The organism is Vibrio sp. ArtGut-C1, from assembly GCF_002105475.1.
GTDB classification, from domain to species: Bacteria; Pseudomonadota; Gammaproteobacteria; order Enterobacterales; family Vibrionaceae; genus Vibrio; species Vibrio diabolicus.
In genome coordinates, this window is record NZ_NCTH01000014.1 from 1 (window position 1) to 57,671 (window position 57,671).

Genomic DNA, 57,671 nt, shown 5'->3' on the forward strand with positions numbered 1-57,671 from the left:
TCCAGGTTAAGGAAATCCCTGGCGCACCAGGTTCTTACAATGCTGTAGCATGGCTTAAGCCTTGGCTGCAAATGGAAGAATTGACGACATCTTTGCGACTTGTTGCAAAGATCCCTCAGTCGGGTGGATAAGAGATGAATTGGCTGGTCGTAAGGCCAGCCATACCAAATCGTTATGTTCTAGATGGAAATAGCAGTGTCACTTAACTTTCGCGATCCCAGTAAGCTAAAGCATGAATTCAGCACAGGAGGCTATGCTGAGCTTGATAGCCCGTGGTTGACTCGATTCAATGAATCTTCTGATCTTGTAGAGTCAGCTCGAATTTGGCTAGAAGGTACGCGTTCAAGAGATTTGGACAGTTTTCGTCATAGTGTGATGAACACGATAAACCGAATTGATGAGCTATTAGAATCTCAATTAAACGAAATAATACATCATCCTGAGTTTCAACAACTCGAAAGAGGTTGGATCGGCGTGAGGTATTTATGCGAACAGGTCGACACTCGCTCATCGGACTCCGTCAAAGTCAAGGTGTTGGCGGCAACATGGAATGAAGTCAGTAAAGATGCACTAAAAGCCATCGAGTTTGACCAATCAGCACTATTTAAGCTGCTCTATCAAAATGAATATGGCATGGCCGGGGGAGAACCCTTTGGCGTGGTAGTTGGCGATTATCAACTTCGTTGTGATGCGAGTAAAAATTATTTTGATAGAGATCTGTCTGTGCTCAGCAAGATCTCTCAGTCTGCAGCGGCAGCATTCAGCCCGTTCATTATGTCAGCATCGCCGGAGATGTTTGGTGTTGACAGTTTTTCACAGCTCTCTGCGATAAGAGATATTGCGGCCCAATTTGAACAGGCAGATTACGCAAAATGGCGCAGTTTGAGAGACAACGATGATACCAAATTTATTGGCCTGACTGCGCCGAATGTTTTATTCCGTCAGCCATATAAAAGTGATGGTTCGCGCAACGATCAGTTCGACTTTCAAGAGCATGTCTACGACTCTAATCGCGATTTGCTATGGGGGAGTAGCGCGTATTGTTTTGCGGCCGTATCAATTAGAGCGTTTCAGGAGCATGGGTGGTTTACGCACATGCGAGGCATTAAGCAAGGGGATTATAGTCAGGGTATTATCGTCGCTCCTACTAGGAACAAAATGCGCGTTAATGGCAAGAATGACCGTGAAAGATGCCCTTTAAACTTAAAGATCTCTGAGAGAAAAGAACAAGAGTTGTCTGAATGCGGTTTCATTTCTATTTCTCCTGTACCTGAAACCGATATGGTAGGGATGACCTCGAATGTATCTCTCTACAAGCCTAAGCAATATGCAGAAAAACACATTTCAACGAATGCAAAGCTCACGTCGATGTTGCAATACACGTTGTGTGTGTCGCGAGTCGCACATTATCTCAAGGTTATGGGGCGTGACAAGATTGGTGGGTATCAAGATGCAGAAAGCCTAGAGCGGGACTTTCAACGATGGTTGCATCAGTACACTACCGCGTCGGATGAAGCATCTGATGAACTTAGGGCGAAGTACCCCTTAAATGAAGCGAAAATTACGGTTCGAGAGAAAAGAGAAACTCCAGGACACTATTACTCTGTCATCCATTTGCGACCGCACTTCCAGCTCGATCAAATGGTATCTAGCATTAAATTAATTACTGAATTATCACCAGAGCACTTGGTGTAAGGAAATAACAATGACCCAATGGAAAAATGCTTTGTCCCAAGGCCAATTGCAACAAGCTCTAGAGCTATTAATTGATGAAATTAAAGCGGCGCCTAAAGATGCAAGCTTGAGAAGCTCGTTCATTGAGCTGCTTTGCATTGATGGAGACTTCGAGCGTGCGGATGAGCAACTTATGCAATCGATCAAATTGTTTCCTGAGTATCTACCTGGTGCGAGTCAGTTGCGACATTTCGTGAAAGCGGCCCAGGCTAGAAAAGATTTTATCGACGGTGCGGCTAGTGCCAAGGTATTAGGTGACGAGGAATTCACTAAAGAGCTTGTTCGCTTTAACCTCGCTCTCAAAAATCAAGACTATGCAGAAGCGTCACACCTAGCGCATAGCATTGAAGAGCAGCGTACTATTAAAGGCTTTAACATAAACGGTACAAACTATGAAGATGCTAGGGATATTGATGATCGTTTAGGTGGTTACATTGAACTGTTTTCCACCGCGGGTAACTATTTTCTTGTTCCAATTTCTAGCATTCAAGCGCTAGAAATAAAAGCACCTACCTCTTTATTAGAAAGTATTTGGCGACCTGTAGAGTTTGATATTGACGGACTTGGCGAAGGAGAAGGTCATATGCCATTGACCTATGTTGACTCAGAAACTGACGCACAAAAGCTAGGTCGAGAAACGGATTGGAAGCAGCTTGGTGAGCAAGAATCCTTCGTGGGTTTAGGTCAAAAATGTTGGCTAGTTGGTGATTCAGCCCTCCCAATCTGTGACTTGACTACATTGTTAGAATCGAAACAAATAGCGTAACAAGAACATGTCTTTAACCGTTTCTCTGCTGGACAAATTGATGGATAGTGATCCTTCAACTAGAGATGAAAAAGATTTCCCTACGAGCCAACAACAGATGTTGAACAGCTTGCTTAGAGATCTGGAGTCTATGTTAAATAGTCGTATCGGATGGAAAAACATTCCTGATGACCTTTTAGAGGTTCGCTATTCAATATTGAATTATGGTCTTCCAGATTTTTCCTCGATGCCTTATAGCAGCCAAGAGGGGCAGAATCAGCTCTGTGACATTGTTCATGATGCAATTAAAGAGTTCGAGCCGAGGTTAAGGAATCCTTATGTCCAGATTTCGGACGAGAAAAACGCTATTGATAGGGTGTTGAGGTTACAAATCAGCGCCACTTGCTTAATTGATAACAGCATTCATGAAGTGCGATTCAATTCTGAAGTAGAGCCGGTAAATTTAGGTATGAAACTGAGTAGAGCGAAATGAGTGAAGAGTTTCTCAAATACTATAACCGCGAGTTAGCTTATTTACGTCACAAAGGGCAAGAGTTTGGGGAGCAGTATCCTAAGATCGCCGCGAGGCTCCGTATCAGTGAGGAGCAGGTTGACGATCCACATGTAGAAAGATTGCTAGAAGGCTGTGCATTTCTAACGGCAAGGATTAGACAAAGTTTAGACAATAGTTATCCTCAGTTCACTGAATCTTTGATGGGGCAGTTATATCCGGATTTTCACGCACCAATTCCATCAATGTCCGTCATTAAGATGAACTGCTCTAGCTCCACTTCCTCTTTTTTTGACGTAGAAGAAGGTGAGCGAGTCGTTATCGGTGCTCCTGGATACCACGAATGCGAGTTTAGAACCTGTTATCCGGTCAGAATGTACCCTGTTGATGTGACCTCTGGCGCTTTCAAAAACGCACCGCTTAAATCGGTGGGCTCCCAATGGGAAAGCCATGCTCATTCAGTTTTGAAAATCCAGCTCACCGCCCAAGATGAAGAGACATCTCTGAGTGACATGGGATTAGAACGGTTGCGCTTTTATTTAAACGGGCAATCTCAGTTGACGTTTAAACTTTACCAAATGCTATTTCAAAATCTAATTGGTTTATCTGTCGTTGCGGGTGGCAAAGAAGTTCGTGCTTTAACGAAAAGGCATCTTATTGAAGTGGGATTTTCAGAAGATGAGAAGGTTGTTCCATACAGTAAGAGAAGCTTTTCGGGAGCAAGATTACTTGTTGAGTATCTGCACTTTCCTGAGAAGTTCATGTTCTTTGATATCACTGAACTTGGATTATCAGAGCTAGCTCTTGGAGAGCAAGCTGAACTGTATTTTTACTTTGATACCAATGATGATTGGCTTCCTAAGCAAGTGGATGAAGAGAGCTTGATGGTTGGTTGTGTACCAGTGGTCAACTTATTTAAAAGTGTTATGGAGCCCAAGCGTATTCTACCAACCGAGTACGATTACCACTTATCACCGCAATACCAGGAAGCCGAGAGTAATGAGGTTGTCTCTATTTCTGACGTAACGTTGAGAAACTGGAACAAAACGTATCACAACCTGCCATGTTATCACGCTGGTGAGCACACGCATTATATGAACGCCAGTGAAATTTATTGGTTGATGAGACGTGAGGATAAAAATTGGGCTGGTGGATACGATGAGCCGGGTAGGGAAACTTACATTTCTTTTGTTGATAAAAGGCATCAATTGTTCAGTCCAGAGAGCCGAGAAAACTGGTTAATGTACGTTGAAGCTGAGTGCTGCAATCGTAATTTAGCGCAGAAGCTTCCATTTGGAGGCGGTCTTCCAAAAGTCTCTTTGCCGGAAGTAAATGACAACTTCGAGTCAGTTCGTTGTTTAGTTTCTATATCAGAAACCCTCCGGCCAGAAATGGATGAAAGTACACGATGGCAGCTAACTAAGCTTCTAACTTTAAACCACTTTACCGAAGAAGATGGATTAACAACTTTAAAGCAAACCCTGAATCTCTACGCGTTTTCTGGGACCGCAGAAACGAAAGCGGTAATTGATGCTTTAGCGAAGCTAGAGTTCGAGCCGACTACAGGTAGAGTCAGTCAGAAAGGTAAAGTTGGTTTTGCGCACGGTATAAAAATCATTTTGACGGTTTCTGATCAAATTTTACCTAAAGAGCAAATCTTCCTCCTAGGTAGTGTGCTATCCGTTTACTTTGCACAATATGCTGAAATTAACATTTTTACGCAGCTAGAAATAAGACTTAAGTCAACGGGAAAGCCCTTCCACTTATGGCCTGCATTAACTGGCGATAAGGTGTTGCTATGATCGCGGAGCAATTTTATCGAGATCTAAAGCAACATCCGTTGTTTGAAGCAATTCACCTTATCGAACACGAGATCTTGCAAGCCGAGGCACAAATAGGGACAGATGCTCTACCGAAGCATGAAAAACTAAACTTAAAGGTCAATCCATCGTTAGGTTTTGAAAATGCGCAGCTTTGCGATCTAAAACATATTGATAGCCACAAGCTAGCACTTGAAACCAATTTAATAGGCCTAACGGGTGAGCAGGGGGTGCTTCCTCAGCACTACAGCGAGTTAGCTTTACATCGTCAAAAAGAAGGCGATACGGCAATGGTGGACTTCTACGATATTTTTAACCATCGTTTACTGTCTCTTTACTATCGATGCTGGCAACTGAGTCAATTGACCGTTCAGTCTCGTGCTCATGCACAAGGATTACGTTCACCTTTAGAAGATTGTAAGTCGGCATTAACTGGCCAGGGTAGTTCGTTGTCCCTGCATTATGGTGGTGTTTTTGCTTCACCGACGAGAAGCAAAGCTGGACTAAAAAGTGTTCTTGAATGTTTATCTGGATGCCAAGTAAAGATTCATGAGTTTCAAGGGCAGTGGCTACATCTTGCAAAAGAAGAGCAAACACGTCTTTCATCTCGAACTATGCCTGAAGGGCAGTTTGCTCAACTTGGTTCCGGAGCATCCTTAGGCTCGAAAGCTTGGAATATAAACGCAGGAACAACGATCGAGTTTCTGCCAAAGCACAAAGATCTGGTTAGTAAATTACTGCCTAACCATCCAAATGTAGAAATTATTAAACGTGCGGCTTATGAATTTATTGGTAAGCATAAGCAAGTGAAATGGCAGCTCACCACCAAACATAGTTTATTACCTCAAGTTTGTTTATCAAAAAAACATGGTCAGTTAGGTGTTGGTTCTGTACTTAAAAAACATAAACGCACAAAAGATCGAACCATAACAATTACTATTTAAAGGAAACATAATGGCTTCACTCTCACTTTCAGCGTTGGTCGAAAGATTGTCTCCTCAGGCTAAGGAAACACTTGAACAAGCAGCTGCGATGGCAAGCTCTCGAACCCATCACAGTATTGAAATGTCTCACTGGTTAATGACGATTATTCAACATCCTGCCGATATTTATTCAGAAGTTTTCGACGAATTTGATGTCGATAAAATCAAGGTTGAAACTGATCTTCAAAAGACACTTGAAAAATACAAAACGGGATGTCAATCGGTCCCAGGTCTTTCAGCTCACACAGTGACTGTGATGCAAAATGCTTTGCTATCGGCAACGATTGAGTTCAATCAGGAGCAGTTGGATTGCATTCATCTTTTATTTGCCTACTTGTCTGATGATACGTTAGTCAACATGGCTGGTTCGATTAGCCCTGAGTTAAACAAGATAGAACCATCTCGGTTATTGAACTTTAAAGAAAGTAATACGCGTCAATCAGGATCGAATGACCTAGGGAAATCAAACGCGAATTCTGCGCTGAATCAATTTACAACAGATCTTACTGAGCAGGCTAGGGAAGGTAAGATAGATCCGGTTATTGGTAGAGACAATGAAATCCGTTTAATGATCGACATCTTATTAAGACGTCGACAAAACAACCCGATTCTAACTGGTGAAGCTGGCGTTGGAAAAACAGCCGTTGTTGAAGGTTTGGCGCAAAAGATTATTGATGGCGATGTACCTCCTGCTCTACAAAATGTAGCGATTAAGTCTTTGGATCTGGCGTTATTGCAAGCTGGTGCTGGCATGAGAGGTGAGTTTGAAAACAGACTTAAAAACCTTGTGAAAGAAGTTAACGACGCACCACAACCCATTATTTTGTTTATCGATGAAGCACATGGTCTGATTGGTGGTGGGGGACAAGCAGGACAAGGTGATGCAGCGAATATTCTAAAGCCAGCGTTAGCAAGAGGTGAACTCAGGACGATCGCAGCAACAACTTGGGCAGAATATAAAAAGTATTTTGAAAAAGACGCGGCTCTTACCAGACGCTTTCAAGTAGTGAAGGTCGACGAGCCAGCGCCGGAGCTAGCGATCGAGATGTTACGTGGTTTACTTGACGTAATGGCACAACACCATGACGTCCACATCACTAGCCAGGCTCTCAATGCTGCCGTTCAACTCTCAGCTCGATACATTAATGGCCGACAACTGCCAGATAAGGCTGTGTCTGTTTTAGACACAGCCTGCTCGCGAGTCGCGTTAAGTCAATCGTCTACACCGGGAGGTCTAGATGCGAAAAGGAATAAACTAAAAGCCAAGCAAGCTGAATATGAGCACCTAAGCCAAGAAAGTCAGCTAGGTGCACCTCTTGATATGCAGTTGCAAGATGTCAGAAAAGAGATTGATGTTCTATCTAGTGAAATAGTTGAACTAGAGACGCTGTGGGAGAAAGAAAAAGAGTGGGTAAGTGAAGCTAAGTCACTTAGAGCTCAAATAATCAAGGAGGGTTCTGAGACTGCTAGGGACAAGTTACAGGAGCTCGAAAGTAGCCTCTCCGCTAACTCGCAGCCATTAGTATTTTCGCATGTCAATGAAGCGCTTATTGCAGAAGTAATTTCAGATTGGACCGGGATACCACTGGGCAAACTTCAGGATGATGAAATCCAAGCTGTACTGAGTTTGAAAGATAGTTTGTGTAAACGAGTTGTCGGACAGGATCACGCTTTGGAAGTCATGTCTGAAGTGATAAAAACTGCCAGTGCACAGCTCACGGATGAGACACGACCAAATGGTGTATTTCTTCTCACGGGACCAAGTGGAGTGGGTAAAACTGAGTCTGCTTTAGCTATTGCAGAGAAAGTGTACGGCAGTGAAGAGAATGTCACAACTATCAATATGTCCGAGTTTAAAGAAGAGCACAAAGTTTCCTTATTATTAGGCTCGCCTCCAGGTTATGTTGGGTATGGCGAAGGTGGCGTACTTACTGAAGCCGTCAGACGCAAACCTTATAGTGTGATTCTTTTGGATGAAATGGAAAAAGCGCACCCTGGAGTTCAAGATATTTTTTATCAGGTATTCGATAAAGGCTCAATTAAAGATGGTGAAGGTCGCGATATAGATTTTAAAAACACTATTATTATTATGACCGCGAATACAGGGACCGAAACGACGATGTCTTTGTATTCTGATCCTGATTTGTATCCAGAACCTTCAGCACTAAAAGGTGCTTTGCGTGACGATTTGTTGGTTGACTTTAAACCTGCATTTTTAGGACGTGTTAATGTATTACCTTATTTGCCTCTATCAAGAGAAATATTGATAGAAATAACAAAATTAAAATTAGCCAAAGTTACGAATCGCATTCGTAAAAATTACGGCGCTGACCTATTTTTTGATGAAGAACTAATTAATGATATTGTAGACAATAGTAATGAGTCGGGGAGCGGTGCACGTGTGGTACAGACAACCATAGAAAACACATTACTTCCTAAGATTTCTCATGAAATATTGCATGCAATTCTTAATGATAAGATGTTTGATGAAATTATTGTTAAAGGTACAACTAGTGGACTTGATGTCTCAATAGTTTAACATCCTTTACACTCTCAATAATAATTGGGAGTTGGTTCATATTAACTATTATTTTTTATAAAAAACGCTTAAATTAAGTCTTATTTAAAGATATAACAGGGCGTATTTAAAATGAAGTTTTTGATACATTAATCACTAATTATCATCAAACGTCAGATAATTAAATTACTACGATATATGTCAATTAATAATGCTATAGGAGATTAGCATGCAGTCTAATACGTATCTTAAATACGCAGATATTAAGGGTGAGGCAACTGCCGAGCAATATAAAGATTTGATTACACTACTATCTGTAGATTGGAGTGTAGGTCGTGAGATCTCATCATACACTGGTACAGCGATGGACCGTGAAGCGAGCGCTACTCGTCTATATGATTTGACTATCACTAAACTTCAAGACCGTTCTTCTCCTGACTTATTTAAAGAAGCGACAATTGGTAAAGGTAAACCTGCGGTTTTCCATATTACTAAGCAGGGTGAGAAAGTTGAAGAAATCATGAAGATCGAACTGACTGATGCGATGATTTCTAACTACTCAGTTTCTATCCAGGATGATCGTCCAGTTGAAACCATCACTATTTCTTACACTGAAATGATGATGACAGTGACTCCTACTGACGATAAAAACAACACTTCTGCGCCATTGGTATACGGCTACAGCGGTGTTAAAGGTCAACAAATGTAATTTTTATGCGGGGGAATATTCCCCCGCATTTTTTGAAAGAAGTATTTAATGAAAAGAGCAACTCAAGATAACAATTTCATCCGAATTTCCTCTCCATTCGGAAAAGATGCCATCATACTAAACTCATTTGAGTATAAAGAAGAGATCTCAGAACTTTTTTCATTGCGTGCTAAAGCTTACTTTAATGATCAACGAAGTGAGTTAAACGAAATAATTGGTAAAGAAGTAACAATTACCCTTGAAAATAGTGAGGATATTTCTTCAAAACCTCGTTATATACATGGTTATGTATCTGCTGCAAGATTAGAAGGGCAACGAGTTTCTAATACTCATAATGGTGAGAATTATAAAAATATAGAGTTATTAATAGAGCCTAAATTACGTTTCGCCGATTATAGAAAAAATTGCAGAATATTTCAGCATAAAGATATAAAAGAAATTATCTCCGAAGTACTCTCGGAGCATAGTATCGCCTTTAGTTTTGAGTTAACTAAGTCGTACCCTAAATACACATACAAAGTGCAATATGAAGAGTCAGACCTTGAATTTGTCCGACGCTTATTGTCAGAAGAAGGGCTATCGTTCTGTTTCACACACACTAAGTCTGTCCACACGCTTAAGATTTTTGATGACATCAGTTTCTATAAGCCGGGTACAGAGTTTTTAGTCGATTTTGATACAGGTACGGCTAAGTCTAGCCATATTTCTTCTTGGCATGAAACCCAAGTTTTGACGACTAAAGCAAGCCAAAAGTCTGGCTATAACATGCTTAAGCCTTCGTCTAATCCTAAAAATACTGCCAAGGGTGAAAGTGATTTTTTTACCGTGCCTGAAAGCGAGTATTTTGAATACATGGGTGAAACGGAAAGTGATGATCAATACGCACTTAGAAACACGCACGCTATAGAAGCACTACAGCAAAACGCATATCTGTGTCGTGGCGAGGCAACGTGTCGAACGTTCAGTGTGGGAAAGTGCTTTAAGTTTAAAAAGCATGAAGATAAGTCTCGAGTCGGCAAAGAATACGTACTGTCCGCCGTTTTTTTATCTGCGGCTGTTTATAATCAGACTGGTCAAGGTGGCACTGCTGCGCAAGGTGTTAAAGTATCATTTAGTTGTGTTGACTCAAAAACAATCCTTCGCCCTTCAGTGAACTATCCGAAACCTCAGATGAAAGGTTTGCAAACCGCAGTGGTAACGGGAAACAAAGATGGCGAAATTTACATAGACAAACACGGTCGTATTAAAGTTCAGTTTCACTGGGATCGTGTTGGTAAATACGATGTAAACAGCTCATGTTGGATTCGTGTTGCGCAAAATATCGCGGGTAACGGATGGGGCTCGGTGTTTCATCCTAGAGTAGGACAAGAGGTCATCGTCGAGTTTGTCAATGGCGATCCTGACCAGCCAATTGTTACGGGGTCACTGTACAATGGTAGTCAACTCCCTCCCTACACGTTACCAGAGCAAAGCTCTCAAAGTGGTTATAAATCGCGTTCTGTACAAAAAGGCACATCTAATTTTAATGAGTTGCGCTTTGATGACAAACCCGGTGAAGAACACATCTATCTTCATGCAGAAAAACTTTTCCAAATGCTAGTTGAAGACTGTGTTGATATTGCCGTTGAAAACAGTAAAACCGAAAAAGTGACGAATGATGTCAATCAAGAGATTGGCAAGAATGCGACCTTGAAAGTAGGTAAAAACTTTTCTAATGAAACGGGTGAAGTGCTGTCTTTTAATGCAGGAAAGAGTATCGAGATCAAAGTCGGTGGCGCTTCGATTCAGATGTCTAGTTCCGGAGAAATCAACATCAAAGGCAATAAAATATCTATTAACGGCTCTGCTATCGCTCTTAAAGCTGGGCAAATTTCATTGAACTAAGGTGATTTAAAGTGGGTAAACCAGCCGCAATATTGGGCAGCTTTCATCTTTGTCCTAAAAAAACAGGAAAAATTCCTCATGTAGGTGGTCCCGTCGTAGTTGGCTCGCCAAACGTGACAATTGGCGGCATTCCAGCGGCTAGGCAGGGAGATAAGCTTATCTGTATAGGTCCTCCGGATAGCATCTCAGCAGGCTCTTCTAGTGTTACAATTAACGGTAAGCCTGCGGCAAGGGTCGGGGATTCAACGTCTCATGGTGGTAAAATTCTGTCTGGCATGCCTACGGTTTTAATCGGAGGCTAGATGCCACTCGCATTTCAAACTCATCTTCTTGCCATTAATGGCAGGCCATACACTGTTCGTGAGATAGCTAACGAATGTTTTAGATTGCCCGCAGAAACACCAAGATCCTATCCTGATCAATCACTGTATGAGCAGATATTAAATCTTGTGCGCTCTAAGCGCGAGATACTGGAGCAAAGTGATATCAAAGGGAATATCTGTGTTCTTTTACCGTCTTCGGTAGATAAAAGCTTGCTTAAGGCATTGATAAACGAGTTTTCTCTTATCCTTGGTAACTCTGCCAATAGAGAAATTTATTTTTATCCTTATGGTCAAGCGGCGTTCTTGATGGCGCTAAATCGGATAAACCGTGAAGTTAACGAAACACAAGCAACTTGGATACTGGCTATAGAAATTGCTCGCGATGCAGAAGAGCATGCCAAATCTCAAAACTCGATCATTTTGACGAAGTGCTTTTTTCAACAGTCCGGCCTTGTTACTGATGATGTTCGAATTGATTTAGATACCAAACAACAAAGCATTGCTGTCGATAAAGTGTTCAAACAACTTGGAGTAGGGTGTGATCACTCACTTAGTGAGTTGCATTTATCCATTGATGGAGATGAGCCTCGATGGTTAAATGCTATGCAACTCTTGTCTCCCTGGGTGACCGATCAAACTCAGTATCAATTTATTGATGTTAAACTAGGAGGGCTGGGCGCATGCGGAGGTGTTTTAAAAGTGTTAATGATTGAGGAGCATCAAAGAAGTAGCCTCAACTCAGACTTCCACGTTTTACAAGCTGATATCGAGCCAGATGGTTATACGGTGGGAGTTCTATACAATTGGCATAACGAGTAGTTCTGGATCTAGTTTGTCCCTTCTAAACGTTGGCTTTTAATGGTTTAAATGTGACGGTTATGTTTACTCGAGACCATCACTTAATGTTGCTTAAAAGGTGTTTATACAACGTTCTTCTCGCTTTCCGGTGAAATAGTGAACCATAGAACATAAACTACATGAAAAGCTGTTCGACTCAAGATATCCTAACCCAAATTAAATAAATTGAGCTTTGGTTTGTGCCAGATTCAGCCAGTCACGTAATACTCTGATGTTTACACGGCTGAAATTCGGATTCTTGCAGGAGCAAACCTAGCTTAAAGATTTGGCGGAAAGTGAGTTCGAATGAAGTTTATCCACACCTCAGATTGGCATCTTGGTCGACAATTCCACAATGTATCACTACTCGAAGATCAACAAGCAGTACTCGAACAACTGATTAACTATATTGAACACAATCCCGTTGATGCCGTTGTAGTGGCGGGAGATATTTATGACCGTTCGGTGCCACCAACGGTTGCAATAGAACTGCTAAATCGAGTCGTGAAGCGTATTTGTACTGAACTGAAAACACCGATGATATTGATATCTGGCAACCATGATGGTGCAGAAAGATTAGGTTTTGGCTCAGAGCAAATGAAAAATGCAGGCCTTCATATTGTTAGTAACTTTGAAGATATGCTAACTCCCATCATCATAAAAACGGACTCTGCGGGTGAGGTAGCGTTTTATGGCATGCCTTATAACGACCCTGAACAGGTCAGATTTGCCTACAAAACCTCGGTATCAACTCATGATGAGGCACATCAACTGCTTGTAGAGCAAATAAGAGAGCATTTCATTTCAGAGCAAAGGCGTGTTCTCGTTAGCCACTGTTTTGTTGATGGTGCTATTGAGTCTGACTCTGAACGACCACTATCTATTGGTGGCTCTGACCGCGTAAGTCATGAGCATTTCTTAGATTTCGACTACGTCGCACTTGGTCATTTACATCAACCTCAAAAGAAAGGCGCAGAGCATATCCGTTATTCTGGTTCACTTATGAAGTATAGTTTTGGTGAACAGAACCAGAAGAAAGGCTTCACGTTAGTCGAACTAGACAAGAAAGGATTTGTCTCTGCTAAACATATTGAGCTAATTGCCCCTCATGAAATGCGCATTGTTGAGGGAGAGCTAGATAAAGTCATAGAGCAGGGCAAGACTGATCCTAAAAATGAAGATTATTTGTTAGTTCGTTTGATGGATAAACATGCGATTTTAAATCCAATGGAAAAGCTTCGTTCGGTTTATCCAAACGTTTTACATCTTGAGAAACCGGGCATGTTAATTGGGGTAGAGCAGGAAATGGCGCAAGCAAAGTTGGCACGAAGCGAAATTGATATGTTCAGAGACTTTTTTATTGAGGCGCAAGATAGTCAATTATCCCAAGAGCAAGAACAAGCCGTTACTGACATTATTAAGCAATTATCACAGCAATAGGGACCAAAGATGAAACCAATCAAACTTACCATGCAAGCCTTTGGTCCGTTTGCAAAAACCGAAGTCATTGACTTTGAAAAGCTTGGCCGTAACCCTCTGTTTTTGATTAATGGTCCTACAGGCTCAGGTAAAACGTCGATCTTAGATGCCATTTGCTTTGCCCTTTACGGTGAAACTACCGGTAATGAGCGGCAAGGCATCCAGATGCGATGTGACTTATCGGCGCAAGACTTACCAACCGAAGTCGCTCTAGAATTTTCGTTACATGGCAAACAATACCGAGTTGTGCGATCTCCAGAGCAGGAAGCGCCCAAAGCGCGTGGTGAAGGGATGACGGTAAAAAAGCACACTGCGGCTCTTTATGAACTCGGCGAGACCGAAAAGCTCATCACTAGCAAGACGACTCAGGTTAAAACTGAAGTGAGCAATATTATTGGTTTGAATGAAACGCAATTTCGCCAAGTAATGGTATTGCCTCAAGGAAAGTTCCGAGAGCTGTTGCTTGCTAGTTCTAAAGAGCGCGAAGAAATTTTTGGCCAGCTCTTTCAAACGGACATATATAAAAAAATTGAGTACGCCCTCAAGGATAAAGCGAGCGCAATCAGTAAAGCGAAAGATGAATTTGATAATCAAATTCGAGGCGCTTTACAAGTTGCTGGAGTGAGTTCAGAGCAGGAATTATTACACCAGCTTGAACAAGCAGCTGAGCAGCTAGAGGTCGATAGAAAGAATGAACAAGCTTCGTTAGATAAGCTAAATGTTGCTAAATCTGAATTGCAAAAAGCGGAAACTATTAATGGAGAGTTTTCGAAACGAGAGCAAGCAGAAAACGCACTCAAGCTGCATCTAGAACACTCAGACTCGATAAAAGTTCGTCAACAGCAATTAGAAAATGCTAAAAATGCCAATAAGATAGAATTACCCTACGTCTCATTACAAAATGCAAAAACTCAAACTCAAGAGCTCAGACAAAAAATAGTTGCCTTGAAAGAGAGTCTTGATAAAGCCAATGCTGTTACGAAAGAAAAAGAAAACTTGCAGCAAAGTGCAAAAGAAGCCGCGGCAAAAGTCCCACAGTTAACGCAACTGCAGTATCAACTTGAAAGCATGAAAGACAAGTTGGTTGAAAAAGCTAACTTGGAAAGAAAAATAACGGCTGGTCATCAACAAAAACAACAATTTGAAGCAACGTTAAAACAGTACATAGAGCTGAAAGACAAGTTAGCGTTTCAGGCGCAACAGGGCCAGAAAGATCTAGAGCAAGCCCGAGTAGATGTTGCGCTTGTTGGAAGCATCGATGCGGAAATAAAACAAAAACAACGACTACTACAGGATCTACAAAAGCTGCATGGTCTTACTTTGGAGCTCTCTAAACTCACGGCGTTAACCGTAAGCAAGCAGCAGTCATTACAGGAAGCCAGTCAGCGCTATATGCAGTGTCAACAAGCCGCTGATACCATAGAGCTTAAGTGGCACAATGCTCAAGCGGCAGTATTAGCGCAGCGACTAAAGGCAGGTGAAGCATGTCCGGTATGTGGCAGCCAAGCGCATCCTAACCCTGCAACGTTTGTTGAAGAAATCGTTACAAAAGAGCAAGTTCAGGCGGCTAGAGCGAAAGAAAGAGAAGCTCAAGCATCATTGAACCAGCTAAGTAATCAGCTAGAGCAACATAACGTTGTTATTAGTCAGTATCAGAATCAATGTAACCAGTTGAAAGAAGAGCTTGGTGAGCATGCAGCATCTGAGATCTCGACGGCTCAAACTGAGTTGCAGGCGCTTAATGATCAACTTCTACGTCTACAATCTATTGATATTGAAAAGCTAGAAAAGAACGTTGAACAGCTTAATCAACGCTGCTTAGTGGGTGAAAATAAAATTCATGAGTTGCAGAATCAAATGGCGGCAAATGAATCAACCGTTCAAGCAAACCAAGAACAATTGACTCAATTACAAGCTTCCATTGATCCAAAATACAGTTCCGTTGATGCGCTTGAGCGTGACATTTCGCTCACAAAAGAGCAAATTCTGACCTTGAATACAGGTTTAGAAAAGGCGCAAAACGCTTTGCAGCAAGCGGTATTAGCGCAATCGAATGCTGAAAGTCAGTTAGTGACGAACAAGCAGTGGCTATCTGAGTCAGAACAAAAGCTTAGCCAAGCAGAATTAGCGTGGAATGAGGCATTACAGGCGAGTAAATTTGAGGATGAAAGCAGTTATCTAAATAGCAGAGTGACAGATGATGAGCTTCAAGCGTGGCAGAAAGAAATAGACAACTTCAAACAGACACAAACCAAGCTTGAACAAACACTACATGATTTAAACCATGCATTGAAAGCGCTTGAAAGACCGGACTTGGATTCGCTTAACGACAGCTTAACCACTCTGCAGGCGCAGTATATTGAAGTAAGGAATCAGCTCGATACCACGCGCTCAACCTTTGAGCGAATTGAAAAAGTTCGTAAAGATATTGATACGCTGCATGAGAAAAATAGCAAGTTAGAAGAAGAGTACAAAGTGTTTGGTACGTTATACGACGTTGCCAGCGGTAAAACAGGCAGCAGGGTTAGCCTTCATCGCTTTGTTCTTGGTGTACTGTTGGATGATGTGTTGATTCAGGCCTCTCAACGTTTAAGCCTCATGAGTAAAGGGCGCTATATTCTTGCTCGAAAAACAGAGGGCTTCAAAGGCGCTGCGGGTCGCGGCTTAGACTTAATGGTTGAAGATGGCTACACAGGAAAAACACGTGATGTTGCAACACTTTCCGGTGGTGAATCGTTTATGGCAGCGCTTGCATTGGCGCTTGGCTTGTCGGATGTTGTGCAATCCTATAGTGGTGGTATCCGTTTAGACACTTTATTCATTGATGAGGGGTTCGGTAGTTTAGACCCAGAGTCTTTGGATCTCGCCATTCAAACGTTAGTGGATTTACAACAGACTGGACGCATGATCGGTGTTATTTCTCACGTTTCTGAGTTAAAAGAACAAATGGCGCAGAGGATTGATGTTGAACCATCAAGACTCGGTTCGACAGTATCGGTCAAATCTCAATGTAGTTTCGCTGTCTAATACCGTTGCTATCACAAAACCCAAAGCCCCCTACCTAGGGGCTTTCTTACTTAATCGCTACTGTTCGCAAAAGTGGCCTTCTTTTGGCGATTGGGTAATCGCATACTCACCATCTAGGTTGCGATAAACAACTGTATTCCAAATAGAGCCATCATCCAATTCAAACTCAATGGCATAGTTGACGCCGCTAACGATTTGCGCGTGAACGTTCAGTATTTGTTTGAACGACGCTATTGTGTCCATTCTTTTCAAAACAAAAGCCATTGCCTTTTGTGCATCAGGGGTAGCATTAAACTCATTCCACCCACCTGGCATGTTTCCTTGTGTATTACATACATCTGCCGAGGTTGTTAATTGTGTCGCTTGGCTTGGGTTTTCCTGCTGGCAACCTGCAAGCAATACCAAAAGTGCACAAACTGACACTGTTTTTAATTTCATAACAATAACCTCTGTCTATATCGCGACGTATTATAGGAGGGTGATATGACAGCGTATGTCTATATTGTGCAAAGTTTCTATATGCATACGGTTAAATGCTGACAAAATATACAAGTATGACCAACTTGTAAGTAAAACATAGAACAATATTGTTAGGGAATTGCTGACATAACGAGGTTTTGGTGTTCAGCATGCTATTGATAATGAAGAACTGTGATGTGTAGCTACGTACCTTTGGGACAGTGGTGCGACTTAGTGATCGATTTGCTACCTTCTACAGTAAAATCAATCACTAAATCAAATTTAGGTGTTGTATGAAATCGCTAAAAACATTATTACTTTTATCACTTGTAACTTTATTTGGCTGTACCTCTAAACCTGATGGGGTGGAGCCAGTTAACAATTTTGATTTAGAGCCTTATCTAGGCAAGTGGTACGAAATCGCACGGCTCGATCATTCGTTTGAGCGTGGTCTATCCAACGTTACGGCCGAGTATCGGCTTCGCGAGGATGGTGGGGTTAAGGTGACAAACCGCGGATATTCAGAAGAAGATCAACAGTGGTCCGAAGTTGAAGGTAAAGCTTATTTTGTTGAAGACGAAACGGTTGGGCACTTAAAAGTCTCCTTTTTTGGGCCAATCTATTCTTCTTACATTGTGTTTGAGCTAGGTGAAAACTACGACTATGCGTTTGTCTCCGGTTACAACCACGACTACTTGTGGCTATTGTCTAGAACACCCAACGTTGATGAGAAAATCCTGGAGCGTTTTAAGCAGGTTGCTAAAGAGAAAGGTTTCGCGTTAGATGAGCTAATTCTCGTTGATCAAGAGAGTGGACGCCAGTTTTAAGTTCATCAATGTGACTTCTAAAATCAACAGAAGCGAAGTTTCTGTCTAAGCGGTTTTGAGTTTTGCTTGGAATATTTTTGTTACCTTGTAACCTCATGTAACCAAAAATATAGCCCCATCATTTGTGATTACTCGTGATGGGGCTTATATAAATTTGAGTGAGCGTCGAAAGGTTGATTTATCGACAAACGGTTATGGTTTACTTAATCAAACGAACGATCAGAGAGCCAGGCGCCCGAATAGATTCCACATTGTGGCTGAGCACTGTACCACTTGTAGGGGCGGTGTAGCGCTCAACTTCAGTGCCAAAGCTGTCGTATTGAATCGCAACCAGTTGGCCTTGCTCGACAAAATCCATCAAACCGACATGAGGTAGTACAAAGCCGCCATGTGTCGCTTTCATACTGACGATCTCGTTTCCTTCCAAGCATGAAGTGATAGGCTCTATCTCACCTTCTACGACGTTATGCTGCTTCAACACATTAAAAATGCCTGATACGGTTCGACTAATGAGTTTTTGCTCTGTGTAGCGCCCCATACCCACTTCAACCGTAATGCTTGGGACACCATGGTTATTCCAAACTGTTTCAAGGACGCCAGCATCTCCGGGATCATTTAAAATCGCATCAGGATTAATGAGACGAGCCATTTCTAATGATTGCTCAATTCGGAAGTCTGCAAACACGTATAGTGGGTAGGCCGCACCACTGGTTTGAGTGTGAAGGTCAATGGCTAAATCAGCATTTGGCTTGAGCAGATCATTCCACAATGCATATAAGTAGCGTTGTGCCTCATTGCCGTTTTGGTCACCAGGGAAAAAGCGGTTTAAGTTTGCAGGAGACGCATCCGGGTCTGCGGAATAGAAATCGCGGCTGTGGTTTAGCATACCTGGCATGTTAATGGTTGGAACAATAGTGACAGTACCAGCGACTTCAGTGCCAATGAGTTCTCTAGCGGTCTTCTGCGCTGCTAACACACCATTATATTCATCACCATGAACCCCTGCGGTGATCATGATTTTCTTGCCAGGTTTTTCACCTTTGAATACCAAAACAGGAAGATGTTGCCACTGAGAGAGCGCGTTGGTCGCGATGCGGAACCAAAACTTATGCTCACCCGGACCTAGGTCTGCTACATTGAGAGATTGAATCACTTGATGACCTTGAATCATGTCATCGAGAAGTTGTGTTGCCATTAAAGTTACCACTCCAAAACCATAAGCCAATCTAAAACCTTAACGTCGCCATACGAAGAGTATTAATAAGGCGAGAACGTGTCTCGCCTTAGTGCCAATTGATTTCGTTTTACGCAAACCCCATCATATGAGCTGCGATAACGACGACACTCGACAGGGTAAAGAGTAATAGGATAAATCGCCAGCAGAATTTTGCCCAATCACCCCAGTCGATGCGGCAAACACCAAGCGTTGCCATCAAGGATGCTGAAGTAGGGACGATAACGTTGGTAAAGCCATCTCCAAGTTGGAATGACAAAACGGCAACTTGGCGCGTGACACCTGCAATATCCGCCAATGGTGCTAATAAAGGCATCGTCAGTGCCGCTTGTCCAGATCCGGAAGTAACGAAGAAGTTGAAGATAGATTGGAATACATACATTAACCATGCCGCAGCTACGTCAGGAAGCCCACTGATCACGCCGCCAGCACTGTTCAGAATAGAATTCAGTACACTCGCTTCATCAGTCGTACCGCCACCTAGGATAAGTAACACACCTTTCGCACAACCAACCAATAGAGCAGGAGCAAGCATAATAGCCGCCCCCTCCTTAAACGCATCGGCTGCGCAGTTGAGCGTCATACCGTTTAAGCGAAAAATCGTACCGATGATCGCGACAACAAAGCCCATAGTGAAGAATTGAGAAGCGATTTCTGGGATGTACCATGCGTTAGCGACTACGCCCCAAACAACCCATACTGTGGTCGCGATGACCGTAAGAATGACGAGTGTATCGCCGATATTCCAACGAGAATCTTGATTGCCAAGCTCTTGCTGACGGAAGTATTTGTCTGTGCGGTGACTGTAAGAAAGTTCTGGGTTTGACTTCACTCGAGCGGCGTAGAGCATTGTGAAAGCGATACCGATTAACGTAAAGCCAACCCATAACCCCATGCGCACAGTCATGCCGGATAAAACAGGTACACCCGCAATGCCTTGTGCAATAGCGACGGAGAAAGGGTTCATCCAAGAAGTAGCGAAGCCAATTTGAGTCGCAACATAGGTCACCATTACCGTAGTGATACCATCATAACCAAGGCGAACCATAAGCGGAGCGATAATAATCGCAAATGCTACGGCTTCTTCACCCATACCAAATACCGCACCGCCCAGAGAGAACAGCAAAAATAGCACTGGAATGAATAGCGCTTCGTTACCTTTGGTCTTATCGATAAGGCGCAAGATACCGTTGTCGATGGTGCCTGTTCGCATTACAACGCCGAAAGCACCACCGATAACCAACATGAACATAATCACGCCGATCGCGCTACCCCATTTAGAGCCTGAAACTAGCCCTTCGAAAGGGAAGTTCATGAGACCAATGCCACCACCAGAAGCAAACAGGCCAACCTTGTTGTAAACCAATTCACCGTTTTCGTCGGTTGCATAAGAGAAAGAAGATGGATCGATAACCGTGCGAGTTTTTTCTGCACCATCGACCATATAAGTCACTTGCTGACTGTCAAAATGGCCAGCAGGAATTAAGTAGGTAAGAATCGCAGCGAGAATACCAACAATGAAGATCAAAATGAGGGTATCTGGCATCTGCCATGATTTGGGTGTAGCAACCGAGTCCGTTGGTTGCGCATGTGTGTGAGACATAACTTACTTCACGTTAAATTCAATGAAGCATGAAATATCAATAAACCAGAATAAAAAGTCAATATTAATGGAAATATTGAACTATAAATTCATCAAATATTTGAAGTGAAGTCATTGTGATTATTTTACAAGCAAAGTTTGGTTAAATGTTTTGGCTCGGGGCGAGGGCTCACAAGCTCTTGTTGTGAGCCGAGATAAATAAATCATTTGTCTTGCGTCTGTTCTGCATAAAATGCAGCGACATCACGAAGATCCTCATCATTTAACATTCTTAATTGTGCGCCCATCATTTCGGCAAGCGGCCCTTTACGTTCGCCTGCTTGGTAAGACTTCATCGCATCGTATAGATACTGGGCATTTTGACCTGCAAGATTTGGATAGGCATCATTACCTGCGACGCCTGTTGCACCATGACAATAGACGCAGCTAGGGGATTTGATTTTACCTTTATCAGCATCACCAAAAGGCGCGGCATGGCTAGCGGAAGAGAAAATAAGAGAGGTTAGAAGTACAAATCTGAACATGAAGATTGTCTATTCGCTAAAAAGTCATATCGATACAATAAAGCTTCCCCTTAGGGGAAGCTCAATGATCAAAATCAAACTAAAGCAGAGATTTAATGCTTGATAAGAAATTGTCGATATCTTGCGCTGAAATGTCTTTATGAGTCACGAAACGAATGGGGTTTCCAGGTGTTATCGTGATATTTTGTTCCTTTAGTTTCGCAGCGATATTTACTATGTCCACTTGAGGATCAAGCTTCGCGAATACGATATTCGTTTGAACAAATTCAGGGTTGACTGAAAAACCAGGCAGTTCAGCTAAACCTTCCGCTAAGGTTTTTGCGTTGGTATGATCTTGTTTTAGCTGTTCCACTTGTTCGGTAAGGGCGAGTTTGCCTGCTGCGGCAAGAATACCCGCTTGACGCATACCACCGCCGACCATCTTTCTTAAGCGACGTGCTTTTGCGATGTACTCTTTGCTACCAAGCAGTAACGAACCAACAGGGGCAGCCAAACCTTTCGACAGACAAATCGTCATTGAATCAAAATACTGACCGATTTCTTTTACCGGAACATCAAGCGCAGCGGCTGCATTAAAAACGCGAGCGCCGTCGAGATGCATCTTCAAATTGTTCTTATTCACGAAGTCACGAGCTTCTGCTAAGTAAGACAGAGGCAGCACTTTACCATTAATCGTGTTTTCTAAGCTGAGCAGCTTGGTACGAGCAAAGTGACAATCATCTGGCTTAATCGCCGCTGCCAGTTTATCAAATGGGAGTGTGCCATCTGGGTTATTTTCGACTGGTTGAGGTTGAATTGACCCAAGTACTGCTGCGCCGCCAGCTTCGTACTTGTAGTTATGTGCTTGCTGCCCACATAGATATTCATCTCCGCGTTCACAATGCGCCATTAGGCCGAGCAGATTGGCTTGCGTGCCTGAAGTGGTAAACAAAGCCGCTTCGAATCCTGCAAGCTCTGCGGCAAACTCCTCAAGCTCATTGACCGTAGGGTCATCACCATAAACATCATCCCCAACGGTGGCCTTAAACATGGCCTCTCGCATGGCTTGGGTAGGCTGTGTAACGGTATCTGATCGAAAATCCATGAATGTCTCCTTGGTCAAAGTCCTAAATATATCCGCAAAGGCGCGCTTTGCTTAAACAAGCGATCGTTTTGGCATCGGTAATTGTGCCATCAATAATCTTGTCTTCGAGTTGTTGGAGTGACAAGGTAACAACCTCAATCACTTCATCTTCATCACATTCGTAACGGTTGGTTTGGCTGAGCTTCTCAGCAACAAATAGGTACTGTATCTCATCACAAAATCCGGCAAGGGGAGTGACTTGGCCGAGAGAGGTAAATTTCTCTGCACTATAGCCCGTTTCTTCTTCTAGCTCTCTTTTCGCGCAGCAGAGAGGGTCTTCATTGCCTTCTCTTGTACCAGCAGGAAGCTCCAAAAGCCATTTATTAAGTGAAGGGCGAAATTGATGGACAAGGACTATCTCTCCTTCCGTTGTAATAGGGAGAATCACCGCAGCGCCCGGATGATGGATTGTGGTGTGCGTAATTGCCTGTCCTGTAGGAAGCATAACCTCTTCTTCAATCAGAGAAATTTGCTTCCATTTATGAATTATTTTGCTCATGCAGTTATTAACCCTAGCTGTTACCGCATTTTGACGTTTTTCGACATTAACCACAAATGGTGGGAAACAAAAGCAAAAAATGTTGCAACACAACGAAAGCGTTTGCACTTTCAGTGAGCTGTATCTCATAAATGGAAACTTTGATTGCTGGCTAAAGAAGGGGGTAAGCATCTGCTATAAGGGGAATTCAACAAAATACATTTGTAACAAAGTTATAACAAGTGTATAAAAATGTTAACGCAATACCAGTTCAGCAGCCGGAGAACGTATGACACAAACCTTATTTGCCTCAAATGCCGAAAAAGCGCTTCTCTCAGAACGCATCAACAAGTTGGCTAAAGCGTTAACGGATGGCGTTTATGAACGCGAACATACCATCAAGCTCTGCCTCCTTGCGGCACTTGCTGGTGAAAGTGTTTTTCTTTTAGGCCCACCTGGCATTGCAAAAAGCTTAATTGCCAAGCGACTTATCCAAGCGTTCGATAATAGCAGTTACTTTGAATACCTGATGACGCGATTCTCAACACCTGAAGAAGTTTTTGGGCCACTGAGTATTCAAGAACTCAAAGATAACGGTCGTTATGTTCGCTTAACTAAAGGGTATTTGCCAACCGCACAAGTCGTATTTTTAGATGAAATCTGGAAGGCGGGCCCCGCCATTCTGAATACATTGCTGACAGTGGTCAATGAGAAAACGTTCAAAAATGGCAGCGATATTGAGCGTGTGCCAATGCGTTTGTTGGTATCGGCGTCCAATGAACTGCCAGATGAAGACAGCGGTTTGGATGCACTCTATGATCGCATGTTGGTGCGCGTGTTTGTGAATCGAATTCAGAATAAACAAAACTTTAAGTCGATGTTGACGGTAGGCACGTCACAAGAGGCACAAGTGCCAGAAGGGCTAGCAATAACAGATGAAGAATATCATCAATGGCAACAGCAGCTCGACAAGCTGACGCTAACCGATAATGCATTCGAGAAGCTTTTCCAGCTTAAAACGATGTTAGAAAGCAAAGTCGAAGCTCAGTTTGGCGATGTCGCTAATACCGACATGTATGTGTCTGACCGCCGCTGGAAGAAAGCCGTGAAATTGCTAAAAGCGAGCGCGTTTTTTAATGGACGCGATGAAATCAACCCACTTGATCTACTGTTGCTGCAAGATTGTTTATGGAACAGCCCTGAATCGCGAGACGTGGTACGCGAAGTGGTACAAGAGTTCGCCCTAAAATATGCATTTGACCAACAAGACGCCGAACAGGAAATTGAATACTGTCGCGAGTCTTTGGTCGATGTTCAGCATGAGCTTGAAGATGTCTACCGCATGACGTTAACGTCTGAAGCGGCAACGGGTATTCTGCGCAAAGAAACCATGCGTTTTGATACCTCTAAAGCTAAGACCTACAAAGTTGGCGCAGCCGTTAACTTAGTTAAACTGGTTATTTTGCAAAGCAACATGTCGGTTTCAGAATCAGAGAAAGGCGATAGCCGCTGGGTTTACGTGCCAAAAGATGAACTAAATCGAGTCATCAAAGAAGGACACGGTGATGTGTATGGCTACGTCAATCAAAACACCAACATGTGTCGTTTACGATTTGATGTTGATGCCGCAAATAACCTAGTTATCCGTGATATCGCAAACCGAGGCATTCTGGTGAGCTTAGTGACTCAAGAGGGCTTGGATGTAGAGCTTTACCAAAAGTGGTTAACGCAGAGTGAAAAAGCCGTAAATCAACTCAGTGAAGCAGAGCACCATATGCGCAAGGTAAAAGCGAATTTCCATGATGCGCTTCCGCATAGCTTTGTTGATCCTGAATTACCACGCCTAATGGAGTCGAGTCTGCAGCAGGTCAGTCAGAGACTTGAGTCTATCCAAGCTGAAAGCGAGAAAGTTATCCAACGCTTTAAAAACTTACATCAGTTTTTCTCATAAGGAGACGACATGCTAGGTGCAGACGGACTTAACCTCGCGCTGATGGTAGCCGACTCTGGCATCATCGATAGCGCAGTTAATGATTTAATGGCGCGTTCACAAGTCATGATGATGGCAGAAAACCGAGGCGTTAAATCTTCAGTCAAAGGCCACTTATTAAAGTGGAGGGGCAGTGTTAAAAAACGGATTACCAAGGTATGTGAGACAGAGCGTTTCCAACAAGAGCTGTCTTTATATCAAGAGGTCATTCACTGGGATGAAGAGGCGTTTTTCGAAAACATCGAAGATGTGATTAAAAAGCTTGAGTGGCACTCCGCTTTTTATATGCAGGCTCGCCGAATGATGGAGAAGAACAAGGGGATGAATAATCCCATGTTCCCACATTACTTCTGTGATCAATGGTACCAAAGCCTAGCCGATGCGATTAAGCAAGCGCAAGTAAGCGAGCTTGAGGCCAATAAAGAGAAAGTGCTGAATGACCTGTATCAGCGTATGGAGACCATGCGTAATATGGATAAGGTCACGGAGTCGGGTGATGCTGAAAGTGTAGGGCGCTTATGGGATATGGCATCTGCCAAGTTGAGCAAAACTGACTTAACAGTGATGAAACGCCATGCGGAGTTTCTGAAGAAGCACCAAGGCTTGCAAGAAATAGCCGAGCAACTTGGCCGTATGGCGGGGCAAGTGAATGATCCCGAACTTAACCGCGCGCCTACTGAAGAGCTACAAATGATCGAAGAGAAGAGTGATGAAGCGACAGATGATATTGTCGGCATTCACGAAAGCGATGATTTAAATAAGCTACTTCCCAACGAAACGATGTTTTTGGCGTATCCTGAACTCGAAGTCGTGTTCTATAAACACTTAGTCGATAAACGACTTATGAACTACCGTACACAAGGCAAATCGCGCACGTTACGTAAAGTTAAAGCTCACCGACCTGACAACAAAGCGGTAGATATCGAAAAAGGACCGTTTATTGTGTGTGTGGACGCGTCCGGCTCCATGAGCGGGTTTCCTGAGCAATGCGCCAAAGCCATGGCTTATGCTCTGATGCAAATCGCATTAGCGGAGCAACGTGACTGCTATGTCATTATTTTTTCGACGGAACACATTACGTACGAGCTAACCAAACAAGATGGTCTGCGCGAGGCGGCGGACTTTTTAACTTATAGCTTCCATGGTGGTACAGACTTAGAGCCAACTTTGATCAAATCTATCGACTTGATGAGCGGTGATAAGTACAAAAATGCCGATATGGTGGTCATTTCCGACTTTATCGCGCCAAAACAACAAGACGAGTTGCTTGCCAAAGTGGATGCGCTTAAAGTGAAGAAAAACCGTTTTCACGCGATCAGCCTATCTAAATACGGAAACCCAGCATTAATGTCGATGTTTGATCACACGTGGTCCTATCATCCTAATGTTGTGGGCAGGTTGCTTAAACGGGTCGGTAATTACTAAGTGGTATTGAAATTCTATTGAGTAAAACGTACAGAAAGCTAGATTTATATTGCTTCGTTTTAAGCCGATAAGATCGAACTTTGGTCTAATTGGCTTAAAAGAAATCAAACAAACAGAAAATGAAAGATTTTTGTTTGACTATCTTCTCTCAATCCGTAAAGTAGCCACCAACGCAACGGGGAAGAGCCCTGAAGCGAAGTAAAAAAGGCGCCTTGGCAGAGTGGCTATGCAGCGGATTGCAAATCCGTGGACCTCGGTTCGACTCCGGGAGGCGCCTCCATTATTCTTTGAGAGCGAATGGCTTTCGAGAATCAATGCGACACTAGCTCAGTTGGTAGAGCGCAACCTTGCCAAGGTTGAGGTCACGAGTTCGAACCTCGTGTGTCGCTCCAAGCTATTCAGATATGGCAATTGCGGTATCTCGATGCCAAGTGCATCAACTTAAAACCAGCGAAAGCTGGTTTTTTTGTATCTGAATATTGATAAATTTACGCCATCTCAATTTCTTGAACTGTGGGTATAACCCTTGTTTCTTTCGCGATTTATGCTGTTAAGTGTGACCCGATATTTCGCAGATTGACCAATATCCGTTTACAATGTCGGTCTCCAAAGGATTTGACGAAGACGCATGAGAAATACCGACGATTACATCATTTTCTATCACCTGATCGAGCAAGGCTCATTTAGCGCTGCAGCAAGACACATATCATTGACCAAATCGGTTGTCAGTAAACGCATCGCGAAGCTTGAGCAAGAGCTTGGTGTACAGCTTCTTTACCGAACAACGCGAACGTTAACGTTGACGGAGGCAGGGCGAGCGTTCTTTACTCATGCAAAAGCCGTTTATCAAGCGGTGGCAACGGCAGAAGAATCCATTGTGGGGTTAGGTAAGAATTTATCTGGAAACATTAAAGTTTCTGTACCCACTATCTCTGGTGAGTTAATTCTTCCTCAAGTGATCAATGAGTTTAATCAGAAATATCCTGACATCAATATCGATATGGATCTAGATAATCGTTTCGTCGATATCGTGAATGAACGTTTTGATCTGGCAATTAGAACGGGTGTGTTGCCAGATTCTAGTCTGATTGCAAGAAAGCTGGTGGATGCGAATTGGATTGTTTGTGCGTCACCTCAATACCTTGCTAAACATGGCATTCCTAAGCAACCTCAAGCCTTGGATAAGCACAATTGTTTGGTTTATTCCTACCAAGAAACCGGGGCGCGTGAGTGGGCGTTTAAAGACGGAGACGAGGTGTATCAAATTACAGTCGACGGTAACCTCTGTACCAACAACTCTTCGGTATTGAGAAACGTCGCACTGTTGGGGCAGGGAGTCATCTATGTGCCACGTGTCTTGGTTTATGAAGACTTAAAGCAAGGCCGCCTGATTCAATTGTTCAAAGACGAAACCGCCAAATGTTTGGGTATTTATGCGGTGTATCCTTACACTCGTCAACAACCAGAAAAAATTAAGATCTTCATTGATCATCTATACACCAGCTTTCAAAGTCAAAATCATCGATTTTAAGACAATAACTCAACACTAATCGTTATGTTGGTGTTGAGTTATTGTTTCCATCTTCATTTCTAATAATTCTTATAAATTTAGAAGCTTAAGCTTTCTCCTTGTTTTATCACTAATATTGATAACAAGATGCTGCGCACAACTGTTAACAAATGGTTTTGCTATTGTTTCTTTTAAGAAACGGTCTGTTTCTTGCGTTAAATTTTCCGAATGTGAAAGATAAGTGACAGAAAAATAAAAGAATTATTTTGTTTGTTGTCTATTGGTTAAGTGTTGCTCGCCTGCCTGACATAGACGCCGAGAAATGGACTGCTTATAGTGGCTCAAACGCCCATTACCGTCACTAAACGGTGATGTGAGCGAAGTACAATAACTAGAGATACGGATATGAAACAAAAGCAGCTGATTGACGAATTTAAAACTATCGTTGGGGAAGAAAATGTCCTAACCGACGAGGTTAAAACAAAATACTACCGCTCGGGTTTTCGCTCAGGTAGTGGCACTGCGCTTGCTATCGTGTTTCCTAATACTCTTGTAGAACAATGGAAGATCATTAAACAGTGCGTTGAAGCAAACTGCATTATTATTATGCAGGCTGCCAAAACAGGTTTAACAGAAGGCTCAGCTCCAAGTGGTAATGATTATGACCGTGATGTGGTCGTGATCAATATTACCAAAATCAAGAAGATTCACTTATTAGATGGCGGTAAGCAGGCGGTATGCTTGCCTGGTGCAAGTTTGCACTCATTGGAAAAAGAATTGAAGGCGGTGAACCGAGCGCCGCACTCTATCATCGGTTCTTCATCATTAGGTGCCACTGTGGTTGGGGGGATCGCCAATAACTCAGGCGGTGCGTTAGTCAAGCGTGGTCCTGCTTACACGGAGTTGGCGATTTATGCGCAGGTCGATAAGCAAGGCCAGTTACACCTGGTTAATCACCTTGGTATTGAAGGTTTAGGTGAAACGCCAGAAGAAATTCTGACAAACCTGCAAGAAGGAAACTTTGACCCAGCGAAGATCATTCATGACGAGCGAATGGCATCAGACAAAGAATACGATGAACGTGTTCGAGACGTGACTTCTGACATTCCTTCTCGCTTTAATGCCGATGAACGTCGTTTATTTGAAGCCAGTGGCTGCGCTGGTAAATTGGGTGTTTTCGCCGTTCGAGTTGATAGCTACCCAGTACCCGAAAAAGAGCAGGTTTTTTACCTTGGCACCAATGATCCTGCGAAACTGACGAAGCTGCGAAAAGATTTCTTATCTACGTTTGAGAACTTGCCTGAGATGGGAGAATACTTGCATCGAGATATCTTCAACATGGCAGAGAAGTACGGCAAAGACGTCTTTTTATCCATCGACTTGCTAGGCACAGATAAGCTGCCAAAAATGTTTGCACTTAAAGCTAAAGTAGAAAATGTCTTAGAGCGCGTCCCGTTTGTTAGTAAATACCTGCCAGACACCATTTTGTACTATGCAAGCAAGTTGTTCCCACAACATTTACCAGAGCGAATGCTGGATTTCCGTGACAAGTATGAGCATCACCTGGTATTGAAAATGAGTGATGGTGGTATTGCTGAAGCACAAAAATACCTCAAAGAAGTTTGGGCTGTTGAAGACGACTGTGATTTCTTCGAGTGTACGCCGGAAGAAGGTAAAAAAGCTTATTTACATCGCTTTGCAGCAGCAGGTGCAGCAATTCGTTACGAGACGATTCACCGAAAAGACGTAGAAGACATCGTTGCACTTGATATCGCTTTGCGACGCAATGATGAAGAGTGGCTAGAAACTTTACCGGAAGAGGTGAGTAAGAACCTTGTTCAAGCGCTCTATTATGGTCACTTTATGTGTTATGTATTCCATCAAGATTACATTTTCAAAAAAGGGACCGACACGAAGTTGATGAAAAAGTTGATGCTAGAACACCTCAATAGCCGTGGTGCTAAATACCCAGCAGAACATAATGTGGGTCACTTGTACGAAGCTGAAAATTCGCTGCAGAAGTTTTACCACGAGCTAGATCCAACCAACACCTTTAACCCTGGTATTGGCAAAATGGACAAATATAAGCGCAATTGTAACTGCTGTGCATAAGCATTGAATATTCGTCAAGTCAACCTGGTGGAACACTATATGGCCGACCAGGTTGGCTTTTTACTCTTTGACGCTAAAAATCAACTCTATTTCATCATCAAGTCTTCTTCCTGTTGGGGTAAAACCAAGCTTTTGGTAAATATGGAGAGCATTCCCTTCCTCTTTATCCATTGTGGTCAGGGACACGCCTTGTAAACCGATAATGGAAGCGTATCGCTTGCTAAAGTTAATCGCTTGATTTCCCAATCCCTTTCCTTGAAAACGATGGTCAATCATGACGCGCCACACGTACAAATGATCCTTTTGAAAGTGATCATCGAACTTGTCGAGTAGTCTTGGATCGATAAGAGAGATGAGCCCAGCTGGCTTGTCGTCTAAATAAATGCCGTAACTGACGCTATCGTCGTTGAAACTCGCCTCTGCAAGCCATTCTGCGTTATTAGCAATGAGATGTTTTTGGGACTCTTCCACGGAGAGGTCGATAATGTCATCGATGGTGTTACCGTTTATTTTTAAAAAGCTAACGTTATTCATGGTAATCTTCCTTGGATAGGTATTTATCTAAAACCATTTGCGCAACATAAAGATCTTGATAGGCAATTCCTGAGCTATCAAAAATAGTAGTGTCGTTTTTGTTCCTTTCTTTTAATTGAAGCTTGTCACCGATCTGATAGATCTCTTTATCTGGCGCATGCTGGAACTCACCAACCGTTTTGGACTGAGATAAATAGTCACAGTAGAGGGTGGCGTTCTCAAATAGCGATGGTGGAAGTTCCTGTTTTCCTATTTTATCTGCTCCCATTGCAGAAATATGAGTTCCAGGTTTTACCCATGAAGATTCAAACAAAGGAGCGGTGGACGCTGTAACGGTAACAATAATATCTGCGCTTTCACAGGCTTCTTGAGCGGATTTGATGTCTGTTGTTAACCCTTCTTTGCTTAGCTCTTGCGCTAGTAGGTTGGCGTTAGTCTGATTTCTACCAACAATCAGGACTTTAGATAGATTCCTAACTTTTGAAATGGCAAGCGCTTCGTATTTAGCTTGATGACCTGTGCCAAATAACGCGAGTACAGATGAATCTTGTCTCGCCAGTAGATCAACAGCGATGGCATCAGCTGCTGCAGTTCGGTAGGCATTGACCAAACTTGCTGACAAAATGGCTTTCATTTCCCCCGTATCCGGTGAAAGAAGAAAGATATGAGTACCATGGTTTGGTCGCCCAAACTGATTATTGCAGGGCCAATAGCTTCCCATTTTCCAACCAAGTAATTGATTTGTGCATGCTGATTTGAGTGAAAACATTGAGCCTTCGATCTGGCCTGATGCGTTAACGACCGGAAATATTGATGAGTGCTGATCTTGTACTGAAGAAAATGCCGCTTTGACCGCTTTGTATGCCAGTTCGTGAGAAATTAACGCTGCTGTCGTTTTTTCATCTAGATAAATCATGTTTACCACCCTGAAACACGTTGCCATTGCTCAATTTGACCCTCGACCAAGTCAAAGACATAGTATTTACTGTGCATCGCGCTTGTAGAACATGCATGATTTGGGACGATGTGTACTCTAGAACCAATGGGAAAACATTCGAAGTCGATCTCGCTTCCAGAAGCCACTTCGAGTATGCCGTGCTCTTGATTTACCTGCACGACTTTCAGTATTTGATTCTCTTGGCCGTTCGGTTGGAGAACCACGCCATAACATTGTTCGTCATGGCCTTTATCTAAAGAAAGAGCCATCCAACCAGCATCAACAAATATTTGCCCCCTCGATTTGTTGTGTCCAATAACACTACTTACTACTGAGATTGCGATATCGTTTAAGGTACACACTCCAAGCCGATGCATCACTAAGTCAAACAACGAATAGACGCCAGCTCTGACTTCTGTGATTCCACTTGTGTTTGTGTATGAGCATGCCGTCGGGGTAGACCCCACGCTGACTATATCGCAGTAAATCCCAACCGACTCGAGGCGTTTCGCTGCAAGTTGTGCAGTCGCTACTTCATTACTGGCGGATTGGTTTAACGCTTCTCGAGACTTACAGTGGTAAGACTCACCTGCGTGGAGCATCACCCCTTTAAAATCGGCCAAACCCTTATCTAAGCTATTAGCCATTGCAATTAGGGCTTCGGAATCTGCACTTACACCACCTCGGTGTCCGTCGCAATCAATCTCTATCAGACAGCTAATAACACACCCACGTTTTTGACAGTAGGTGTTAACGAAATCGACTTGTTCCATGCTATCAAGTAAAACCACAATACTCATACCACGTTTCAGTAGCAGTTCGACTCGCAATAGCTTTTCTTTTGATATGCCAACAGCATAGAGAATGTCTTTACAACCATAACTGGCAAGCTGTTCTGCTTCTTCAAGGGTGGATACAGTGATTGGATCCTCTATAGAGTCAATTAAGTACGGAAGCGCATCTAACGATTTTACTGTCTTAAAGTGGGGCCTCAGTGGTGTGCCTAGTTTCGACATATGGCTGCGCATTTGAGTAAGGTTGCTCAAAAATTTTTGTTTGTCCAAATAGAGAAATGGTGTGCCAATAGCATTGTATTGTTTTTCTAAATTAGGGTGTTCTGTATGCTTAATCATTTCATTTACCTAAGCTTGCAAAGTGAAATTAACTATTGATGAAATGATTATGAAGTAGGAAGAAGTTGAATTATATTAACAAAAATCTACTTATACATTAGGTTGGAAGTTAATGTTAACGACAGAAGATATTCGATTTCTTGTGGTAGTTTCTAACCATAGGACATTGGCAGATGCGGCTCGTGCGCTCAATATAACGCCTCCATCAGTCACTCAGCGTATTCAACATATCGAAAAGAAGCTATCGCTTAAGTTACTTCAACGGCCTTCGCGCATAGTTAGCTTAACAGAAGAAGGGCGCGTTTTAGTCGATACAGGTAGTTCTATCCTTGAGGATTTGGATGAACTCACCGATAAACTCAATGAAAGCAGAGGGGATGTCAGTGGTCGTCTAAGAGTATTGGCGCCCCTTGGCTTTGGCAACGATGTGATAGCACCTTTATTAGGTGAGTATAAAAAGCTCATCCGCGCCTAGAAGTGGAGCTAGAGTTATCAGATAAGCCAAACTGGGCCAACCATCATAAATGGGACATTATCATCTACATTGGTCACCTGGCGGATTCCAGCCTTAAGATGGTGAGTTTAGCCCCAAACAAGCGCTTTGTTTGCGCTTCGCCGGAGTATTTATCACGTTATGGACAGCCTGAAACTCCGCAAGATCTTAAGAGGCATCAATGTATTGCGTTGAGAGAAAATAATGAAGATGTCACGTTGTGGAGCTTTACTCATACAGTCTCAGGAGCCATAGAAAATGTTCGAATTCGTCCTTCACTTGCAAGTAATGAGGGCAGAGTGATTAAAGACTGGGCCTTAAGAGACTTAGGGGTCATCATGCGATCTGAATGGGATATTCAGTCACAGATTGATAGTGGTAAATTAGTGCGATTATTACCAGATTACGAGCTTCCAAATGCCGATATTGTTGCCCTCGTGAGTTCTGCTGCGCATGAGAGGTCAGCGCGAGTCACTGGCTTTTTATCTCTACTAAAAGAGCAATGCCAAAAAGCACCGTGGTTAAGTTGAGACTAAGTTGTTATGGTTAGTTTATAAGGCTCGGTTAAGCTCACAATCGAAGAATGTGAGCTTAAGTAATTATCTAGCTGAGGACGGTTAAAGAGCACGTACCGCGGCGGCTGCGATGATGCCAGCTGCAATTGCGGGCAGAGGCTTTTTCACGATGAACATGACGACAGCAGTAGAAAAAAGTGCTGCTCTAGCACCGTTATCACCTTCAACCGCTAGTGGGGCTAAAAGGGCAACTAATACGGAACCTGACATCGCAGTGATGAAACGTTGAACCCGTTCGCTAATTGGAATAAATGACATAACATACACTCCGCCCCAGCGGGTTATGAGCGTGACTAGCGCCATAGCGATGATGATAAGCAGTGTTCCACCTACGCTCGTTTCGATGTTCATGCTTTTTTCTCCTTCCAACAAGCACCTAAGACTCCACCAGTAATAGCGCCAACCACTACGTGGCTATTCTCTGGTAAATACCAATACGCCAACATAGAAGAGGCTGCTGCTGTGGCCCAAATCGCAAAGATTCTTAAGTCTTTCGGCCCTGCCACCACCATAGACAGCAGGAAGCATCCCATAACCATATCGAGTCCGAGGCTCACCGGGTCTTTGATTGCGTTACCAAAATAAATGCCGATCCAGGTGCCGACAATCCAAAACGACCACATCGCTAAGCCGCCGCCAACAAGCAAACCAAAACCTGGTTCTTTTCTACCAAATGCATTGAGTGCCATTGCCCAGTTTGCGTCTGATGCTACCAGCATTACACCGTAACGTTTTTTCGGTGGGAGTTGTCGTAACCATGGATAAAGCGTAGCGCCCATCAAGAGGTGACGAGCATTAATAGCAAATACAGTAATAAGCACTGGAATCAGAGGTACTTCTGCTCCCCACATTTCTAGCGTGGCAAATTGTGAAGCACCGGCGAAGACCAGTGTGCTCATCAACATAGTGGGAAATACATCTAACCCTGTTTGTACGGCGGCAACACCGAATGCGAGGCCAAATATGACCACAAACATGGACAGAGGTAAAAGTTGGGTGAAACCGTTCCACACGTCGATCCGGGTAAATTCGTGCAACTCAGATGAGGAACGCTGAAGATGTTGAGTATTTTCTGTCATAGAGATACCTAGCCAGCAGGCAAAAAGGGCAGTGCCATATGAATGCGTTTGTTATTCTTTTGTAAACTTCATGTTTAACATCAATTGAAATGGCTTTCAAACACTAAGTGCTATATAAAAAAACAAGTATACCTGAACGATTTTAAGATGAAGGGGTTAGAGGATTTGTCACTTGCTAGGGTTCAAGGAAAGTAACGCAACGCAAATAGCAAGCTCTGTTCAATTGAGAAGAGCACGGATTGTTACAGATTAGTATATGAGTAGGAAAGCGAGCACGAGGCTCGCTTTTTCGTTCTGTTACGAATAACTGAAAGGGTTTATTTTACGTAGACACGAGGGTTCGCAGTACCCCAAACCGTGTATAGTTCTGGGAAGATGACCTCTGCATGTTTTTCCATTTCTGCTGCCGAAATCGTTTTGCCTTGCTGAGAGCCAAACAGTACAACTTCAGAACCAGGCTCAACATCTTTGATACCTGTAACATCAACCATGGTGGTGTTCATTGAAGCCACACCTGCAACTTTTGCTCGTTGGCCATTGATCAGTACTTCTGCCGTATTGCCCATTTTTCGTGGGTAGCCATCAGAGTAACCAACAGGAATGTTCGCCATTAGACTTTCTTTGCTCGTTTTGTAGCTGCTGTCGTAACCGACAGTGCTATTTTTTGGCAGGTGGTGAACGGATGCCACGCGTGTTTTGAAAGACACGATAGAAGGGTACTCAGGGTTGGTTGGCAGATCACCGTATAAAACGCCACCAGGACGAACCATATCAAGCTGTGCTTCAGGAACATTAAGTGCAGTGTAAGAGTTGGCCACGTGCAGCAAAATATCTTCGCGTTTTAGGCTCGCTTCTTTAATCAGCCATGCAGAGCTGTCTTTGAACGAAGATAACTTTTGACGAACTTCGTCTGCATTGTAGTTAGGGAAATGAGTCATGATGCCAACAATATTAACGCCATCTTGTTGAGCGATTTCTAGCGCTTCTTTCTTGCCCGCTTTTGTTGTCATATCAACGCCATTTCGTCCCATACCACCGTCGTTAAGAGCAAGGTGAACTTTGATTTCTTTATCCGCTTTCTCTGCTAGCTTAGACAGTGCTTTGGCTTGCTCTGCAGTACCAATCAGCTCTTCGATATTTAGGTCGATTGCGGCTTCGATCTCGCCAATATCCGCCGAGCGTACACGCATAAGTTGACCTTTAAAGCCACTGTCGCGCACGGTCTGTGCTTCGGCGTTACTTGCAATGGCAACGCAAGGAATTTGTTGTTCGATAATAGTCGGCATCAGGCCTGCGATGCCATTACCGTATGCGTCGGCTTTCATCACGGCGCAGATTTTCGTTTTGCCATCCATGTGCGACTTGAACTGCTCAATATTATCGCGGAATTGACCTAAGTTTATTTCCAGCCAAGCGTTAGCGCCTTGAACTTGCTCTGCTTTTACTACAGTGTTGCTAATTTGAAGAGGGGCAGCATTAGCTTGCATCGCAGGAGCAACGGTTGCAGCAGCGATAGTCAGTGATAGTAAGGTTTTATTTAAGCGCATAAAGTCTCCGTACGCGTTTTTTGTATTGGTTATGTTATTGAGTACTTGGGGAAAGTACCTGACGAAGTAAAACGCTCCAAGTAGTGCTTTGGAGCGTTTTTGAAGATCATGATTCAATATACCTAAATATATCTCAGTGATTGCACTCAATTTGCGCAAATCGAGTTTGATTCAATATCAACTGAGTTTAACTCAGTTTAAAGCGGCTCATTACATCTTTAAGAGAAATTGACAGCTGGCTTAGCTCACGACAAGCCTGTGCGGTTTGCTCTGAGCCCTGTGATACTTCTTGAGATGCCAAGTGTATGTTTTCAATGCTGCGGTTAAGCTCTTCTGCAACAGAGTCTTGCTGGTTACAAGCCGTGGCGATTTGGGTGCCCATGTCTGAAATATCAGAAATCGAGTGTTCAATGTCGCTCATCAGCTGTTTTGATTGAATGCCTTGCTCTGCACATTCTGAGATACTGGTTCTAGAAAGTTCTGTCGCAGATTTCGCGTCTTTTGCAAGCGATTGTAGCTGTTCAATGATCGACGTAATTTCGCTGGTTGAATCTTGCGTACGGCCTGCAAGTGTTCGAACCTCGTCCGCAACCACGGCAAAACCGCGACCAGACTCACCAGCACGCGCAGCTTCAATGGCTGCATTAAGCGCAAGTAGGTTGGTTTGATCGGCAATGTCACGGATAACATCAACAATAACGTTAATTTTATTTGATTGCTGTTCAAGCTCTGCCACAGTATCGCCCGCAGCACCAATTACGTTTGAAACTTCATGAATCGCGTCAACCATGCCTTGCGTTTCACGAACACCGTGTTGTGTACGACGGTTTGCTTCGTTAGCTTGGTTCGCTGAATCTTCAGTATTACGTGCAACATCGGCTACTGCTGCTTTCATTTCTGTCATTGCCGTAGCAATGTGCGTGATTTGCAGTTGTTGATCTTTCATACCAGACGCAGAAATATCAGAGATTTGATTCATCTCTTCTACTGCACTGCTTAACTGTGTGACCGCAGCAATCACGTTGTCGATAACTTGGCGCAAGTCATCTTGCATCTTAGTGGTCGCATCTGCCAGCTCACCTAGCTCGTCATTGCCGATGGCTTTACGATCGATGTCGTTTGATAGGTCACCTGTTGCGATGGCATTTGCTTGCTCGACAACAAGTTTTAGTGGGCCACAAATAAGGCGTGTCAGCACGTACGTCATGCCTACCATGATAAGCAGAATAATCACGTTGCTTGCAATTGACGAGTTACTCAATCCATTTACAGAAGAAAGAATATGAGTTTTGTTACTGTCCATAGCATTTTTAAGTAGACGGATCAGTTCACCGAGCTCAGAGTCAACCGCTTCGAAAGCAGGTAAAGAGTTCGCCAAAATAGGGTGGGCCTTGCTTTTGTCGTTGGCTAGCATCGCTTCGTTGTACTGATCCATAGTGACCAAGTACTTTTTCCACTGACGCATAAGGCGCTGGTAAGTTTGTTGCTCTTCACCAGGCCAAATCGTTTCACCGTAAGAATCGAGCTCTTTGCTGATCTTTTCACGTTCGCGAATGTTGCTGGCAATTTTGTTTCTGATTTGGTCTGCGTCTTCATAAGTGTATGTCGCAAACTGAGCACGGCGCCAGCGAGACAAGTGATCTCGGATCGAATCTACTCTTTCCATAGCAGGAAGCGTATCATCGGTATAGTTTAAAAGCTCAGATTTAATGCTTTTGAGCTCTGTAGATAAAAATACGCCAAACGCAATGTTGACGATGGCAATGAGTAAAAACGATAGCGATATCTTTTTCGCTATAGAAAGATTCTTGATAGACATTAGTGATATACCTTGTTTTTCTTATGGTGTGTCGCCAAAGTAAACCACGTCCTTATATGTGATATATGTCCATTAAATTACTGCAACGAGTGTAAGCTATCATTATTTATTGATATTTTCGATAATGAATTGAGCTTTTTTTGAAAATAAAAAATGTCAATGATTTTATAAAGGTACGACCACATTCGATGCAAAGTTATCGGTAACAAAATATGATATTTCGTGTGAAATAGTGCCAAGAGTAGGGACTCCAATTGTTACAGATGTTACCGAGCTGAAGAGAGTGGTGACTACGATCCGCGTTAGTCAGGCGTTTACAAGCTAAGCAGTTACGGGCATCAACATGTGTGTGATTTAAAGTTGATGAAAGCTAACGAGTGTTTCTTGGCCTAATTGAATGCCAATTGTACCGTCTGGATCGCTTTTTAAGCACTTAAATCAAAAAGATAAAATTTATTGTTGACCAGATAAATTAATCCGTTAAAGTACGCCTCGTTCTCACGGCAAAGGTCGCTGAGACAGATGGTGTCTAACCCATCGCATGATTGCGTTGCCCTGGTGGTGGAATTGGTAGACACAAGGGATTTAAAATCCCTCGGCGTTCGCGCTGTGCCGGTTCAAGTCCGGCCCGGGGCACCATCAACATCTTTGGTAACAGAGATATAAAAATCAGAAAGGCGCCTTGGCAGAGTGGCTATGCAGCGGATTGCAAATCCGTGGACCTCGGTTCGACTCCGGGAGGCGCCTCCACTATTTCGAAAGCCAGTCTTAAATGACTGGCTTTCTTCGTTTTAAATCCATCATTCTATACTTGTTCACGCTTCTCTAAATTCCTCCCATGTTTTGATCACCATTCAATATTTTCAATGCACTAGTCATTGATTTTATAAATGTTAAATAACTCAATAATTGTATAGGGTGATTGGTGCTAATTTCTCTTCGATTGTAATCCGAACTTTTTGTATCACAGGCAGCAACTTGACTAGCGTGACCGTTGGCAATGCTTGGTGTGTATGAGCAGAAAGGAGGATTTTAGTCCTTAACGTGAGAGAAAAATAATGAAAACATTTAAATTAAAACGCACTATTTTACCTTTAACCTTGCTGCTAAGTTCATCTGCATTGGCTGCTGAGAATGGCACAATGATGCAGTATTTCCATTGGTATGTGCCTAACGATGGCACACTGTGGACTCAAGTGGAAAATAACGCTCCAACGCTAGCAGAAAACGGATTCACAGCGCTCTGGCTACCACCTGCATACAAAGGAGCGGGTGGCAGTAATGATGTCGGCTACGGCGTTTATGATATGTACGACTTGGGGGAGTTTGATCAAAAAGGATCAGTGCGCACCAAATACGGCACGAAAGATCAGTACCTTAGTGCTATCAATGCCGCTCACAATAACAATATCCAGGTTTATGGTGACGTGGTGTTTAACCACCGTGGTGGTGCGGATGGGAAATCTTGGGTTGATACTAAGCGGGTAGATTGGAACAACCGCAACATTGAACTTGGTGATAAATGGATTGAAGCGTGGGTGGAGTTTGATTTCCCTGGACGCAACGACAAGTACTCTAACTTCCATTGGACTTGGTACCATTTTGATGGCGTGGACTGGGACGATGCAGGTAAAGAAAAAGCCATTTTTAAATTCAAAGGTGAAGGTAAGGCATGGGATTGGGAAGTCAGTTCTGAAAAGGGGAATTACGACTACCTTATGTATGCTGACTTGGACATGGATCATCCTGAAGTTAAACAAGAACTGAAAGATTGGGGTGAGTGGTACATCAACATGACTGGTGTTGATGGCTTTAGAATGGATGCGGTGAAGCACATCAAATATCAATATCTTCAAGAATGGATTGATCACCTACGTTGGAAAACAGGGAAAGAACTATTCACGGTCGGAGAGTACTGGAACTACGATGTGAATCAGCTGCATAACTTTATCACCAAAACTTCTGGCAGCATGTCTCTATTCGACGCACCGTTACATATGAACTTCTACAATGCGTCTAAATCGGGTGGTAGCTACGATATGCGTCAAATCATGGATGGTACGCTGATGAAGGACAATCCAGTCAAAGCGGTAACCTTAGTAGAAAACCATGATACTCAACCTTTGCAGGCGTTGGAGTCGACGGTCGATTGGTGGTTTAAGCCGCTCGCTTACGCGTTTATCTTATTGCGTGAAGAAGGTTATCCATCTGTGTTTTATGCAGATTACTACGGCGCGCAGTACAGTGATAAAGGGCATGACATCAATATGGTCAAAGTGCCTTACATCGAAGAGCTCGTAACACTGCGTAAAGACTATGCGTATGGCAAACAACATTCTTATCTTGACCATTGGGATGTAATTGGCTGGACTCGCGAGGGCGATGCAGAACATCCACATTCAATGGCAGTGATCATGAGCGATGGACCAGGTGGCTCGAAGTGGATGTATACGGGCAAGCCAAGTACACGCTATGTCGACAAGTTGGGCATCCGAACTGAGGACGTTTGGACAGATGCGAACGGGTGGGCTGAGTTCCCTGTAAATGGTGGATCTGTCTCGGTTTGGGTTAGCGTTGAGTAATCCATTCTTGTGATTTTGATACAGAACAGGCAAATTTTGATGAAACTTTGCAGCGAATCAATACGTTATTTGATATTCATATAACAAATGAGTAACTTATATTTGAGCATTATCTAGAGGAAGATGAAGAATGGAATCTATTGCTGATGTATTGGTTGTGGCTATTGTGTTCGGTGCCATATTTGGGGGCGGGATAATTAAGTTAATCTTGAATCATCGTAAAGAAGTAAGAGCCTTGGAGATATCTGAACGTAATACAATGAGCCAAGAAGAACAAGATAACCTTAACAAGCAAATTGGTGACTTGAAGCGACGCGTTGAAGTGTTAGAGCGCATAGTCACAGATAGCAAATATCAACTTGAAAAAGAAATTGCCTCTCTGTAATTCACCACAAAAACGTAAAGCCGGCTGAGTCCGGCTTTTTAGTGCCTGTACATCATAGTTTTAGGGTACTTAGCTCAGCGTTCGTCAAAGAAGTCTTTATCGCGGATGTATTTACTCATAAAGTGATAAGAGAATGGTCGCATCAACCAACTAAATAGAGAACGTCCAAGTCGAATGAACGTTGGCGTATTCTCGTATATTCTCCCGTTATACAACCATAACATTTTGCCTACATGCCAATAGAGAAAAGGCACTGGCGGCATGAATGTCACGATGTCGATGTCGCAACAAATCCGGTAAGTTTTGTGCCCCAAACGGTAGCGTTTTTTGAAGGTCCAATCTCCAACCGCGGGCTGACCGAAAGTCACGACGCGTTTAATGCTCTTTGGGTATTTTTTCTCAATATAGTCGGCAAAAACACTGCCAATCGCGCCACCTGAAGAGTGACCAGTAATGGTGATTCTTTTTCCTCTAAGAATGAGCGGTACAACGATACCTTCGAGGCGCTCGAGCACGGTCAACCCCAACCGATCTTCATTTCGGCTCGGTAAACTTTCTTGAAACAGAAGATGATAGAAACCCGCGTGAATGCGGTAATTCAGTCCCAACCTTCGACAGCTTCTCGTCCACATCGCGAAGTTTAACAACCAATCACTGATACTGTGTGAGCCTTTAATCACTACGACCACTTCACTCTGTTTTTTACTCCAGAGCACACGAATCATAATCTTACCGTGTTCATTTCTAATGACTCGTTGCCCATTAGGATCGAATCCGTATTGAGTTTGTCTGAAGACGCGAGGATAGGCGAGATTACAGAGTACGGCATAGCGCTCATATTGGTATCGTTTTAATGGTTTCACGTTATCTTTCTTTATGGAGCCTAACGACTGACTGTAATTAATGAATATTAAAAATACGTGAACCTAGGTTAGTGCTGGTAGAGGCATTGTGTGTTGGTATCGTGGATGAAAGCCTCAAATTGGTCTAAGTGCGTTAAGATGGTCTGGCGCGAAGTATCGTGATGTTCACTAAGCACGTTAAGCAGCTTTTTCAGGGTCTTACGATCTTGTTTATTGAGGTTTACTGCCTCTTTGAGCTGTGCGAAAAATTCAATTTGACTTGAAGTGTCGTTAAAGTCACCGAGCTTGTCTTGCAATAGTTTTAATTGTTTCACGTTGTTTTTGTGCTGTGGGGAAGGGTAGAGTGCGGAAAACCCTTCTAACAAATAACGCAGCGCTTTGCACTTTATCCTCATCGAGTGAATCACGTTGTCACAACTTTTGCCCGAGATCTTGCGCCGTGCTTTGTCGACCTTTTTAAATTGTTCGGAGACTTTTTGGCTTGCGAAGAGTAACGCAGGTACGTTGTTATCCGCTCGTTCGTGTTGTGTACTTCGCAGCAGACTATTCCTGACCAAAGTGCAATGCGTTGTGTATTCTTTTGTCGCTAGCCAACGCGCAACTTTTGCCTGTTCGTAAGTACGTTCGGATTCTATAAAGCCAAAAAGCGGCTCAAGAGAGGATTTGTGGTTTGGGAGCATTTCAATGTATTGGCTTTTGTCCAAGATAAATACGTCCAAATCACGCAGCTTATTTGTTTTCTTCATCATTATTTTTAAATGAGGTTTCAAAATACGCAGTTCAAAAGGAGGGAGCAGTTCGTGAAGTAGCAAGCATAGTGAGCGTATGCGCCTCAGTGTGACGCGATATTGGTGTGTATATTCAGGATCCAAGTCTTGGACGATCCTCTGTTCCAGAGAGCGTGCATAATCAAATTCAGTAAGTAAGAAGTGGGGCACTACGAAGTCGAGTTCGGAATCAGTATGTAGCGGTAATTGAAATGATGACTTTCGAAACATGATGAGCGCTTATTTGTCCCCTGCAGTACGAGTTAAGTTTATACCCATACTGCCAATTTGTGCGACTTGTCGATTCCTCGTTGACATGAAGTGATGAAGCAAAGTAAACGAGAGTAAAACACGCTGATGTTCTTGTGAGCAAAATGATCGCCCTTTGTTCGTTTGAGTTGGCTTTTTAACCATTTGAATAAAAAAGACTAATTTTTTGTTGACCAGATAAATTAATCCGTTAAAGTACGCCTCGTTCTCACGGCAAAGGCCGCTGAGACAGATGGTGTCTAACCCATCGCATGATTGCGTTGCCCTGGTGGTGGAATTGGTAGACACAAGGGATTTAAAATCCCTCGGCGTTCGCGCTGTGCCGGTTCAAGTCCGGCCCGGGGCACCATCAAAATCTTTGGTAACAGAGATATAAAAATCAGAAAGGCGCCTTGGCAGAGTGGCTATGCAGCGGATTGCAAATCCGTGGACCTCGGTTCGACTCCGGGAGGCGCCTCCACTATTTCTAAAAACCGGCCTTGTGCCGGTTTTTTACTATCTGGTATTGTCAAACTATTCTAATACACAATTTTTTATTGAATAATTAATTTTTGTACAAATACCAACCTCAATTATCAGATAATCACCCTTTAACTGGTTTTCCTGAATTGCTATCTATAGCGTTATATTATCAATGTGATTTTAGTTCAATATTGAAAATAAAGTTGCGCATATATCCTGCTTGTTTCTCTATATGTCTCTAGTTGATATTGCACTGTATCGCTCAGTCTGTCTTGTAATCGAGTATAAAACTAGGTGAGCAAAAAATTTTCCACCACTTTAATTTAACGTAAATTTAACAATTCAGGATGGGTAATATTACTCAAGAATTGTTGAGGTATATTATTCGAATGACTCGTTATTAAGTTAATGAATTTAAAGGTTATAACTTTATGCGATGAAATTGAGGTTGTTTTAGTTCAATTTCTAATTGTTTGATTTTTAATGATTTAAATTGTCTGTAGTGCAAGTGATTTATTAAAGTCATTGTTGAATACAAAGGTTGTTCATATAAAACAATCATAAGGTTATTTTAAGTAACTGACAAAAATGGACAAATTTATTATTACACAAACTTAACCTAAATTACTTATCGCTCTGGTTGAATTTTGACCGGTTGCTTTGCTATGATTCCGGCTCTTATATTTTTGGTGGTTATCTTTTTATAACCATGTTGATGTATATAGGAACATATTTGGTTTTATAGGCTAGGGCATTTTATTGCCTAAAATTTATATTATTTTACCCTACCATTTCTGCTTATATTGGCGGGAAGGTGAACTAGTTATTAATTTAAAATTAGGTGAAGCAGTGATAAAAAATATTAAAATAAATAGAACAATCCTAAATAAAGGGTTGTCATTTTTATTAGTAATATTCGCTTGTTTACAGAGCATCCATTACGCCAGTGCAGCAGGAAGTACGACGGGACAGCAAAATACATTGGTTATCCTGCTGAACTTTAAAGAAAACCCAAATGAGCAGCCATTAACTTTGTCAGAGGCAAATAATCTAATCTTTGGCACAGTAAATGACTTCTACCGTGAAAGCTCTTTTGATCAAATGTGGCTGTCTGGGAAAGTCGTAGGTTGGTTTAATTTACCGTTGTCTAATCAGGTTTGTGATTTTACCGCTGTTCAAGATGCAGCGGATCAAGAAGCCATCGCAGCGGGAGTGAAGCTTGAAGAGTACGACCGTATTGTTTACTTGATGACAAAAACGGCATGTGGTGTCGCTGGATCGGCAACTATTGATGGCATGCCTTCACGCGCGCACATCAATGGTGATTTTTCTCCGATGAACATCGCTCATGAGCTTGGACATAACTTTGGTTTGCATCACTCTCGTGCACTTGATTGTGGCGAGCATACGCTTTCAGACAACTGTACGTTGCGTGAATACGGTGATACCTATGATGTAATGGGTGGTCCAGACATCGGCTATTTGAATACTTTCCAGCGCGAGCGACTAGGATGGCTAGAGGGAGAGCACGCCTCAAAGACACTGGAAGTTACTCAAAATGGTACTTACTCCATCGCGAATTACGAGACGACTAGTGATCAGCCAGTTACGATAAAAGTACCTCGTGGTACTGATCCTTCTACAGGTGCAAAAAAATGGTTTTACATTGAATACCGCCAGTCTATTGGGTTTGACGACTTTTTAGATGCTCGTTCTTACTCGTTCTATCGTGGGGACGTTACGGATGGCATCATCATTCGAAGTGCTGTAGAAGGCGATGGGCGCAGCAGTAATTTGCTTCACTTTAAAACTGATTCTGAATATCGTGCGGTTTTTGGCCGAAATGACTGGTTTGACCCATCTATGCCGGTCGGTGGTAGCTATACTGACCCAGACTCAGGTGTAACATTGAGTTTGGTGAGTGCTGCGAACGGCATCGCCGAAGTAAGCGTTGTCTTTGATGGCTCTGACAACGGTAATATCGGGACTTGTACTGTAAATGCTCCATCAGTGACTGCGAAAGCTGCAACAAACAACTCGGTTGCAGCCGGCGATGAGGTTCAATATCAGGTTACTATTACCAACAAAGATAGTGCAGATTGTTCAGCGAGCAGTTTTTCTGTAAACGCGTCAGTGCCAACTGGTTGGAAAGCAAGCAGCAATGCAATCACGCTAGCAGCAGGTGAAACCGGACAAGTAATGATATCAGTCGTATCTTCGGTTGACGCTAGTGATAAAGACTATGCTTTAAAGATGATCGTGACGCACGGCGAGGACTCAAGTCTGCAAACCGCAGCATCCGTGAATTACTCTGTAACCACTGAAATCTCACCATCACCAGAGCTCGTTGCTATTGATGATCAGGTGACTATGTCTTCGAAACAGTCGGTGACTATCGATGTGATGGCAAACGATATTGTTGGAGAGCAAAACTCTGCAAGCGTGGTTTCTTTTACTAGACCAAGCAAGGGGCGACTAGAGCTGTTATCAGATGGCACCCTGCGTTACACACCTGAGAAGAAATTCAAAAATAACGACAGCTTTACCTATACTATAGGTGATGGTCAAAGCAGCTCGACCGCTCAGGTCTCAGTGAAGTTAGAGTCCTCATCTGGTGGCGATTCTGGCAACTCTGGTAACAATGGGAAAGGTAAGAATAAATAGAACGATATAGTTCGAAAGAAAACGCCTGGCGAGTTAACGTCAGGCGTTGTTTTATTAAGTTGTAAGAGACTTTATTCAGGGCAGCTAACTGGCTCTGGACAAGTTGGACATAGCGTACATTCTGCAGACGCTGTTATCGCTTCTACGACAACATTACCGAAGATAGTTTCACCACTCGCATCCACAGTATCTGTAAACGCTCTGACTTCTTCACCCGGTAATGGAAGGCCTTCACCATCTCCTGGGATTGGCTCGTAGTTACCAGTAAAGTCGTAACACTCAGCAGGCGCAAGCATACCAACCTGGATTGGATTCGAGTCTTTGTTGTCGATTACGACAATGCCGTCAATGGTGACATTGGAGGTATTACATACACTACCACTGTAATTGACTTGAAGACCGTATTCATTAATACCAGTATCTTCAAATCGATTCACGACGACGACACTACAGTCTTTCTCTAGAGACAATGAACCAGGGATGTTTTGGCTTGGGCATTCCCAATCTGCGTTGTCAGAAACCGCAACACCACCACCAGTTTCAAGTGCTGCGCTTACTTCTGCGTAGTTAGTGATACCGTTTTGGTCAATAATAAACGAACCATTAAACTCTTGCGTTTGTCCGACGGCGAGCATCGCTAAATTGAACACATGGTCACCGGCAGCCATATCGTTGTCAACGGCTGTAGTGTCTGTGGCCACAACATCATACAATGCAAAGTCACCGGTGTTTTCTACAGTGAGTTTATAGTTGTATTTCAAAGTGTTACCATTGACAACATCACCAAATGTACAAGTTTTAGTGATTTTAATGTCTGGTACGCCTGGTGTGTAACAGAATGAAATATGACTTAAGCCATAGTATCTACCATTGTTACCCACAGGTGCATGTAGTAAGGCATCATCTTGATACAATAATCCATCTGTAAAGTAGTTATATAGGTTTCCGTCAGGACCACCTTTTACGAAGATAGCTTGCATAATCACAGGGCTATCACCTTGATCCCAACTGAAGGTTTTTGCCCCAGGTTGCTGATCAATAACCACTTCAAGCATGCCATCACCGAAAGTGCCGTCTGTAACTGGCTCAAGCTTGTATTCTATCAAACCATCGATCCCTGGAAGTAATTGTTGACAGGTGTTATTCCCTTCAACAAATATTGGTTGCACGCCTCGGCTTGAAGGGTCGCCAGCGGATGCGTAAACAATTTGAGAGCTCAGCACTAAGCTAACCGCTATGACCCAAGTAAACAGCTTAAACATGCTGCTGATATTGATCGCTGTAAGTATGTTCTGGCTACATAAAGTGGAACAACGGTAACTCTTATTGCCCCACCAAGAGTTAAATATGGTTTTCATAAAACCTCCTTGTGTAAGTGGGCTCGCTACGTCCTTGAGCCCACATACGTGATAGTTTTCTCACAGAGTTAAACTGCGCCAGTTGACTAGCATAGAGTGTTCCATATTTAACCTTTTGTATTTGTTGGTTATTTTTTATTTTTGTACAGAGGGGTGAACAGTTTGTTTATATTTTCATAAATGGTTGAGCTAAAACTTATTCGCTAAACGACTGAATATGTTTTAGTTAAATGAGTATTCAATTAGATGTGTAAAGGATGTAACACTATGCAAACAGGTGTTACACATCACCTTCACATTATTGGGAGTAGGTGAGTAAGCGTCTATTTCATATTCATAGTGGACAGTTTCAATACTGTCGCTTTTGCGCATCTGTCACAGGTGTAAACAATAAAGTGTCAATCTGTAACATTATCCTAGAACACGTATATATCTTTGTTATCGTAGGTTTTTTGTCTCTTTTGTTTTCTTTCTCTTTCTTTAAAATTGAACACTCTGTTCATTCTCTTCGCTGTTGAAAATATTTAGTTTAATAAAATCATAACCTTAAGTAGTGGCATGCTCTATGCGTTATAGGAGCTCGAAACGAAAGTTGTATCTCGCTTTCACTCTTTCTTAAAAGGCAATTAATGACATAGGGACCTTCGTCTAGCTTTAGAAGCGTTCTAAGGAGTAGGTTATGAATTCTTGTAAGTCAGGTATCTGGCATACGATGAAGAGCTTTCTTTATGCAATATTTACAAGCTTGCTAATAGGTAGCTCTGCATTTGCAACACCAACAGATGGCGTATTTGAGTTAGAAGCAAATGCTAATGCGATAGATGACTCTGGAGTAGGTGCCCCAGATGACTGGTCAACGCCGCCAAACAGTGGTGGAGCATTAGTATTTAGCTTTGAGAATGACACGGCAACACCGGATACAATCTTTACTGGTGGTAATAAAGACATCAAAGACATACCGGAACTTGGTTGGAAGACTGGTACGGTACTTGATAAAGGGGACATTCTTCATGCGTATGCAGCGGCATACAACATTAATAATGACCTTGTACTCACCTTTGGTGCAGACCGTTTTGGTAACAGCGGTGATGCCTTCTTAGGTTTTTGGTTTTATCAAGACTCAGTCAGTACAAACCCAGACGGTACATTCACTGGTCAACATATTGCTGGCGACCTTTTGATTCAGGTGAATTATTTGCAAGGGGCAAATGAGGGGCCAGAAATTTTGGTTCTTGAATGGGACACAACTTGTGCGAAAGCTGATAACAATAATCCACAAGATGGTCAGTGTGCTGCGACAAACTTACGTTTGAAAGTTAAGACAAATGCACTGTGTTCACCAGGCGCGCAAGATGTGTGTGCTTCAACCAATACAACTGACTCACCTGCACCATGGGCGTATACGCCAAAAAGTGGTGTCGAAAATGTCTTCCCTCCAGAAACCTTCTTTGAAGGTGGTGTAAACCTTACTGAACTTCTACAAACAGACACCTGTTTTAGCTCATTTGCAGCCGAAACAAGAGCATCAAGCAGTATTACCGCTCAGTTGAAAGACTTCGTGGTTGGTGACTTTGAGTTGTGTAGTGTTGATATCACCAAAACATGTAATCAAGCGGTCGTGAATGAAACAGAAGATGGTTACGTTTACTCATACAGCGGCGACGTGATTAATGATGGTGTCGGTACGCTCTACGATGTTGTTGTAGAGGACTTAGAAGCAGGTACTACACATAGCTTAGGTGCCATTGCTTCAGGTGACAGTGCTTCATACAGCGGCAGTTTTGAAAGTACAAGCAATGGTCTAACTAATACGGTGAAAGTCACAGCAGCTGCGACTCCGGGTGGCCAAGCGACCATTACTGATACCGCAAGTGATCCATGTGAGTCATTGAGCTTGTCTCCAATGATTAGTGTAACGAAATCATGTGAAAGCGGCTTCAAACTTACTGAAAACGGTATCATTGCAGAAGTGAGCTTCTCGGGAATGGTATGTAACACAACGCCTGGACTTACTTTAGTGAATGTTTCTGTGGTGGATGACTCAGGTACGCCTGAGGATGCTTCTGATGACGTGACAGTAGTGAATAATATCGAACTCGCTTCGGATCAATGTCAGTCTTATACTGGTAGTTATATCCCAACGGCATTTAGCAATGCAGAAACACAATCTTTCCGTGATACTGTGACGGCGGTTGGTTTCTTGAAAATCGATAATACTCAAGCGACGAATACAGCTTCTGCAGACTGTGATATTTGTCCTGCACCAAGTAACTAATTGACGTCTTTTGAATAAAAAGCCTGGAGTATTCTCCAGGCTTTTTTGTATGAATTGCGTGATTTAGTTCGGTTTCCCTTTACCGTTTCCACCACCATTCCCACCAGAAGTCGATTGTAAGGTGATGCTAATCGTCGCGGTTGAAGAAGATTGACCGTCACTGATCGTATAAGTAAATGAATCATTATTCTTAAACTTCTTCGAAGGTGTGTATTCAATGGAGCCATCGCTCAGTACACGGGCGCTGCCTTTGTTTGGCTTAGCGACCGTAATTGCAAGAGAGGTCGATTGTTCAAACGAGTCATTATTTAACTGCTCGATGCGAACGACGGATTTATCACTGATCGTTACGCTATCATTCACCGCCTCAAGTGGTGACGTCGACTCAGACAACACTGTGTAAGATAGCTCGGTTTTGGCTGATTGTTCATTTTCAGCATCTATAACGTCAACGGTTATGCTGTAAGAGTTCGGCTGAGCATCGCTGTTTGACGTAACCATGACCGTCGTTTCTGCACTCATGCCGGAAGGAACCGTCAACGCGCTTGCGTCATAATTCCATCCGTCAGGAACGCTTAAAGCCGTTGTATAAGTCGCGTCTGCACATTCTGTATTGTTCTGGTTCGTCACTTTAAGATTATACGCTAACGTTTCTCCAGCATTTGCATCAGAACCTGATAGTGGGGTTAGAGAGAGTAGAGGCGATGTCGCAACGCATTGCCCGGATTCACCACCAAATATGACACTGACCTGTGCGTTTTGACCATTAGCACTTTCCAAAGTAATCGACACGCCTGTTTTTGGATCGGTGAATGTTCCACCAATTGGAAGAGCAGGGTCTTCCCAGTCATTACTCCCAAATAATTGTTTGAAAGTGGAGCCAGGCTTCATGTGTAGCAAGCGGCTACTTTTAAGATCACCGTCTGTCGCTAGGCGCACAACCACACCTTCTGTCACATCTTGGCGGTATACGATGTACGAACGGTCACGTAAAAAGCTGTCGTAGCCAAGAGCTTGTCGATATTCAACGTAAAACCATTGGCGCTGACCTGTAATTGGATCGGTACCTCTTGGGATTTTTAAAACTTTTGATGAAGTACTTTCAAAGTCTTCATAGGCATCAATAGAGTAAACACCATCACTAGAAATGATTTGAGCAGGGGAGGTCTGCCACCCTAAGTTTTCCAATTGGAAGGCGCTAAAGTAACCCATATCGTAGTTACCCATTGTATCGTAGCTATCACCGTACTCTATGACACGGCAATCACCAGCTAACGTACCGTCTTTACAGTCGAGTGCGGAAGCGTGATGCAATCCAAAATTATGTCCTAATTCATGGGCGATAACTCGAGGCTCGAAAACCGCATTTATTGACGCTCTAGAGGGAGTTACTCCTTGACTACCAGAGCCTTCTGATGCACATCCAGTTTTGGTTGTTAAGTATATAAAACGGTCATAGTTTGATAGTTGATATCCCGCAGTTTCAGCCATTTTGTTGGCTTCCGCTGCTACAGCATCATCATCGCAAATTTGGTTTGATATCGGTAAGGTGAATGTTCCAGCAACATCACCAGATAGCCAAAGTTGCCCCTGGGACATTTGCGAATAGAAGTCGCTAACGGTATTAAAAACAACATGATGGGCGTCTTCTTTAGAGATCGGGATCTCTTGAGGGTTTTCTTGGAAATTGACGAGTACAACTAATGTTTTTTGTTCACCACTAGCCACTTGCTCAGCATAAACCTCTGATGAAAAAGAATATGCTGACACGAGGGTTACAAAGCCAAGAGCTAGCAAGCGTAAATTTGACGCAACAAAGCCCAATTGAGGGAGGATGACCTTCTTCAATTTATATACCTACTTAATATTTTGATATTAAATGAAATTACAAATTCATAATGTTTTAAATAAAATAAATACCGAGCTCTACCCAAATAGAACCAGTAATTATCAAGTGTGCATTATGTTTTATAAAGTTTGTTTTATATTTGTGTGTGTTTATTAATTTTAAACACGAGGCGAGATATTAGCAGAAGGGGTGGTTAAAATTCAACCATGTATTTCGGTTTTTATAAGTTCATGAATTATAATGTTTAACTACTTTTTACTGGTGGTTTTTATAAAAATAATAAGAAATAATATTGTATGCAACAAAAGTAGTTACAAAGACAGTAGTAATATTACACCGTGTAGTATGCAACACTCTTAATTGTTTGTTATTTCTTTTGTTTCCTATATAAATTACTTATTAAAAATAAGACGCTATCAATCCCATAGAGAAAATTGTCAAATTAAAGAAATATTAATTTCAAAAAACAAGAGACTTATTATATCTGGATATAGGCAACGCCATTTTTGCCATTTTTCTTTATCTCATACATTGCATGATCGGCTTTTTGATAAACTTCATTAAACTGTTGTTTTCCTTTATCAAATAGACAAACACCGATGCTCATTCCAATCGTTACTTTATTTAAGTCCTGATTTATCGCAGGAATGATGGAACTTAAGAGTCGATCACAAAGTTGAGATATTTCTTCTTGATTTGAATAAGAGCTTAAAACGACAAACTCATCTCCTCCTATGCGTCCGACTTGAGACTTGCTTGGCGCAAGCTCTGTTAAGCTATTGGCGATATTAATGAGGAGAGTATCACCAGTATGATGGCCTAGCTGGTCGTTAACTGCTTTAAAATTATCTATATCAACAAACACTAAGGCTGACTGCTGAGACGGCTTGGTTTGAGGTTGATGATTAAAGTTTTCCTCAATTGCTTTTCTATTTAACAGTCCGGTCAATGGATCACTCGAAGCTAACTTAGCCAGTTGCTGCTCATATCGCTTTTCTTTTGTAATATCGATATGAGTGCCCATCATGCGTAGTGGTTTGCCATCAGAACCATACTCGACGATGCGCCCTCGATCGTAGACCCAACTATCACTGCCGTCTTTATGAATCATGCGATGAACTACCTCATAAAGGTCGGTTTTGCCAGCTAGGTGATCTTCAAATGCACCCACCGCAAGATCATAATCTTCAGGGTGGAGATTGTTTTTCCACGTTTCAACCGTCGCGGTTAACTCATGGGGCTGATAACCTAGCATTTTGCCCCACTGCATATTGAATATCGTCAAAGTACCTGAAGGAATATGCTGCTCCCACAAACACAGTCCATTACTGTCGAGTGCAGCATTCAACTTTTCTTGTAGTCGCGCATTCTTCCGCTTCAGCTCTTCATTTTCTTTTTCTAAGCAGGCAATTTTAGTTAGATATTCTTCCATTTTGCGCATAATTTACGTCGTTTTCGGAGCGACAATATACGAAAAATACTTTGCAATTTCTATGATTGAGCTTGGAGATATAAGTATTGAATATGCGGTAAATAATAAAGAATCGGTGATGTTACTTAAGAGCAGCAAAGTAAATGCTTGGAAAAACAAAGAAGGAAATAGGGGATAAGCGAGGGGCTCTCCTGGTGCAAAGTCATAAATGAGGCCTTTGCACCGGGACTACTGAGGGTTAGCGGTTTAGTGCACCACAACGCTCAGGCTGGTAGGTGATATCGACAATTTCAATTGTCTTCACTTGATTATTTGGCATTGGCCATTCAAGTTTTTGACCAACAGACAAACCGATCAGTGCGCTGCCTACGGGCGCAAAAATGGAAATATCATCACTGCTTTTCAGCTCAGATGGGTAAACCAGTGTCTTTGTCATGGTTCTATCTTCACCTGCAAATTTAAACTCTACAGTTGAGTTCATCGTGACCACATTATCTGGCATTTGTTCTGGCTCAAGAACCGTCGCACGGTCTAGCTCTGCTTCTAGCTCAACAAGCTCCGCCGCGATGTTTGGCATTTTATCCAACAAAGCCGTGATTCGGTTCATATCTAAGCTTGAAATGTAGATAGAATTGTTTTCTGACATTTTATGACTCCCAAATAAAAGGCCGCCTCACAAACATGGGACGGCACTCTATATGTCAATTACGGTATCAATCATATGGATTTTATTCCATATGAACTAAATCAGATTCTAGTCTTTATAGTGCGACTTAGCTAGTAAAAGATTTTTGTTGTGAGACTTGATTTTTCTAAAACTTTCAGTCACTTCAGTTGTTCACCTTTAATAGCCTTGAAACGGCTAGGTTAAAACGAATGCTTTGTTTTTAAACAAAGCAGGGTTTATCGTTAGCGTGGTTTAACTCGACAATCATTGCCATTCTGTAAAAGCCAAAACTGTATAGCCCTTGTGAGCATGACTGCGGTTATCTCATTTTGTAAAAACTACCAACATCCGTTAATAAATTACCTTTTATTCTTCAATATCAAGATAAAAACGTTCATCTACCCCTTTAGGGCAGTTTGAAATTGTAATTGATTTACATCATGTATTAATTTTCTTTCACAATTAACAATGAGCTCAGTGATAAGAACCTAACCCTTAGGAATTATAATGAGCAAGTTGAAGCTAGTAGTCATCGGTAACGGTATGGTAGGGCACCGTTATATTGAAGACTTAGTCGAGAAAGCTGATATCTCTAATATGGAGATTACCGTTTTCTGTGAAGAACCTCGTGTCGCATACGACCGTGTGCACCTTTCCTCTTACTTTTCTCACCACACTGCAGATGAACTTTCTTTAGTGAAAGAAGGCTTCTACGAGAAACACGGCATCAACATGTTGATCGGTGAACGTGCGATTAACATTAACCGTGAAAACCGCATTGTTTACTCCAGCACGGGCCGTGAAGTTCAATACGACAAGCTGATTCTTGCTACAGGCTCATTCCCATTTGTCCCGCCTATCAAAGGTCATGAAAGCAAAGACTGTTTTGTTTACCGCACGATCGAAGATCTGAAAGCGATTGAAGCGTGTGCGAAAAACAGCAAATCAGGCGTGGTTATCGGTGGTGGTCTACTCGGTCTTGAAGCGGCAGGCGCACTAAAGGCACTCGGTGTAGATACACACGTCGTTGAGTTCGCGCCAAAGCTAATGGCTGAGCAACTTGACCTTGCTGGTGGTAATCAACTTCGTCAAAAAATCGAGCGTATGGGCGTGAACGTTCATACCAGCAAAAACACGCTAGAGATTGCAGCAGAAGGTAAAAATGCTCGTAACGTCATGCGTTTCGCTGACGGCACTGAGTTAGAGACAGACTTCATCGTATTTTCTGCGGGTATTCGTCCACAAGACAAACTGGCTCGCCAAATGGAGCTAGAACTTGGCCCTCGTGGCGGTGTTGCCATCAACGACCACTGCCAGACTTCTGATGAGAACATCTACGCGATTGGTGAGTGTGCGTCTTGGAATGAAATGTTCTACGGCCTTGTTGCTCCGGGTTACAAGATGGCGACCGTTGCGGTTGATCACCTACTAGGTAACACAGAAAGCAAATTCGAAGGCGCTGATATGTCTGCGAAGCTGAAACTTCTTGGTGTAAAAGTAGGTTCAATCGGTGACGCGAACGGTCGTACTGAAGGCTGTAAGAGTTACGTTTACCAGAACGAAGAGCAAGAAGTTTACAAACGTCTTATCGTTTCTGAAGACAACAAGAAGCTGCTAGGTGCAGTACTCGTGGGTGATACGTCTGACTACGGCGATTTGCTTCAATTGATGTTGAACGAAATCGACCTACCAGAACACCCAGATGCCTTGATCCTTCCTGCACACGCAGGCGCTGAGAAACCAGCACTAGGTGCCGACGCTCTACCAGAAAGCGCAGTGATCTGTTCATGTTTCGATGTAACCAAAGGCAAGATCGCACAAGCGGTTGCTGATGGCCACCATACATTGGGCGACATCAAAGCAGTGACTGGCGCTGGCACAGGCTGTGGTGGTTGTATTCCTCTAGTCACTTCTGTACTCAACGCCGAGCTTGCTAAATCTGGTATTGAAGTGAAGAACGACGTTTGTGAGCACTTTGCATACTCACGTCAAGAGTTGTTCCACCTAATCCGCATTGAAGAGATCAAAACGTTTGATGAGCTTCTAGAGAAATACGGTAAAGGTTACGGTTGTGAAGTTTGTAAACCACTGGCTGGTTCTATTTTGGCTTCTTGCTGGGGTGAGCACATTCTTAAGCCACAACTGGTTAAGCTGCACGACACGAACGATAACTTCCTCGGTAACATCCAAAAAGACGGTACTTACTCTGTTATCCCACGTATGGCGGGTGGTGAAGTTACACCTCAAGCACTGGGTGCACTAGCGAACGTTGCTGCAGAATACAACCTATACACCAAAGTAACCGGTGCTCAACGTATTGGTCTGTTCGGTGCTCAAAAAGACGATCTTCCAGAGATCTGGCGCAAACTTATCGACGCTGGTTTCGAAACAGGTCAAGCGTACGCAAAAGCACTTCGTATGGCGAAGACATGTGTTGGCTCAACGTGGTGTCGTTACGGCGTTCAAGATTCTGTTGGTCTAGGTTCTTACATCGAGAACCGTTACAAAGGTATTCGTACACCTCATAAGATGAAGTTCGGTGTTTCTGGCTGTACTCGTGAGTGTGCGGAAGCACAAGGTAAGGACCTTGGTATTATCGCGACTGACGCAGGGTGGAACATGTACGTATGTGGTAACGGCGGCATGAAACCTCGTCACGCAGACCTACTAGCAAGTGACCTAGATAAAGAAACGCTAATCAAGTACATCGATCGCTTCATGATGTTCTACATTCGCACAGCTGCGCCATTACAACGCACATCCGTTTGGATGGAAAACATGGAAGGTGGCGTTGACTACCTACGCGAAGTGATTGTTGAAGACAAACTTGGCATTAACGCTCAACTAGAAGCAGACGTAGCGAAGCTTGTAGATGAGTACGAGTGTGAGTGGACTGCGACCATCAATGACGAATCACAACTGACTCGTTTCGCACACTTCATCAACTCTGACAAGCGCGATGACAACGTTGTGTTTGTTCAAGAGCGCGAACAGCACCGCCCAGCAACCTTCACGGAAAAACACCCTGAAGCGAAAGGCGATATCCTACACGTAGCTATCACTGAAGCATAAGGGAAAGTTGATTATGTCATTTGAAAAGATTTGCCAAATCAGCGACATCGTACCGGGCACTGGCGTTTGTGCACTGGTTGATGGTCAGCAAGTTGCGGTATTCCGCCCAACACAAGCAGAAGAAGTGCTGGCGATCAGCAACACAGACCCGTTCTTCCAATCAAACGTGCTTTCTCGCGGTTTGATTTGTGAGCACCAAGGCGAACTTTGGGTAGCAAGCCCACTTAAAAAGCAACGCTTTAACCTGACAACAGGTGCGTGCATGGAAGACGAGCGTTTTAACGTGAAAGCGTACAAAACGCGCGTAACCAACGGTGAAGTAGAAATTTCTGCATAAGCTTGGTTTGCATTCCCTCCTCCTTTAGGGGAGGGAATGCACCGAGTACTTAGATTCAATAGACAAAGGCTTTCCAAGCGTCATCTTGGGGGAACAGGGAAGCGAGATGATGTCGACAGCAGTGGGTGTCAACGGGAAGCCTTTCTCTATTCAATCTTTAACTTTTTAACTTTCAATTTTGAATAAGGACACATTCATGTCTACAGACTTTAAACCTGCTGAATTCGTGCAAACCATGATCAACGTGGGTGAAGCGAAAATTAATACCAGCACTCGAGATCTTCTGCTTCGCGGCACGATGGCAGGCGTTATTCTGTCTCTTGCAGTGGTGGTTGCTATTACCGCGATTGTACAAACGGGCATTGGCCTTGTGGGGGCGCTTGTTTTCCCTGTGGGCTTTGTGATTCTCAGTGTGATGGGTTACGACCTTGTCACAGGTGTTTTTGGTCTTGCTCCTTTGGCTAAGTTTGCAAACCGCCCGGGTATCACTTGGGGTCGTATTTTCCGTTGCTGGGGATTGGTAGGTTTGGGTAACCTGATTGGTTCTCTAATAGTGGCTTACCTAGTGGCTATCTCTCTAACCGGTAACTTCTCTCTAGAGCTCAACGCGGTAGCGAAGAAGTTTGTCGCTGTATCGACTGCCCGTAGCCTTGGTTTCGAAAACATGGGCATGGACGGATGGATCACGTGTTTTGTTCGCGCTATCTTCTGTAACC

Annotated in this window: 46 protein-coding genes and 6 tRNA genes (1 of these 52 running past the window's edge); 33 read left to right on the forward strand and 19 right to left on the reverse strand. The window is 43.0% G+C overall.

The genetic code is table 11. The features are described from left to right. From B7360_RS24920 to B7360_RS13580, 13 genes are all read left to right on the forward strand, one after another. The coding region (locus B7360_RS24920) for a type VI secretion system contractile sheath large subunit (RefSeq protein ID WP_164673220.1) at positions 1-131 on the forward strand (131 nt) is incomplete at its 5' end. A 52-nt stretch (positions 132-183) separates the two neighbouring features. Then, the gene (gene tssC, locus B7360_RS13525; RefSeq protein ID WP_085343743.1) at positions 184-1,695 is read left to right on the forward strand and encodes a type VI secretion system contractile sheath large subunit; all 1,512 of its coding nucleotides are present in this window, start codon (positions 184-186) and stop codon (positions 1,693-1,695) included. A 10-nt stretch (positions 1,696-1,705) separates the two neighbouring features. After that, a complete protein-coding gene (locus B7360_RS13530; protein WP_085343744.1) occupies positions 1,706-2,500 on the forward strand; it encodes a type VI secretion system accessory protein TagJ in 795 nt (264 codons plus the stop codon). A gap of 7 nt (positions 2,501-2,507) precedes the next feature. Next, positions 2,508-2,972 carry a type VI secretion system baseplate subunit TssE gene (gene tssE / locus B7360_RS13535; RefSeq protein WP_012842186.1) on the forward strand — a complete coding sequence of 155 codons (465 nt, stop codon included), beginning with the start codon at positions 2,508-2,510 and terminating at the stop codon, positions 2,970-2,972. Beyond that, complete coding sequence (gene tssF, locus B7360_RS13540) at positions 2,969-4,792, forward strand: type VI secretion system baseplate subunit TssF (protein WP_085343745.1); 1,824 nt, start codon at positions 2,969-2,971, stop codon at positions 4,790-4,792. The genes tssE and tssF overlap by 4 nt, the downstream gene beginning before the upstream one ends. Then, complete coding sequence (gene tssG, locus B7360_RS13545; protein ID WP_046875360.1) at positions 4,789-5,754, forward strand: type VI secretion system baseplate subunit TssG; 966 nt, start codon at positions 4,789-4,791, stop codon at positions 5,752-5,754. The genes tssF and tssG overlap by 4 nt, the downstream gene beginning before the upstream one ends. Positions 5,755-5,764: 10 nt before the next feature. Beyond that, on the forward strand, positions 5,765-8,332 hold the full coding sequence (tssH, locus tag B7360_RS13550; protein ID WP_085343746.1) for a type VI secretion system ATPase TssH: 2,568 nt from the start codon (positions 5,765-5,767) through the stop codon (positions 8,330-8,332). Positions 8,333-8,540: 208 nt separating this feature from the next. Continuing rightward, complete coding sequence (locus B7360_RS13555; protein ID WP_005375967.1) at positions 8,541-9,020, forward strand: type VI secretion system tube protein Hcp; 480 nt, start codon at positions 8,541-8,543, stop codon at positions 9,018-9,020. Between the two features lie 48 nt (positions 9,021-9,068). Continuing rightward, positions 9,069-10,904, forward strand: coding sequence for a type VI secretion system tip protein TssI/VgrG (tssI, locus tag B7360_RS13560; RefSeq protein ID WP_085343747.1), 1,836 nt, complete (start codon positions 9,069-9,071; stop codon positions 10,902-10,904). 11 nt (positions 10,905-10,915) lie between these two features. Next, positions 10,916-11,206: a PAAR domain-containing protein gene (locus B7360_RS13565; protein ID WP_005375969.1), complete on the forward strand. Its 291-nt coding sequence runs from the start codon at positions 10,916-10,918 to the stop codon at positions 11,204-11,206. Then, on the forward strand, positions 11,207-12,046 hold the full coding sequence (locus B7360_RS13570; RefSeq protein ID WP_046875363.1) for a hypothetical protein: 840 nt from the start codon (positions 11,207-11,209) through the stop codon (positions 12,044-12,046). Positions 12,047-12,370: 324 nt separating this feature from the next. Then, on the forward strand, positions 12,371-13,504 hold the full coding sequence (locus B7360_RS13575) for an exonuclease SbcCD subunit D (RefSeq protein WP_012842192.1): 1,134 nt from the start codon (positions 12,371-12,373) through the stop codon (positions 13,502-13,504). Positions 13,505-13,513: 9 nt separating this feature from the next. Further along, positions 13,514-16,570 (forward strand): AAA family ATPase, encoded by a 3,057-nt coding sequence (locus B7360_RS13580; RefSeq protein WP_085343748.1) that lies wholly within the window; start codon positions 13,514-13,516, stop codon positions 16,568-16,570. A 57-nt stretch (positions 16,571-16,627) separates the two neighbouring features. Here B7360_RS13580 and B7360_RS13585 read toward each other — a convergent pair whose 3' ends face one another. Then, positions 16,628-17,008 carry a cystatin domain-containing protein gene (locus B7360_RS13585; RefSeq protein WP_005396397.1) on the reverse strand — a complete coding sequence of 127 codons (381 nt, stop codon included), beginning with the start codon at positions 17,006-17,008 and terminating at the stop codon, positions 16,628-16,630. Positions 17,009-17,322: 314 nt separating this feature from the next. Here B7360_RS13585 and B7360_RS13590 point away from each other — a divergent pair, with 314 nt between their 5' ends. After that, positions 17,323-17,856, forward strand: coding sequence for a lipocalin family protein (locus tag B7360_RS13590; protein ID WP_085343749.1), 534 nt, complete (start codon positions 17,323-17,325; stop codon positions 17,854-17,856). A gap of 199 nt (positions 17,857-18,055) precedes the next feature. On the opposite strand, the gene B7360_RS13595 is transcribed toward B7360_RS13590, so the two are convergent. The 5 genes from B7360_RS13595 to B7360_RS13615 form a co-directional block, all read right to left on the reverse strand. Continuing rightward, on the reverse strand, positions 18,056-19,051 hold the full coding sequence (locus tag B7360_RS13595) for a succinylglutamate desuccinylase/aspartoacylase family protein (RefSeq protein ID WP_085343750.1): 996 nt from the start codon (positions 19,049-19,051) through the stop codon (positions 18,056-18,058). A gap of 109 nt (positions 19,052-19,160) precedes the next feature. Continuing rightward, positions 19,161-20,693: a putative basic amino acid antiporter YfcC gene (gene yfcC / locus B7360_RS13600; protein WP_085343751.1), complete on the reverse strand. Its 1,533-nt coding sequence runs from the start codon at positions 20,691-20,693 to the stop codon at positions 19,161-19,163. Between the two features lie 203 nt (positions 20,694-20,896). Then, on the reverse strand, positions 20,897-21,217 hold the full coding sequence (locus B7360_RS13605; RefSeq protein ID WP_005396401.1) for a cytochrome c: 321 nt from the start codon (positions 21,215-21,217) through the stop codon (positions 20,897-20,899). A gap of 79 nt (positions 21,218-21,296) precedes the next feature. After that, on the reverse strand, positions 21,297-22,301 hold the full coding sequence (gene ltaE / locus B7360_RS13610) for a low-specificity L-threonine aldolase (RefSeq protein WP_085343752.1): 1,005 nt from the start codon (positions 22,299-22,301) through the stop codon (positions 21,297-21,299). 22 nt (positions 22,302-22,323) lie between these two features. Beyond that, entirely contained in the window at positions 22,324-22,839 is a 516-nt protein-coding gene (locus B7360_RS13615) for an NUDIX hydrolase (protein WP_005396403.1), read from the reverse strand. 268 nt (positions 22,840-23,107) lie between these two features. Here B7360_RS13615 and B7360_RS13620 point away from each other — a divergent pair, with 268 nt between their 5' ends. The 6 genes from B7360_RS13620 (at position 23,108) to dld (ending at position 29,855) form a co-directional block, all read left to right on the forward strand. Next, on the forward strand, positions 23,108-24,769 hold the full coding sequence (locus B7360_RS13620) for an ATPase RavA domain-containing protein (RefSeq protein WP_085343753.1): 1,662 nt from the start codon (positions 23,108-23,110) through the stop codon (positions 24,767-24,769). Positions 24,770-24,778: 9 nt separating this feature from the next. After that, positions 24,779-26,233 (forward strand): ATPase RavA stimulator ViaA, encoded by a 1,455-nt coding sequence (gene viaA, locus B7360_RS13625; protein ID WP_085343754.1) that lies wholly within the window; start codon positions 24,779-24,781, stop codon positions 26,231-26,233. Between the two features lie 206 nt (positions 26,234-26,439). Then, positions 26,440-26,513: transfer RNA gene (locus B7360_RS13630), tRNA-Cys, on the forward strand. 36 nt (positions 26,514-26,549) lie between these two features. Further along, positions 26,550-26,625: transfer RNA gene (locus B7360_RS13635), tRNA-Gly, on the forward strand. 236 nt (positions 26,626-26,861) lie between these two features. Then, positions 26,862-27,764, forward strand: a complete 903-nt coding sequence (locus tag B7360_RS13640) for a LysR family transcriptional regulator (RefSeq protein WP_085343755.1) — start codon at positions 26,862-26,864, stop codon at positions 27,762-27,764. Positions 27,765-28,148: 384 nt separating this feature from the next. Then, the gene (gene dld, locus B7360_RS13645; RefSeq protein WP_085343756.1) at positions 28,149-29,855 is read left to right on the forward strand and encodes a D-lactate dehydrogenase; all 1,707 of its coding nucleotides are present in this window, start codon (positions 28,149-28,151) and stop codon (positions 29,853-29,855) included. Between the two features lie 60 nt (positions 29,856-29,915). Here dld and B7360_RS13650 read toward each other — a convergent pair whose 3' ends face one another. Genes B7360_RS13650 through B7360_RS13660 form a run of 3 tightly spaced genes read right to left on the reverse strand, consistent with a single transcriptional unit; the run spans position 29,916 to position 32,459 of the window. Beyond that, positions 29,916-30,389 carry a GNAT family N-acetyltransferase gene (locus B7360_RS13650; protein WP_046875380.1) on the reverse strand — a complete coding sequence of 158 codons (474 nt, stop codon included), beginning with the start codon at positions 30,387-30,389 and terminating at the stop codon, positions 29,916-29,918. Continuing rightward, a complete protein-coding gene (locus tag B7360_RS13655) occupies positions 30,382-31,305 on the reverse strand; it encodes an ornithine cyclodeaminase family protein (protein WP_085343757.1) in 924 nt (307 codons plus the stop codon). Before B7360_RS13655 ends, B7360_RS13650 begins: the two co-directional genes overlap by 8 nt. A 2-nt stretch (positions 31,306-31,307) precedes the next feature. Beyond that, a complete protein-coding gene (locus tag B7360_RS13660) occupies positions 31,308-32,459 on the reverse strand; it encodes an alanine racemase (RefSeq protein ID WP_085343758.1) in 1,152 nt (383 codons plus the stop codon). A 112-nt stretch (positions 32,460-32,571) separates the two neighbouring features. Here B7360_RS13660 and B7360_RS25245 point away from each other — a divergent pair, with 112 nt between their 5' ends. Both B7360_RS25245 and B7360_RS25250 read left to right on the forward strand, forming a co-directional pair. Continuing rightward, complete coding sequence (locus B7360_RS25245; RefSeq protein ID WP_254048123.1) at positions 32,572-32,934, forward strand: LysR family transcriptional regulator; 363 nt, start codon at positions 32,572-32,574, stop codon at positions 32,932-32,934. A gap of 2 nt (positions 32,935-32,936) precedes the next feature. Continuing rightward, on the forward strand, positions 32,937-33,482 hold the full coding sequence (locus B7360_RS25250) for a LysR substrate-binding domain-containing protein (protein ID WP_254048124.1): 546 nt from the start codon (positions 32,937-32,939) through the stop codon (positions 33,480-33,482). Positions 33,483-33,569: 87 nt separating this feature from the next. Here B7360_RS25250 and B7360_RS13670 read toward each other — a convergent pair whose 3' ends face one another. The 4 genes from B7360_RS13670 to B7360_RS13685 form a co-directional block, all read right to left on the reverse strand. Continuing rightward, entirely contained in the window at positions 33,570-33,878 is a 309-nt protein-coding gene (locus B7360_RS13670) for an AzlD family protein (RefSeq protein WP_012842209.1), read from the reverse strand. Beyond that, positions 33,875-34,606: an AzlC family ABC transporter permease gene (locus B7360_RS13675; protein ID WP_085343759.1), complete on the reverse strand. Its 732-nt coding sequence runs from the start codon at positions 34,604-34,606 to the stop codon at positions 33,875-33,877. The genes B7360_RS13670 and B7360_RS13675 overlap by 4 nt, the downstream gene beginning before the upstream one ends. A 317-nt stretch (positions 34,607-34,923) precedes the next feature. Continuing rightward, a complete protein-coding gene (gene alr / locus B7360_RS13680; protein WP_085343760.1) occupies positions 34,924-36,153 on the reverse strand; it encodes an alanine racemase in 1,230 nt (409 codons plus the stop codon). 187 nt (positions 36,154-36,340) lie between these two features. Then, positions 36,341-37,972: a methyl-accepting chemotaxis protein gene (locus B7360_RS13685; RefSeq protein ID WP_012842212.1), complete on the reverse strand. Its 1,632-nt coding sequence runs from the start codon at positions 37,970-37,972 to the stop codon at positions 36,341-36,343. Positions 37,973-38,524: 552 nt separating this feature from the next. Here B7360_RS13685 and B7360_RS13690 point away from each other — a divergent pair. The 4 genes from B7360_RS13690 to B7360_RS13705 all read left to right on the forward strand — a co-directional run bounded on the left by B7360_RS13690 (position 38,525) and on the right by B7360_RS13705 (position 40,939). Then, positions 38,525-38,611: transfer RNA gene (locus tag B7360_RS13690), tRNA-Leu, on the forward strand. Between the two features lie 37 nt (positions 38,612-38,648). Next, a tRNA-Cys gene (locus B7360_RS13695) sits at positions 38,649-38,722 on the forward strand. 308 nt (positions 38,723-39,030) lie between these two features. After that, positions 39,031-40,554 (forward strand): alpha-amylase, encoded by a 1,524-nt coding sequence (gene amyS, locus B7360_RS13700; protein WP_085343761.1) that lies wholly within the window; start codon positions 39,031-39,033, stop codon positions 40,552-40,554. A 130-nt stretch (positions 40,555-40,684) separates the two neighbouring features. After that, positions 40,685-40,939 (forward strand): hypothetical protein, encoded by a 255-nt coding sequence (locus tag B7360_RS13705; protein ID WP_012842214.1) that lies wholly within the window; start codon positions 40,685-40,687, stop codon positions 40,937-40,939. A 74-nt stretch (positions 40,940-41,013) separates the two neighbouring features. On the opposite strand, the gene B7360_RS13710 is transcribed toward B7360_RS13705, so the two are convergent. Continuing rightward, positions 41,014-41,802 carry a lipase gene (locus B7360_RS13710; protein ID WP_053808369.1) on the reverse strand — a complete coding sequence of 263 codons (789 nt, stop codon included), beginning with the start codon at positions 41,800-41,802 and terminating at the stop codon, positions 41,014-41,016. A gap of 68 nt (positions 41,803-41,870) precedes the next feature. Beyond that, entirely contained in the window at positions 41,871-42,800 is a 930-nt protein-coding gene (locus tag B7360_RS13715; RefSeq protein ID WP_085343762.1) for a CHAD domain-containing protein, read from the reverse strand. A gap of 301 nt (positions 42,801-43,101) precedes the next feature. Between B7360_RS13715 and B7360_RS13725 the strand changes: the two genes are divergently transcribed. The 3 genes from B7360_RS13725 to B7360_RS13735 all read left to right on the forward strand — a co-directional run bounded on the left by B7360_RS13725 (position 43,102) and on the right by B7360_RS13735 (position 45,965). Then, positions 43,102-43,188, forward strand: a tRNA-Leu gene (locus B7360_RS13725). Between the two features lie 37 nt (positions 43,189-43,225). After that, positions 43,226-43,299 (forward strand) — tRNA-Cys (locus B7360_RS13730). Positions 43,300-44,282: 983 nt separating this feature from the next. Next, complete coding sequence (locus B7360_RS13735) at positions 44,283-45,965, forward strand: Ig-like domain-containing protein (protein ID WP_085343764.1); 1,683 nt, start codon at positions 44,283-44,285, stop codon at positions 45,963-45,965. A 71-nt stretch (positions 45,966-46,036) separates the two neighbouring features. Here the strand turns inward: B7360_RS13735 and B7360_RS13740 are convergent, their stop codons facing one another. Further along, on the reverse strand, positions 46,037-47,323 hold the full coding sequence (locus B7360_RS13740; protein ID WP_041853064.1) for a hypothetical protein: 1,287 nt from the start codon (positions 47,321-47,323) through the stop codon (positions 46,037-46,039). 679 nt (positions 47,324-48,002) lie between these two features. Between B7360_RS13740 and B7360_RS13745 the strand changes: the two genes are divergently transcribed. Further along, positions 48,003-49,598 carry a hypothetical protein gene (locus tag B7360_RS13745; protein ID WP_012842220.1) on the forward strand — a complete coding sequence of 532 codons (1,596 nt, stop codon included), beginning with the start codon at positions 48,003-48,005 and terminating at the stop codon, positions 49,596-49,598. A gap of 63 nt (positions 49,599-49,661) precedes the next feature. On the opposite strand, the gene B7360_RS13750 is transcribed toward B7360_RS13745, so the two are convergent. The 3 genes from B7360_RS13750 to rnk form a co-directional block, all read right to left on the reverse strand. Next, the gene (locus tag B7360_RS13750) at positions 49,662-51,446 is read right to left on the reverse strand and encodes an Ig-like domain-containing protein (protein WP_085343765.1); all 1,785 of its coding nucleotides are present in this window, start codon (positions 51,444-51,446) and stop codon (positions 49,662-49,664) included. 479 nt (positions 51,447-51,925) lie between these two features. Then, positions 51,926-52,879 (reverse strand): sensor domain-containing diguanylate cyclase, encoded by a 954-nt coding sequence (locus B7360_RS13755; protein WP_085343800.1) that lies wholly within the window; start codon positions 52,877-52,879, stop codon positions 51,926-51,928. Positions 52,880-53,117: 238 nt separating this feature from the next. Next, complete coding sequence (gene rnk / locus B7360_RS13765) at positions 53,118-53,525, reverse strand: nucleoside diphosphate kinase regulator (RefSeq protein ID WP_005394604.1); 408 nt, start codon at positions 53,523-53,525, stop codon at positions 53,118-53,120. A 528-nt stretch (positions 53,526-54,053) separates the two neighbouring features. Here rnk and nirB point away from each other — a divergent pair. From nirB to B7360_RS13780, 3 genes are all read left to right on the forward strand, one after another. Next, complete coding sequence (nirB, locus tag B7360_RS13770) at positions 54,054-56,618, forward strand: nitrite reductase large subunit NirB (RefSeq protein ID WP_085343766.1); 2,565 nt, start codon at positions 54,054-54,056, stop codon at positions 56,616-56,618. Positions 56,619-56,631: 13 nt separating this feature from the next. After that, entirely contained in the window at positions 56,632-56,955 is a 324-nt protein-coding gene (nirD, locus tag B7360_RS13775; protein WP_050933088.1) for a nitrite reductase small subunit NirD, read from the forward strand. A gap of 196 nt (positions 56,956-57,151) precedes the next feature. Beyond that, on the forward strand, positions 57,152-57,671 hold the 5' portion of the coding sequence (locus B7360_RS13780) for a formate/nitrite transporter family protein (RefSeq protein ID WP_085343767.1). Its footprint extends 332 nt past the window's final position; the window shows 520 of its 852 coding nt (coding positions 1-520); it begins with the start codon at positions 57,152-57,154; its stop codon lies off the right edge, out of view.

Coding starts and splice junctions, on each gene's coding strand:
- B7360_RS13670 (WP_012842209.1), bottom strand. CDS start 33,878: ATGAACATCGAAACGAGCGTAGGTGGAACACTGCTTATCATCATCGCT.
- tssC (WP_085343743.1), top strand. CDS start 184: ATGGAAATAGCAGTGTCACTTAACTTTCGCGATCCCAGTAAGCTAAAG.
- B7360_RS13655 (WP_085343757.1), bottom strand. CDS start 31,305: ATGATTTATCTAGATGAAAAAACGACAGCAGCGTTAATTTCTCACGAA.
- ltaE (WP_085343752.1), bottom strand. CDS start 22,301: ATGGATTTTCGATCAGATACCGTTACACAGCCTACCCAAGCCATGCGA.
- B7360_RS13660 (WP_085343758.1), bottom strand. CDS start 32,459: ATGATTAAGCATACAGAACACCCTAATTTAGAAAAACAATACAATGCT.
- amyS (WP_085343761.1), top strand. CDS start 39,031: ATGAAAACATTTAAATTAAAACGCACTATTTTACCTTTAACCTTGCTG.
- B7360_RS13620 (WP_085343753.1), top strand. CDS start 23,108: ATGACACAAACCTTATTTGCCTCAAATGCCGAAAAAGCGCTTCTCTCA.
- alr (WP_085343760.1), bottom strand. CDS start 36,153: ATGCGCTTAAATAAAACCTTACTATCACTGACTATCGCTGCTGCAACC.
- B7360_RS13615 (WP_005396403.1), bottom strand. CDS start 22,839: ATGAGCAAAATAATTCATAAATGGAAGCAAATTTCTCTGATTGAAGAA.
- tssI (WP_085343747.1), top strand. CDS start 9,069: ATGAAAAGAGCAACTCAAGATAACAATTTCATCCGAATTTCCTCTCCA.
- rnk (WP_005394604.1), bottom strand. CDS start 53,525: ATGTCAGAAAACAATTCTATCTACATTTCAAGCTTAGATATGAACCGA.
- B7360_RS13650 (WP_046875380.1), bottom strand. CDS start 30,389: ATGAATAACGTTAGCTTTTTAAAAATAAACGGTAACACCATCGATGAC.
- B7360_RS13605 (WP_005396401.1), bottom strand. CDS start 21,217: ATGTTCAGATTTGTACTTCTAACCTCTCTTATTTTCTCTTCCGCTAGC.
- tssF (WP_085343745.1), top strand. CDS start 2,969: ATGAGTGAAGAGTTTCTCAAATACTATAACCGCGAGTTAGCTTATTTA.
- tssG (WP_046875360.1), top strand. CDS start 4,789: ATGATCGCGGAGCAATTTTATCGAGATCTAAAGCAACATCCGTTGTTT.
- B7360_RS13585 (WP_005396397.1), bottom strand. CDS start 17,008: ATGAAATTAAAAACAGTGTCAGTTTGTGCACTTTTGGTATTGCTTGCA.
- B7360_RS25245 (WP_254048123.1), top strand. CDS start 32,572: ATGTTAACGACAGAAGATATTCGATTTCTTGTGGTAGTTTCTAACCAT.
- dld (WP_085343756.1), top strand. CDS start 28,149: ATGAAACAAAAGCAGCTGATTGACGAATTTAAAACTATCGTTGGGGAA.
- B7360_RS13685 (WP_012842212.1), bottom strand. CDS start 37,972: ATGTCTATCAAGAATCTTTCTATAGCGAAAAAGATATCGCTATCGTTT.
- tssH (WP_085343746.1), top strand. CDS start 5,765: ATGGCTTCACTCTCACTTTCAGCGTTGGTCGAAAGATTGTCTCCTCAG.
- nirB (WP_085343766.1), top strand. CDS start 54,054: ATGAGCAAGTTGAAGCTAGTAGTCATCGGTAACGGTATGGTAGGGCAC.
- B7360_RS13755 (WP_085343800.1), bottom strand. CDS start 52,879: ATGGAAGAATATCTAACTAAAATTGCCTGCTTAGAAAAAGAAAATGAA.
- tssE (WP_012842186.1), top strand. CDS start 2,508: ATGTCTTTAACCGTTTCTCTGCTGGACAAATTGATGGATAGTGATCCT.
- B7360_RS13580 (WP_085343748.1), top strand. CDS start 13,514: ATGAAACCAATCAAACTTACCATGCAAGCCTTTGGTCCGTTTGCAAAA.
- B7360_RS13675 (WP_085343759.1), bottom strand. CDS start 34,606: ATGACAGAAAATACTCAACATCTTCAGCGTTCCTCATCTGAGTTGCAC.
- B7360_RS13570 (WP_046875363.1), top strand. CDS start 11,207: ATGCCACTCGCATTTCAAACTCATCTTCTTGCCATTAATGGCAGGCCA.
- B7360_RS13575 (WP_012842192.1), top strand. CDS start 12,371: ATGAAGTTTATCCACACCTCAGATTGGCATCTTGGTCGACAATTCCAC.
- B7360_RS13705 (WP_012842214.1), top strand. CDS start 40,685: ATGGAATCTATTGCTGATGTATTGGTTGTGGCTATTGTGTTCGGTGCC.
- B7360_RS13595 (WP_085343750.1), bottom strand. CDS start 19,051: ATGGCAACACAACTTCTCGATGACATGATTCAAGGTCATCAAGTGATT.
- B7360_RS13745 (WP_012842220.1), top strand. CDS start 48,003: ATGAATTCTTGTAAGTCAGGTATCTGGCATACGATGAAGAGCTTTCTT.
- nirD (WP_050933088.1), top strand. CDS start 56,632: ATGTCATTTGAAAAGATTTGCCAAATCAGCGACATCGTACCGGGCACT.
- B7360_RS13740 (WP_041853064.1), bottom strand. CDS start 47,323: ATGAAAACCATATTTAACTCTTGGTGGGGCAATAAGAGTTACCGTTGT.
- B7360_RS13530 (WP_085343744.1), top strand. CDS start 1,706: ATGACCCAATGGAAAAATGCTTTGTCCCAAGGCCAATTGCAACAAGCT.
- yfcC (WP_085343751.1), bottom strand. CDS start 20,693: ATGTCTCACACACATGCGCAACCAACGGACTCGGTTGCTACACCCAAA.
- viaA (WP_085343754.1), top strand. CDS start 24,779: ATGCTAGGTGCAGACGGACTTAACCTCGCGCTGATGGTAGCCGACTCT.
- B7360_RS13715 (WP_085343762.1), bottom strand. CDS start 42,800: ATGTTTCGAAAGTCATCATTTCAATTACCGCTACATACTGATTCCGAA.
- B7360_RS13640 (WP_085343755.1), top strand. CDS start 26,862: ATGAGAAATACCGACGATTACATCATTTTCTATCACCTGATCGAGCAA.
- B7360_RS13590 (WP_085343749.1), top strand. CDS start 17,323: ATGAAATCGCTAAAAACATTATTACTTTTATCACTTGTAACTTTATTT.
- B7360_RS13555 (WP_005375967.1), top strand. CDS start 8,541: ATGCAGTCTAATACGTATCTTAAATACGCAGATATTAAGGGTGAGGCA.